Consider the following 54,441-nt stretch of genomic DNA (forward strand, 5'->3'; position numbering starts at 1 on the left):
GCACATCGATGAGGCGCACCACCACGTCGTCGGTCGCGGTGCGCAACTGCGCCTCCGGGATCCCGGGGGCCATGACAGGTCCGACCCGCTGCAGGAACCGTGCGTAATAGGTGGACTCGGGCTGGGACCGGAGCAGCTCGACGATCGGCTCGAACAGCACCCGCACGAGAGCCGCGAGGTCGGTGCCCAGGCCCTGCTCGTCGATCTCCGCCAACCGCTGCCGGCGATCGACGTCGAGGGCGGTCAGCCGGCGCCGCAGCACCTGCAGGATGAGACCGTCGCGGCTGCCGAAGTGGTACTGCACCGCGGAGTTGTTGCGTTGCCCGGCGGCGGTGGCGACGTCGCGCATCGAGACACGGTCCAGACCGCGCTCGCTGATCAGTTGCTCGGCGATCTCGAGCATCGCCGTCTTGGCGTCCCTCGCCTGGGCGGCCCCCTCGACCGAGGGTTCATTCGTCGGGTCCATCGGGCCCCTTCCTCCGCCTTGATTGAACAGTGCCCATACCGCCGCTGGACCGGGCCGGTCGGCGTCGATCAGATCTTGGCCGCTCCGGGGCTCCACTTGCGGCCGGCGGCCTCGCCCAGCTGGTTGAAGCTCAACACCGTGAGGAACAGGACGATGGCGGGAATCCCCACCAGTCCGGGGTACCTCTCGAAATCGGACTGACCGGCGCTGATCATGTTGCCCCACGTCGGTTCGGGCCGAGGAATGCTCAGTCCCAGGTAGCTCAGCGAGGCCTCCGCGACGATCAGCACCGCCACGAGCATGAAACTGTAGGACAGCACCGGCGCCACGATGTTGGGGGCCACCTCGCGCAGCATGATGCGGGTCTCTCCGGCACCGAGCGACCGGGCGGCGGTGACGAACTCGCGGCCGGCGAAGCTCATCGCGTTGGCGCGGACGAGCCGTGCGTACGACGGCACCACCATGATCCCCAGCGCCAGGGTGACGTTGAGCAGGGTCGGGTCGAGGACCGTGACGATCGCGATGAGCAGGATGAGCGACGGGAACGCCAGCAGGACGTCGCTGATGATGGAGACGATCCGGTCGGCCCAGCCGCCCTTGTAGCCGGCCACCAGGCCCAGCGCGCCGCCGATGAGGGCGCCGATGACGACACCGCCGATGCCCACCACGATGGAGACCCGGGCGCCGTAGAGCAGGCCGCCGAGGATGTCGAGGCCCTGACGGTCGGTGCCCAGGGGATGCGCCGTGAGCAGATCCGGCGGCAGCAGGGACCGGGTCGTCAGCGCGAACTGCGGGTCGCGCGCCTCGGCCAGCGGCAGGAAGTCGACGATCAACGCGCCGAGAACGATGAGGGCGGTCCACCCGAGGGCGAGCAGGGTGCCGACCGCGGAGAGCTTCGGCAGGCGCAGCTTGCGCCGGGCGGGCGCCTCCGCGGCGATGGTCGCGGTCGCGGTCGAGGCGACGGTGGAACGGGTGGGGTCGTTGTCAGCCACGGCGGATCCTCGGGTCGATGAGTGCATAGGTGACGTCGACGGTCATGTTGACCACGACGTAGAAGACGGCGATGACGATCACGCCGCCGAGCACCACGGGCAGATTATCGTTCTGGACGGCGTCGACGATCATGCTGCCCATACCGGGCAGGTTGAACAGCCGCTCGACGACCACCGTCCCGCCGATGAGGCGACCGAGGCTGATGCCGGCGAGGGTGATGATCGAGACCGTCGACGGCCGCAGGGCCTCCTTGACCAGGACGTGGCCGGTCGGCATGCCCTTCGCGCGCGAGGACAGGACGAAGTCCTGTTGCAGGGTCGAGATCATGTCGGTCCGCAGGACGCGGGTGAAGATCGCGACCTCCATCAGCGCGAGGGTGAGCGCGGGCAGCATGATGCTGCGCAGGTTCTCCCCCAGCCCCTCGGCCAGCGGCGCGTAGCCCTGGCGGGGGAACTCGGGCAGGAACAGCGCGATCACGGCGATCACCCCACCCACCGCGAGACCGGCGATGAGGGACCGGCCCCAGGTGACGCCGGGTGCCCCGCGCCCGCCCCGACGGCCCAGCGGCGACAGCGTCACCACCAGCCCGATCACGACCGCCGCGCCGAGGATGAGCTGCTGCGCGAAGGAGTGGTTGAACACCAGCAGGTAGATCAGCAGCAGCCCGGCCACGAAGCTGGGCACCGAGATGAACGCGAACGACACGACCGAGGCGACCTGGTCGAACACCCCACCACGGCGGTAGGCCGACCACACCGCCACCGGGACCGCGATCGCCAGCGACAGGATGATCGACAGGAACGCCAGCTGGATGGTGACCGGCAGCGCGTTGCCGATCATCTCGGTGACCGGCTGGTTGGGCGGGATGAGCGAGTTGCCCAGGTCGGCCGAGGCCATACTGCCGACCCATTCCGCGAACCGGGTGGTGACCGGGTCGTCGAGACCCAGCTCCTCCCGGGCTGCCTGGTATTGCTCCGCGGTCGCGCCCGGCCCCACGGCGGATGCCGCGGAGTCGCCGGGAACGGCCTCCATCAGGAAGAACGCGCCGATGGTCGCGAGTACGACGACGACGACCGCGTGCAGAGCGCGTTCGCCAATGAACCTGAGCACGTGGGGAGACCCCTTCGTTTGAGTCACCGCCTGAGGCGGCTTCTTAATCACCTTGACGTGGAGACCCTATGCCGTGATACTCATCACAGCAACACGTTCTAAGCAGTTGTCTTAGATCCCCGTCCGAGACACCAACCCCAGGAGGCAGCCATCGCCGCCGCAGCACCCAGCGGACACGGGCCTTCGGACCCCGACCTGCTGCTCGAGGTCCGGGACCTGCGCACCCACATCGACACCCCCGACGGTCGCATCACGCCCGTCGACGGGGTGAACATCTCCCTGCGCCGGGGCGAGACGATCGGCATCGTGGGCGAGTCCGGCTCGGGCAAGTCGATGCTCGTGCGGTCGATCATGGGCATCGCGCCAACCACCGCCCGCGTCGATCAGGGCTCCACGGTCCGCTTCGACGGCCGGGACGTCCTGTCCCTGTCCCAGCGCGAGGCGCAGAAGTTCTGGGGCCGCGAGATCGCCATGGTGTTCCAGGACCCGTTGACCTCGCTCAACCCGATCCGGACCATCGGGCGCCAGATCACCGACCCGCTGCGCCACCACCTGGGACTGAGCCGCCGCGAGGCCACCGACCACGCGGTCGAACTGCTGACCCGGGTGCGCATCCCCTCACCGCGCGCCCGGCTTTCCGAGTACCCGCACCAGCTCTCCGGCGGCATGCGCCAGCGGGTCGGCATCGCGATCGCCCTGTCCTGCTCGCCCAAGCTCCTCATCGCCGACGAGCCCACGACCGCGCTCGACGTGACGGTGCAGCACGAGATCCTCGACCTGCTGCACGGGCTGCAGGCCGATTCGGACATGGCGATGATCCTCGTCAGCCACGACCTCGCGGTGGTCTCGCAGCACACCGACAGGATCGGGGTCATGTACGCCGGACGGTTCCTCGAGGTGGGCGACACCCGGGCCCTGCTCGACGAGCCCGCACACCCGTACACCGGGGCGCTGCTGGACTCGATCCCGCGTCCCGACCTGCCGCCGCACACCCGGCTCACCGTGATCGAGGGTCGCCCGCCGAACCTGCGGGAGATGCCCGCCGGCTGCCGGTTCGCACCCCGCTGCCCGCGTGTGGCCGACGACTGCCTCGCCGTGGATCCGCCGCTCGAGGACCTGGCGACGGCACCCGACGTGACACCGCGGTTCGCCGCCCCCATCGCTGAAATCCACCGCGCCGCGTGCCATCACCCGCTCGTCCCCGCCACTTCCAGCACCACCAGCGAGGCATCATGACCGTCCCCTCCCCCCACCTCACCGGTTCGGCCGAGCCGGACGCCGCGGGCCCTCCGGCCGATGCCGACGTCGTCGTCGACGAGCACGGGGCCGACAAACTCGTCGTCGACCACGTGACCGTCGAGTACCACACCCGCAAGGGCACGGTCCACGCCGTCTCGGACGTCTCCCTCACGGTCCCCCGCGGCTCCACACTGGCCCTGGTCGGCGAGTCCGGCTGTGGAAAGTCCAGCCTCGGCCGGGCGATGCTGCAGCTGCCCCGCCCGAACTCCGGGCGCGTGATGGTCGACGACACGGACCTGTGCTCGCTGTCCGGAGCGGCCCTGACCCGGGCCCGCAAGATGATCCAGATGGTGTTCCAGGACCCCATCTCCTCTCTCAACCCGCGCCGTAAGGTGCGCGACATCGTCGCCGAGGGCCTGGAGATCCAGGGCGTCGACGGTGGACGCGAGGAGATCCGGCGCCGCGTCGACTCCGCCCTCGAGGCCGTCGGACTCGACCCCGAGCACGCCGGCGGCCGCCGCCCGTCGGAGTTCTCCGGCGGGCAGTGCCAGCGCATCGCCCTGGCCCGCGCACTCGTCCTGGAGCCCGAGGTGCTGGTGTGCGACGAGCCGGTCTCGGCCCTCGACGTCTCCGTGCAGGCACAGATCCTCAACCTCCTCGAGGAGATGAAGGAGCGCTACCGCCTGACGATGATCTTCATCTCCCACGACCTGTCGGTGGTGCACAACATCGCCGACCGCGTGGCGGTGATGTACCTCGGCACCGTCTGCGAGGTCGCCGACACCGAGTCGCTGTACCGGGCCCCGGCCCACCCGTACACGATGCTCCTCATCTCGTCCGCGCCCACGCTCGGCGGCACGCTCGCCGACACGCTCGGCGAGGACTCCATCACCGCGACCAGCTCCGAGCTGCCCTCGCCCCTGAACCCCCCATCCGGATGCAGATTCCGAACCCGGTGCCCACTGGCCACCGACATCTGCGCCACCGAACGCCCCCCGTTGGTCGACATCGCACCCGGCCACCAGGTCGCGTGCCACCACCCACTCCAGGAGAATCGATGAAGCGCACCACCAGCGCCATGGCCGTCCTCGCGGCCGCCGCCCTGACCCTGTCCGCCTGCGGCGGCGGGGAAGAGTCCACCTCCGCCTCCGGCGGCGCCGAGGGCCAGGCCCCCGACCAGTCCGAGCGGTGCACCGAGGACCGGGCCGGCGGCGAGATCACCGTGGGCGAGTTCTCCATGCTCCCGTCCTTCGCGCCCGGCCAGGGCCAGTACGGTGTCCGCGGCGGCGCGCAGTCGGCGGCCGTCTACGACCGGCTCATGGTGTGGAACCCCGAGGCCGAGGAGTTCGAGCCCAAGCTCGCCGAGTCCCTCGAGGCCAACGACGACAACACCGTGTGGACCCTCACCCTGCGTGATGGCGTCACCTTCTCCAACGGCGACCCGCTCACCGCGGAGGACGTCGCGTTCACCGTCGGCCTGCACAAGGACCCCGCCACCCGGTCGGTCGCGATGACCGACGCGATGGAGATCTCTGAGACCCGCGTGGTCGACCCGCTCACCGTCGAGTTCACGCTCGCCCGGCCGTGGGCCGGTTTCCCAGTCGCGCTCGCCGGCACCATCGGTGAGGTCATCCCCCAGAAGGCCTACGAGGCCGCCGACCCGCAGGACTGGGCCCGCAATCCGATCGGCGCCGGCGCGTTCACGGTCGCCAACTACATCCCCGACCAGGAGACCGTCCTCGAGCCCAACCCCGACTACTACGGCGGCCCCGTCTGCCCCACCCTGAAGTTCATCCGCATCCCCGGCTCCCAGGGCACCTACGACGCGTTCCAGACCGACGAGCTCCAGGTCGCCTTCCTGCGCGGCGCCAAGTTCCTGAACATGGCCACGTCCGATGACGTCCGCGGCTTCGAGGAGATCATCGGCTCCGGCTCGGTCATCAACATGAACTCCGGCAAGGCCGGCTACGACGGCATCCTCACCGATGTCCGCGCCCGCCAGGCCGTCGCCGCCGCCATGGACCGCGACCTGTGGAACCAGCGACTGTACGACGGCGAGGGTCAGCCGACCTCCGCCTTGGTCGCCGAGTCCTCCCGCCTGTTCGACGGCCAGGAGGGCCCGACGTACGACGTCGAGCGTGCGAAGGCGCTCGTGGAGGAGCTCAAGGCCGACCGCCCCGACTGGGACGGCTCCCTGCGGATGCTCATCTCCGACGGCCCCGAGAACATCGAGGCCGGCGTGGTCGCCAAGGCGCTGCTGGACGCGGCCGGGTTCAACGTCCAGATCGAGAACGCCCCGGTCTCCCAGGTCACCGCGCGTCAGTTCACCGGCGACTACGAGATCGTGATCGGCGGCCTGGCCACCTCGGACGCCGACCCGGCGTCCACGTTCGCCAGCGCGTTCACCCCGACCGGCGCGACCAACCTCACGGGCATCGACGACCCCGAGCTCACCGCCGCGGTCAACGAGCTCAAGGCCGCCGCGGACCTCGACGCCCAGAAGGAGGCGATGACCCGACTGCAGGAGGTCTTCAACGAGGTGCAGCCGTTCACCGTGATGGCCAACGCCGAGCAGTACGTGGCCGTCTCCGACACGGTCGGCGGACTCACCCCGACCCTGTCCTCGACCGTCCTGTACGACGGGGCGTTCGTGAAGGAGTGATCACTCCCCCGCGGTCCTGACGGGCCGCGCCCGAACCACACAGACGTGCCCCGGGCTCCCGCCCACCGGTGAGAGCCCGGGGCATCTCTGTGCCGGAAACACCTATGAGCGGTGAGCCGACCGGCCCGCCGCCCCTCACGATCAGGAGAACAGATGACCCGCGCCACCAGCGCCCTGGCCGTCCTCGCCGCGACCACCCTCGCGCTCACCGCATGCGGAGGAGGCGGAGCCGATCCCACCGCCTCGGCCTCCGGCGCCACCGCCCCGGACCAGTCCGAGCGCTGCACCGCCGACCGCGTCGGCGGCACCATCACCATGGGCGAGTACGCGATGCTCCCCTCGTTCGCGCCCGGCCAGGGCCAGTTCGGTGTCCGCGGGGCCACCGAGTCCGCGGCCGTCTACGACCGCCTCATGCGGTGGAACCCCGAAGCCGCCGAGTTCGAGCCCAAGCTGGCCGAGTCGCTCGAGGCGAATGACGACAACACCGTGTGGACGCTCACGCTCCGCTACGGCGTCACCTTCTCCAACGGCGATCCGCTCACCGCCGAGGACGTCGCGTTCACGATCGACCTCCACAAGGACCCGAAGACCGTCTCCAACGCGATGACCGACGCGATGCAGGTGGAGCAGGCCCGCGTGGTGGACCCGCTGACCGTCGAGTTCACGCTGACCGAGCCGTGGGCCGGCTTCCCGATCCTGCTGGCCGGGACCGCGGGCGAGGTGATCCCCAAGGACGCCTACGAGGCCGCGGACCCCGCCCAGTGGGCCCGCAATCCGATCGGTGCCGGCGCGTTCACGGTCTCCGAGTACATCCCGGACCAGGAGCTGGTGCTGGAGCCCAACCCGGACTACTACGGCGGGCCCGTCTGCCCGACCCTCGAGTTCATCCGCATCCCCGGCTCCCAGGGCACCTACGAGGCGTTCCAGACCGGCGAGGTCCAGGTCGGGTTCCTGCGGGGCGCCAAGACCGTCACCGCCGCCCAGGACGCCGGCGACCGGGGCTTCGAGACCATCACCAGCGCCGGCTCCATCGTCAACCTCAACGCCGGTAACGCCGGATACGACGGCGTCCTCACCGACGAGCGGGCCCGTCAGGCGTTCGCCATGGCGCTCGACCGGGAGCTCATCGATCAGCGCCTCACCGGCGGTCTCGGCCAGCCCACGTCCGCCATCATCGCGGAGTCCTCACGCTTCTACGACGGGCAGCAGGGCCCCGAGTTCGACGTCGAGCAGGCCACCGCTCTCATCGACGAGGTCAAGGCCGACCGTCCGGACTGGAACGGCGAGCTCACCCTGCTCGTGGCGGACAGCCAGGAGAACATGGAGTCCGGCGTGGCGGTGAAGGCGCTGCTCGACGCGGCGGGCTTCAACGTCACCATCCAGAGCCAGCCGGTCGCGCAGGTCGTGGCCCGCCAGTTCACCGGCGACTACGAGGCCGTCATCGGCGGGCTGTCCCCCTCGGACGCCGACCCGGCCTCCACCTTCGCCAGCGCCATGACCCCCGGTGGCTCACTCAACATCCCGGGCGTCGACGACCCCGAGCTCACGAAGGCCGTGACCGCGTTCAAGGCCGCCGGCGACCTCGAGGCGCAGAAGGCCGCGGCGACCGACCTGCAGGAGGTCTACAACCGGGTCGTGCCGTTCGCCGTGATGGCCAATGCGCAGGAGTACGTGGTGGTCGACGACTCCGTCAAGGGCGTCTCGCCGAGCCTCTACTCCACGATGTTCTTCGACGGGGCGTTCGTCCAGGAGTAATCGCGCGGCCCGCCCGCCTCTCGAACGCAGACGGCCCCGGATCCCGGAGACATCTCCACGGGATCCGGGGCCGTCGGCTGTCCGGGGTGGGGCGAGGCGGGGTGGGGCGGGCGGGCCGGCGGGGCCGGGTGGGCCGGGCGGGCCGGGCGGGCCAGGCGGACAGCAGCCTCGCCGCTCACAGCCGCGCCGCTCACAGCCGCGCCCCAACGTGGCGTCTCGCGCGCACCGCGGGGTGGGCGAGACGCCACGGCCAGGAGCGGCTGGTGAGATCCCGTGCATTTCAGGGAGCGAGACGCCATGCCAGGGGGCGGCTGCGCCGAGATGGGAGCACTGCGGCGAACGCGAGAAGCCAACCCCGAGCGCGAGACGCCAGGCGCGGGAGCGGATGCCAAGCGTGCCGGGAGCCCAGGAGCCCGGGCGCCCAGGAACCCAGGAGCCCAGGAGGCCCGGACGCGGGCCAGCTCAGGCCCCTCGTCTGGCCGGGCCCGTCACCACCCGTCGTACCCCGGCGCCACGGTGGCCCACGGCGCGGCCGCCTCGAGCTGCCCCGACAGCCGCAGCAGCAGGTCCTCGCGGCCGTAGTCGGCGACCAGCTGCAGGCCCACGGGCAACCCGCGGGCGTCCGCGGCCAGCGGCAGGGAGATGGCCGGCTGCCCGGAGAGGTTGAACATGCTCGTGCACACCGAGAACGCCGAGGACCGCGTCCACATCGCCTCCGGGTCGGTCGGGTCCAGGAAGCCCAGCTCCGGGGTGGTGGAGGGCAGCGTCGGCAGCATCAGCACGTCCACGCCACCTGGCCCGAACAGTTCGGCCACGCGCCAGCCGGTCCGGGTGGCGGTCTGCAGGGCCCGCGCGACGTCGGGCGCGGAGTGGGTCATGGCGTTGTCGAGGATCACCCGGGTCCAGGGCTCGATGTCGTCGTCGTCGAGATCTCTTCCCAGCGCCGCGAGGCGCGCATCGATGGTCGCCCGCAGCTGGGCGCCCATGATGGCGCCGACGGCCGACATCCCCTCCAGCACGTCGACGTCCAACTCCACCTCGCGCACGTCGTGGCCGAGCCCGGCGAGCAGCTCGGCGGTGTGATCGACCGCGGCGCTGCAGGCGGGGTCGGTGGGGAACGGTCCGGGCGCGACGCGCAGCAGCCCGATGCGCAGGCGGCCGGGTTCCGCGCCGACCTCCTCGAGGAACGGGCGCGGCGGCGTGGGCGCACCGTAGGAGTCGCCGGGGCGGTGGCCGGCGACGGCGTCGAGCAGCGCGGCGCTGTCGCGGACGGTGGTGGTCAGGGCGTGGTGGTAGGACAGCGGCGACGAGAGGGCGTCGGGGTGCGGCCACGTCGGTACGCGCCCGCGGCTGGGCTTGAGGCCCACCAGGCCGCACATCGCGGCGGGAATGCGGATGGAGCCGCCGCCGTCGGTGCCGTGCGCGACCGGCACCATGCCCGAGGCGACGGCCGCCGCCGATCCGCCGCTCGACCCGCCCGTCGAGTACCCGGTGTCCCAGGGGTTGCGGCACGGGCCGTGCAGCAGCGACTCGGTGGTGGTGGACTTGCCCATCTCGGGCACGTTGGTCGTGCCGAGCACCACCATCCCGGCCGCCTTGTAGCGCTGTACGACGGTGCTGTCGACGGTCGCCACGACGTCGGCGAGCAGCCTGGAGCCGTCGGCGGCGGGCAGCCCGGCGACGTCGGTGCCGAGCGCCTTGATGACGATCGGTACCCCGCGCAGCGGGCCGTCGGGCAGTCCGGCCTCCACCTCGGCGCGCGCGGCGTCGAACCGGGTGCAGACCATCGCGTTGAGCTCGGGGTCGAGCCGCTCGATACGGGCGATCGCGGTCTCGAGCACCTCGGCGGCGCTGGTGGCACCGGCGCGGATGTCGGCGGCCAGGGCGAGCGCGTCGCGGGTCGGGGTGGGGGTGTCGGTCACGGGGTGGCCTCTCGTGGGCGTGGGGATGGTGGGACGACGGTGATGATGGTGACGACGACGGCGACGACGACGACGAGGTCAGCCCCAGCGGGACTGGCCGCCGTCCAACGGGATGGTCGCACCGCTCAGATACGAGGCCTCCGCCGAGCACAGCCAGGCGACGGGCCGGCCGATGTCGGCGAGGGGGTCGCCCACCCGGCCGGCGGGGATGCCTGCGACGAACTCGGCGGCCTCCTCCGGGTTGTTCTCCATCCACCAGTCGAGCCCGGGGCTGTGGGCGTGCGGGGCCACGTTGAGCGCGCGGATTCCCTCGGCGGCCCACTCGTAGGCGGCGGCGCGGGTGAGGGCGCGGACGGCCTCCTTGACCGCGGAGTAGATGCCGTAGTTGGCGGCGTCCCAGCGAACGGCCGCGGAGGTGACGAGGTTGATGACGGTGCCGCCCCCGCGCTTGGCCATCTCGGGGCGGGCGAGCTTCATCAGGGTCAGCGAGACGCGGGGGCCGCCCTCGAAGGCCTTGCGGAAGTCGTCGTCGGGGTAGTCCGACAGCGGCAGCGGCATCGCCATGTTGGCATTGTTGACGAGGATGTCCACACCGCCGAGGCGCTCTACGGCCGTGGCGATGATCTGTTCCGGCGCGCCGTCGGTGACGATGTCGGCGGCCAGACACTCGGCGGTGCCGCCGGCGGAGCGGATCTCCTCGGCGACGCGCTCGAGCTTGTGCATCCTGCGACCGACCAGCAGGACCGCCGCGCCGGATTCGGCGAGGCCGAGCGAGATGCCGCGGCCGACGCCCTGGCCTCCGCCCGTGACGATCGCGACCTTCCCGGCCAGCCGGTTGTCGCGGTCGGCTCCCGGCTGGGCGGTGGTGCCCGGCTGGGCGCCCGCCGCGGGCGTGGTCTGGGTGGGGTTCTCGGTCATGGGGTCCTCCGTGGTTGATCTGGATGTCGGCGAGCGGTGATCACGCCGTGACGATGGTGAGCAGGCCGGCGACCACCACGAGGGCGATCACGGCCGAGCGGAACACGTGGGTGGGCAGGCGTTGAGCGATCGCGATACCCAGCTGGTTGGCCGACACCCCGGCGACGGTGCACACCAGGAGAAGTGGTGCCAGGCCCGGCAGGTCGACGTCCGTGCCCGCCCACAACAGCGCCAGGGACACGATGCTGGTGACGACGAAGTAACCGGCGAGGTCGGCGATGAAGCTCAGTGGGGGCAGCCTGGCGCGGCTGAGCAGCAGCACCACGGGCGGCCCGTTGAGTGAGGTGGTGGTGGAGAAGTAGCCGCCGATAGCGCCTGTGACCGCGGTGAGCCGGGCCGACGGCGGGCGCGCCACGCGTGCGGTCGGAAGTGCCATTGCCAGCCCACACAGGATGGTGATGACCCCCGCCGCCGGTTTGAGGTGCTCTTCGGGCAGCATGCTCACGGTCTGCACGCCCAGCCAGGCACCCGGGAGGCTCGCCCCGCCGAGGATGGCGACGCGTCGCCACTCGATGTGCTGGCGGAGTTGGTAGGTGACGCCCACCCTCGTCACCAGCGCCACCACGAGATTGACCACGACCGTCTCGGTCAGGCCGATGCCCGCCATGAGCATGAACGGGGTCGCCATGAGCGACGTGCCGAATCCGGTCATCCCTCCTATGACCGAGGCCACTGCCACGCACACGGCCGCGACCCAGATCAACTCCATGACGGTCCGTCCGACCTCCTACCGGTGCCCGGTGCTGCTAGTCGGCGCTCGACGGTGCGAGGTGGTTGTCGTTGAGCTGGAAGCTGGGCACGTCCTTGAGGTTGATCATCGCCTCGTAGGTGCGCTTGTAGCCGGTCTTCGTGATCATCCAGCGCCCGTCGATGCGGGCGTAGGTGTCGGAGTAGAACGCACTGCCGAAGATCATCGTGTCGAAGGCGGGCACGATCACCCGGTCCTGCAGGTACCAGCGGCCGGTGGCGGTGTCGCCGTCGACCTCGATCTCCGGGTGGTGGGCCTGGTGCTCGGTGATGACGTCGTTCGTCATCTGACCCTGCAGTCCGGAGACCACCTCGTCGCGGCCGGTGTAGGACAGGCGCTTACCGTAGGACGCGGTGACGTCGGGCGCGAGCGTCTGGGCGAGCTCGTCCCACAGCCGCAGGTCGACGCAGCGGAGGTAGCGGTACTTGAGTGACTTGATGGCGTCGATGTCGTCGCGGCGGTCGGGAGTGCTCATCGCTGGCCTTTCGCAGAGGGTCGGGGCGCGCGTGTCGCGCGCACAGCAGCGACTGTAGTCAATTGTGTACAGTTCGGGAATGGAAACCGGGAAGAATGCCGTCGGAGGCGCGCCAGGCGCCCCGAACGGGGACGGCAGCCGTGGCGACGACGACAACGCGGGCAGCCCGTCCCCCACACGCCCGACCGGCCGCGACGAGGTCCGCTCGGCGGTCATGCGGGAGGCCCGCAGATTACTGTCCGATCGCGGTCCGAACGTCCCGCTGCGCGATATCGCCGACGCGGCGCAGGTCAATCTCGGCCTGATCCACCGGCACATCGGGCGCAAGGACGCGCTGCTCACCGAGGTGATGCAGGATGCGGTGCGTTACGGTGCCGCCCGCCTGGAGGACCTCGACGACGCCGGTGAGGCCGCGCGCGGGATGCTGCTCGGGGCCTCGTCGCACCCGGAGATCAGCCGGCTGCTCGCGTGGCTGGCCCTGGACCGCGAGGCGGCGTTCCCGCCGATGCTCGACCCGTCGCAGCGTCCGGCGGCCGCGTTGCGGCGGATGACCTCTCCCCCGCCCGCCGGCGACGTCGAGCTGCTGCTGGTCTTCACCGCCGTGTACGCCTGGCCCGTGCTCCGGGGCGCGCTGCTCGACGCGCTGGACATCCCCGAGGCCGATCGCGAGGGCATCGACGAGCGGCTGGCGGATCTGCTGGCCCGCGTCATCACCGGCGACCGCTGAGGCCCCCGCCCGGCCCCTCAGCGGTCGGCAGGCCCGTCGGGTGTGGCGTACTCGGCGGGTGTGGCGTGCTCGGCGGCGGGTGCCGGTTCGGTCGGCCCCTGGTCGAGGCGGAACGGCGGGTACTCGTCGCGCAGCAGCAGAACGTACGACGCGACCCGGTAGACCCAGCGGTTGAGGCCGACGTTCAGTGCGAACAGGCCCGGCAGGTAGCGCCCGGTGAACAGCAGGCCGATCGCGGCGATCAGCACCAGGAGTCCCAGCAGGGTGAAGCCGACGCTGATGCCGTCGTTGTCGGTCGAGGCGTCGACCGCCGCCGCGCCACTGCCGGTGATGATGCCGACGATCAGCAGGTGCGGGATCACCAGTAGCCACCACTTGACCAGCACGAGACCCCGCGACAGACGTTCGGGGTAGACGACGTCCAGATCGGCGGGGTAGTCCGCCCGGCCCAGCGCGAAGGGCGGGTACCGGTCGGTGCCCAGGGCGGCGTAGGCGTAGAAGCCGACCCGCCAGTGCCACCGCATCGCGCCCACGATGAAGGAGAACCACGAGCGCGGGTAGCGGCCGGTGAACAGGATCGCCAGGCCCGCGGCCACCGTGACCACGACCGCGGCGAAGCCCAGGACCGCCAGCACGATGTAGTGCGGAATGGCCAGCGCCCACTTGATCAGCCACAGTGCGCGGGAGACGCCCGGATCCAGATGGCCGGTCAGCCGCAGCGGATCGAGGCCGGTCAACCTGCCCGTGACATCGGCACCCGCAGCGTCAGCGACGCCCGGATGTCGACGCTCGACGTCGCGACCCAGCCCGGCGGCACCGAGCAGGATCAGCGGGATCCCGAGCACCAGACCGACGATCCCGGCGATCAGCGTGGCCGGGTTCGCGAACCCTAACAACTCGGTGTGGGCCCCCGCCTGCACGTCCACCCACACCGGGCGGCTGCCGTCGCTGTTCATCACGACGATCACCCAGTTCCCGGACCCCAGATCCACATTGAGGGTCTGCTGGGTGGAGCCGGTGACAGAGCGCTCCCAGAACCGCTCGTCGGCGGGAGGGCCCGGCACTCGCGTCCCGGGGACCTCGTCGACGTCGTCATTCGAGCCTGATCGGCCGGTCCAGTCCGAGGCGTCCATGCCATAGCCGTCGGCCCACGGGTCGGTGCCGAACACGGCGTGGGGCACGTCCCGGAGATACTCGTCGACGGCATCGGCGGGCGCCATGCCGAGGAACACCCGTTGTCCCGGGACGACGGGGGTGGCGCGGACCCGGACGCTGATCAGGTCCTCGAGATCGACTGCGCCCGAGGAGGCGGCCTGCTCCCCGTCCAGGTCGAGGGTGAACGGGGCCGTGATGATCGCGTTGCCGACCGAGCGGAACTGCTCGGTCTCGGTGTACGCATACCGCCCGTCCCGCTGTGAGGCCTCTGCTGCGGCGAGCAGGATGCCGGCCGCCGTGAGTCCCAGGCCCAGCGCCGTGAGCAGCACCCCGGCGACGAGCATGATCCAGTTGAGTGGACGGGTCCCCTGCCCGGATCTGGGCGGGGCCGTCGAGCCGGGGTTCGGATCGGAGTGGGACGGAGCGGGTTGCGGAGCACCCATAGCGGTTCCTCAGGAGTAGGTGACACGACACTCGTCTGGATCGACGATGCCGTCGTAAAGATGACTATATCGTTATATTCGCAGTGTAACTGCGTCGATTGTGTGTTGATTTCCCGTCCGGCCTCGACCCCCTCCGCCGCACGCGGCGGTGGCCTAGGGTGACGGGATGATCCGCCGCCTCGTCTCCCGCGCCTTCTGGTTCTTCAGCCGTTGGGAGTTGTCGACCCGACCGGCTCCGGATCGACCCACGGTGCTCTTGGGCGCACCGCACACGTCCAACTGGGATTTCGTGTTCATGCTCGGTATCGCCTGGCGACTGGGCATCGACATGCACTGGCTCGGCAAGGCCAGCCTCTTCACCGGGTGGCGCCGGCCGATCATGCGGGCGCTCGGTGGGGTTCCGGTCGATCGGGCGAACCCCGCCCGGGTCGTCGAGGACGTGGTCGGGCAGGTCCACGCGGGCGAGACGTTCGGCCTGGTCGTCGCCCCGGACGGCACCCGCGGCGGGCACACGCACTGGAAGTCGGGTTTCTACCGGATCGCCCGCGAAACCGGCATGCCGGTGACGCTGGGCTACGTCGATCGCAGCACCATGACGACCGGGCTCGGCCCGACGATCGATCTGACCGGCGACGTGGCCGCGGACATGGACAGGATCCGTGCCTTCTACGCGGACAAGGCCGGGTTCCATCCCTCAAAGCGGGTCGAGCCCCGTCTGGTCGACGAGCGCCGGGCGGCGGGCACGGGTGCCGAGTTGCCGCAGGAGCAGCTCGACTGACGTCCGGACTGCTGTCGGGTTCCCGGCCGCGCTCGTCGGTGCGGGATACTGGCTCCATGGACGGCCTGCGCGTGACTCCGGGGCCCGGCGCGCCCCGTGGCCTCACGGTGCCGGCGGGAGACCTGGTCGAGCGCTTCTCGAGGTCGTCGGGCCCCGGCGGCCAGCACGTCAACACCGCCGATTCGCGCGTGCAGCTGAGCATCGACCTGGGCACCACGACGGCGTTGGACGAGGTCCAGCGCGAACGGGCCCTGCGCACCCTCGCCCCGAAACTGTCCGGCACGGTCCTCACCGTCAGCGTCGAGGAGAACAGGTCGCAGCGACGCAACCGGGCGACGGCACGCCAGCGCCTCGGAGAGCTGTTGCGCGAAGCGGTGGCGCCGCCGGTCGCCAGGCGTGCGACCCGACCCACCCGCGGTTCGCAGCGGCGACGTGTCCAGCATGAACGCCGCCGGGCCGAGATCAAGCGCAACCGCAGACGCCCCGACCACGACTGATGCCCAGCCGTAGGTCAGGTCAGGCCAGGCCCGTCGCGGGGAGCGAGACGAACCCCCGCGTGAACGGCGAGAGCGCCCGAACCGCCGAGTCCCGGTCGACCCCGACCGTCGGGTGCGCGGCGTAGAGCTCCTCCACCGCGATGCGTGCCTGGAGACGGGCGAAGTGCGAGCCGATGCAGAAGTGCGGGCCGCGGGCGAACCCGAGGTGCCCGCTGATCTCGCGCGTGATGTCGAGCTGCCCGGCGGTCGGACCGAACTCGCGCTCGTCGCGGTTGGCCGAGCCGTAGAGCATCATCACCTTCTCCCCCGCCGGGATCGTCGTCCCGCCGACGGTCACCTCGCGGGTGGTCGTCCGCGCGAGCGCCTGCACGCTCGACTCGAAGCGCAGGCACTCCGAGAGCGCGCCGGGGATGAGCCCGGGGTCGGCCGCGAGCATCTCGCGCTGCCGCGGATGGGAGTCGAGCAGCGCGACGGTGTGCGAGATGAGGTTGCCGGTGGTGTCGTTGCCGCCGGCGACGATGACGAAGCAGAAGCCGAGGACGTCCCAGTCGTCCAGCCGCTCGCCCTCGATCTCGGCCTGAGCCAGAGCGGAGATGAGATCGTCACCCGGGTGGGCCCTCCGCTCGGCGATGAGTTCACCGAAGTAGGCGAACATCTCCGCCACCGCGTCCACCGCCCCGCCCTCGAGACCGGCCGGGCGGAATCCCTCCTCCTGCAGGGTCGTCAGCGCACTGACCCACGGGCCGAACAGCGGGCGGTCCGCTGTCGGCAGGTCGAACAGGTGGGCCAGCACGAATGTCGGGATCTGCGCACTGAAGTCGCGGTGGAGATCGACCACCTCGTCGTCGTACCTCTCGGCCATCTCCGCCAGCCGCCCACGGACGAAGTCGCGGATCCGCGGCTCGGTGGCGGCGACGCGCTTCGGGGAGAACGCCTTGGCCAGCAGCCGCCGCTTCCCGGAGTGCTCGGGCGGGTCCATCATGACGATGGTCGGGGCCAGCCCCAGCTTCTCGATCTCGTCGCGGTAGAAGGTCAGCCCGCTGGCGGAGGAAAAGGTCCCGGGGTCGCACACGGCGGCGTCGACGTCGGCGTAGCGGGACAGCGCCCAGAAGTCGGGGTGGGCGGTGGTGCCGTCGCCGCGGTGATGGTGCACCGGATCGGTCTCGCGCAGCAGCCGGTAGCCCGGGTAGGGGTCGGCGAGGTGCGCGGGGTCGAACGGGTTGAACGTGGGGGCCGTCGCGGGCTGCTGCATCATGGCGCCATTTAACACGGACTGTTAAACAATGGGAAGGGCCCCTCTAGACTCGAGCGCGTGCCCCGCCCCACCACACCCCGCGCCACCGCCACCCGGGACGCCCTCTACCTCGCCGGGCTGCGCCGCTTCGCCTTGGACGGCTGGCGGACGGCACGGGTCCGCGACATCGTCGCCGATGCCGGCCAGGGCAACGACTCCGCGATCAACTACCACTTCGGCGGCCGCGCGGGACTGCTCCGGGAGGTCCTGGACCGCGGCGTCCTGCGGATGGAGGCCGAGCGACGCGCGGACCTGCGAACGTGGGTGTCGTCGCCGCCCGACCTCGCCGAGATCGTGCGGGCGGTGGTGTCCCCGTTGGCGGACCTGTTGGACGACGACGAGGGCCGCTGGACGCTCCGGGTGATCGGCCAGCTGGGAGCACTCGCGGAGGTGGGCCGGACGGTCAACACCGGACCGGTCGCGGACACCGCACTGCAGGATCAGCTGGAGATGCTGGTCGCGGCCGCGACGGCGGCGTGCGGCCCGGACCTGGCCCGCCACCGGGTCCGCCAGTTCATCGTCATGCTCACCGCCGAACTCGCGGCGCGGGCCTGCGATCCGCCGGAGGTCGGCCCCCCGCACGGCACCTATGTGGCGGACCTGATCGACGGGTTCGCGCGAGGGCTCGCGCGGCCTGCGCCCCGCCCCTGAAGGACACCTCCGAGCCCCCCACCAGGCGTTATATCGTCTTGATCTCAGGCCTTGCGCCACCGGGCGGCACTAGTAGCGTGGAGGTATGAGCACTTCCGAGATGATCACGTCCCATCCGAATCCGACCGACGGCCTCGACGTGCACCTGCTCGCCGAGGCAATCGACGCGGCCGCGTCCTGCGCCACCACCTGCACGTCGTGCGCCGACGCGTGCCTCGCCGAGGAGTCCGTCGCCGACCTGCGCGACTGCATCCGCACCGACCTCGACTGCGCGGATGTCTGCGCCGCCACCGCCGCCCTGCTGAGCCGCCGCACCGGCAGCAACCTCGAGGTCGTCAAGGCGCAGCTGACGGCGTGCCGGACGGCCTGCGCCGCCTGCGCCGACGACTGCGAGCAGCACGCCGAGATGCACGAGCACTGCAAGCACTGCGCCCGGGCCTGCCGCCGCTGCGAGAAGGCCTGCGCCGACCTGCTCGCCGCGATCGGCTGAGCCTCCGGCGGCGGCCGGGCTCACGATCAACAGCGCCCCCGGTGGCGGCCGCGCGAGCCGTCTGGACCGGCAGTCACTTCCGTTCCGCCAGTCCACGGCCCACCTCACCGAGGCGCATGAAGTAACGCTTACCAAACTCCCGGCGATGATACTGCTGGGAGAAGGGGTGGTGAGTGTCTCCCGCAGTCGCACAGAGCCGATCCGCGGCGGCGCCTTGCCGAGGGAGACACGATGGTCGGCTTCAGGCGGCCCAGACACACAGATCGCCGCCCAGTCGGAGACGACGCCGCCACCCGACAGGCCCCGTCCCCGGCTCACGGCACCACAAAAGGCGCTCCGGGCCCGGCCTCCCCTCCGGGGCTCGGCTGGGCCGTCCTGGGTGTGGCGCTCCTCCTCGGCCTGTTCTTCCTGGTGCCGCTGGGCCTGGAACGATCGGCTGCGGTGGTTCCGACCACATCCGCCGACCCCGTCCCGCAGACTCCCGGTCCGCAGACCTGGGTCCTGTCGTCGACCGTCGCCGATCCGGGCCCGAACGCCGGTGACTCCGAGGCCGAGCGCGACCCGAAGGGCGCCCGCGCCACCGGGGAAGACCGGGGCGGCGTCGGCGACGGCGACGGTTCGGCGTCCGTGATCATCCGGGTCCCCGCCTCCGGCCCGACCCCTGATCCCGGGGCCGTTTCGGCGACCACCACGGCGCATTCCGCCGCGCCGCCGGGCGGGTCCTCGCTGACGTCCGCGACCGTGCCGACGATGTCGACGTGTCCGCAGCCCACCCCGACCGGGCTCGCGCCGAGGCTCGCGGAGAAGCTGGGTGCGGATCTCGGCTCGACCTCCGGCACCGGCGACGGCACCGGCGACGGCACCGGCGGGGCGTGCGCGGGCTGACCTGCAGCATCTCCCCGACTGCAGCGTCACCCCGCCTGCGGCAAACTAGAGCCCGTACTCGATCAGCGGCTTGCCCTGGGCGTCGACGAGCACGGTGAGCCCACCCCCGCTCCCACCGGCCGAGCGCCACAGGTAGCAGACGCCGGTGCGGGTGTCACGCAGGATCTCCGCGGTCCCGCCGAACCCCATCGACTCGGAATGGATCTTCTCGAACCGCTTGTCCTTTTTCGCCATGCGCCCATCGTGGCACCGGCGGGGTGTGCCGGACAAAGGTACGACGACGACGAGGTCATCCCGCCCCGGGATCCGATTCAGGAGTCGATGTGGCGGAACAGTCCGCGGGTGGCCTCGGCGACGGCCCGGTCCGGAGCACGGAGTTCGAACGGGATGGCGGGGTGGGGCTCGTTGTCGCGGGTGCGCACCCGGGCCTCGGTGGTCTGCGGGCGTCTGCGACCGCCGATCAGGTGAACGGCGACGACCATTCCCGCGAACACCATGACGGTGAACAGGGCGGGCAGCATCCAGGTGGTGCGGGACATCAGTGCGGCTCCGGCGGCGAGTTCGGCGGATGCGACGGTGGCGTTCAACGACGACCCGATCGTCAGCAGTCCCGTCCCCAACGCGAGGGTCGCGGCGGTGAGGCCGAGGCCGGCGAGGGCGACCGTCGTGATCGTGCTGCGGCGACGTGCGGGGACCGTGCTCATGATGGATCTCCTGTCTGGGCGTCTATACAGGATTCGGAGGCCCCCGCATTCCGGATGGGTGGCGGACCGGAATGTTCCCGAGATTCACACTGCCGCCCCCCGGATCCGCACCGCGGCCCCTCAGGGTGACCCGGATTCGACCCTGAGATCGGCCCTGACCGGTGTCAACGGGGCGGTGTCGGGGGTTATGTTGGAGGGCGTCCCATCCCGCCAGCGACCCCTCGAATCGAGCCAGCATGAACGAGCAGCACGCGCGGCGACCGGACGGGCCGTGGTCCGAGGACTGGCTCGACCGGTCCGAGACGCCGGGGCAGGCCAACCCCACCGAGCAGTTCCCCACCGAGCGATTCCCCACCGAGCAGTTCCCCACGGCGCAGTTCCCGCCCGCTCAGCAGCATGAACCCCAGCGCTACGAACCCCAGCGCTTCGCCCACCCGCACCAGCCGGCCCAGCCGTACGCGCGACCGCCCGGGCCGCTGGCCCACGAGGGTGGGTTCCCGTACGGCATGCCGCCCGCCGCGCCCTACGGTCCGACGGCACCGTATGGCCCCGGCCAGCAGTTCGGGTACGCCGATCAGCACATCCCGCAGCACCTGCACGTGGCGCCGCACCAGTTCCCGCAGGGCCCCTACCCGCCGCAGTTCGGTTATCCGCCGATGCAGCAGACGGTGTACGTGCACGGCGGGCAGGTCAGGCGCGTCAATCACGCCCTGCACCTCATCCTCACGCTGCTGACCTTCGGGTTGTGGCTACCGGTCTGGATCATCCTGGCGATCGCGGGTTCCTGACCGGCTCCCGCCTCAGCCGCCGGCCTGCCACCGCCCGATGATGAGCGCGGTCAGCTCCTCGACCCACTCGTCGTCCAGGGCGGCGGCAGGGCTCACCAGCAGCCGGAAGATCGCCGCACCCGCGACGACCTCCGCCAGCACGGGCAGGTGGTCGTCGCTCCGGCGGGCCCGACCGAAGCGCGATTCGAACGCGGGCAGGTCGCCGGCGAGCCGGGCGATCATCCGGGCGTGCAGGTCGGCGTCGGCCACGGTGTCGGCGATGAGGCCGGGCAGCGCGACGCGCACCTCGGGTCGGTCGAACAGCACGCGGACCGTCTCGACCAGTGCGCGGATGTCGGCCTGCGGATCCCCGACAGCGGCACCAGCCCCACCGCCCGCGCCGTCGGGTGGCTCGAACGCCGGGATCGCCTCCGCCTCGAGCACCGCCTCGTGGACGAGCTGCGCCTTGCTCGACCAGCGGCGATACAGCGCGGCGGTGGTCGTGCCGGCGCGCGCCGCGATGGCGGACAGCGTCAGCGCTGGGTAGCCCGTCTCGAGGATGAGTTCGCGGGTGGCGGTGATGATCGCGGCGTCGATCCGGCCGTCGCGCGGCCGCCCGGGCGCGGACTTCGCTGATCCGCCGCGCGCGGTGGCGCCGTCTGCTGTCATGGTCTCACCCTAGTTCCGATACGCCGCACATCGTATTCCCGCCGCCGACGCGAGACCGCGAGACGCCGCCACCCAGCACTCCAGGGAGAGCCCCGTGCACCTGAGCCCGCTCGACGAGTTCCCCATCCACCAGACGCCCGCGCCCCTGACGTGGCCGGCCACCTCGGACCGCAACTTCTACGACCGCTCCTACTTCAACGTGTTGGACCGCGAGGGCCGCTTCATGGTGCTCACCGGGATCGGCTACTACCCGCGCCTGGGCGTGAAGGACGCGTACTTCGTGGTCCGCCGCGGCGACACGCAGACGGCGGTGCGGATGAGCGACGCCATCGACGACGACCGCCTCAACCCCCACGTCGGCGGGTACCGGCTGGAGGTGATCGAGCCGCTGCGGGAGATCCGGCTGACCCTCGAGCGCACGGAGGGCATCGCCGCGGACCTGACGTGGCGGGGCCTGTTCCCCGCCGCGCTGGAGGACCCGCACTCCATGCTCACCGACCGGCGGGTGACGCTCCAGGCCAGCCGGTTCGCGCAGGTCGGCTCCTGGGAGGGGTGGATCGAGGTCGACGACGACAAGATGGAGGTCACCCACTCCTCGTCGGTCGCCGCCCGGGACCGCTCGTGGGGTATCCGCCCGGTGGGCGAGGCCGAACCGGCCGGCAGGCCTGACACGGCGTTCCGGGGCATGTGGTGGCTGTATCTCCCGCTGGCGTTCGACGATTTCCAGCTGTTCCTCATCCTGCAGGAGGACCCGGACGGCCACCGCAGCCTGTACGACTGCACCCGCCGCTGGGCCGACGGCCGGGTCGAGCAACTCGACGGCGTGCGCGTGGCGGTCGAGTACACGCCCGGCACCCGAATCCCGACGGGCGTGCGGGTGGAGTTCATGAACCGCGCGGGCGAGCAGATCCGGCTCGAGGTGGAGTCCCGGCTGTACGCCCCGATCGCGTTCGGCTCCGGCTATGGCGGCGACTCCACGTGGGCGCACGGCAGTTGGAAGGGCGAGAACTTCACCGACCGCGTGACCTTCGACCTGACGGACCCGCAAGTCATGGCCGGGGCGGCGTTCAGCCTCATCGACCACGTGGGCCACGCCGTGTGCACCGAGGCCGACGGCACCACCCGCGAGGGCGCGGGCCTGTTCGAGCACGGGGTGATCGGCCCACATCACCCGTCGGGGTTCTCGGACTGGACCGACGGCGCGGACGCGGGGGCGCGCGCATGAAGGTCATGACGGCCCTTTTCACCCCCACCGACACGGTCCGGCGGGCCGAGGAGCTCAGGGAGGCGGGCGCGTCCGGGGTGTTCACCTTCGAGGGCCCGCACGACGTGTTCACCCCCCTCGTGCTGGCCTCGCAGGTCAGCGGCCTGGACCTGATGTCCAACGTGGCGATCGCCTTTCCCCGCAACCCCATCCAGCTCGCGCACCAGGCGCACGACCTGCAGACGCTCAGCGAGGGACGGTTCGTCTTGGGCCTGGGCACGCAGATCCGGGCGCAGATCGAGAAGCGCTACGGCACCGAATTCGACCGGCCCGTCGAGCGGATGAAGGACCTCGTGGGCGCCCTGCGGGCGATCTTCCATACATGGGCCACGGGCGAGCGACTGGACTTCCGCGGCGAGTTCTACCGCCACACCCTCATGACCCCCACGTTCGTGCCGCCGCCCACCCCGTACGGCCCGCCGCCCATCTACCTCGGTGCGCTCGGCCCGCGACTGACGCGCGCGGCCGCCGAGGTCGCCGACGGGCTGCTCGTGATGCCGTTCGGCACCACCCGGTTCCTCCACGAGCACACGATGCCAAGGGTTCGGGCGGGCCTGGCGGCCGCCGGGCGGAGCGAGGAGGAGTTCGAGGTGGTGCCCGAGGTGATCGTGTCGGTGACAGACGGACAGACCGACGACGACCACATGTCCACCCGCCGCCTGTTGGCGTTCTACGGCTCGACGCCCGCCTACAAACCGGTGTTGGACGCCCACGACTGGGGCGATCTGCAGCCCGAGCTGAACGCCATGAGCAAGCAGGGGCGGTGGCAGGAGATGACCTCGCTCATCAGCGACGAGATCCTGCACACGATCGCCGCGTGCGGTTCCCCGGCCGAGGTCGCCGCCCACGTCCGTGACCGCGTGGACGGCGTCGGCGACCGCGTGTGCCTGTACCAGACCGGGCCGATCGCCACCGATGCGCTCGCGCAGATCGTCGACGAGTTGGCGGGCCGGCCATGAACACCGTCGAGTTCGAGCAGGTCACCGACGACAGCTACGGCGGTAAAGCCGCAGGTCTGGCCGAGCTCATCCGACTGGGCCTGGACGTACCGCCGGGGTTCGTCATCGCCGACGCGGGGGCCGACCTCGTCGTCGTCGACACTCAGTCCGACACCACCGTCCCAGCCCACACCATCGTCCCAGCCGACACCACCGCCCGGTGGTACCGCCGCATGGCCGAGGCGGGCGCGATCCCGGTCGCGGTGCGGTCCTCGGCGGCCGGGGAGGACGGCGCGCAACAGTCCTTCGCCGGGCAGTACGACACCGTGCTGGGCGTGGACTCGGCCGAGGCGCTGGCCGAGGCGGTGCGGACGTGCGTGGCGTCGGCGGCATCGGGGCGCGCGACGGCCTACCGCGGCGCCGGGCCCGACTCCCCTGCCACCGACTCCCCCGCCTCCGACTCCCCCGCCACCATGCACCTGGTGGTCCAGCAGATGGTGGACGCCCGCGCGGCCGGCGTGGTGTTCACCGCCGACCCCGCCACGGGCCGGCGCGACCTCATGGTGATCGACGCCGTCGCCGGGCTGGGCGAGTCCCTGGTCGACGGCACTGCCTCCCCCGACCACCTCGTCCTCGACACCGCCGGCGGCGTGGCGGCGCGCGAGGTCGGCGAGCGCCCGGTGCTCCTCGGCGAGGACATCGAGGCGATCCGCTCCGGCGCACTGACCGCCGAGCGGCACTGGGACCGGCCGATGGATCTGGAGTGGGCGATCGACCGGCAGGGGCGGCTGTGGTGGCTGCAGGCGCGGCCCATCACGACGCTGCCCGCGGACCTGGGCGGGATGGATTCGACGCTCGCCGGCGCCGACCACGTGTACACACGCTGCAACATCGGCGAGATGATGCCGGGGGCGTATTGCCCGCTCACCGCGTCGGTGTCGGGGTACGCGATCGACCACGCCATGCAGATGATCCAGGTGGTCGCCCGGGCGCAGCCGAGCTACGAGCAACCGTGGCTACAGGTGGGCTACTTCTCCGGGCACATGTTCCTCAACCTCACCGAGGGCACCGCGCTGAGCTCGGGACTGCTGGGCAATTCGCTGGAGCAGTTCTCCACGTCGATCTGCGGGCGGGTGGTCGACGAGCTCGTGCCCACACCGCCGCAGCCGCTCCCGCGGCGACTCGGTAATACGGTTCGACTGTCGACGTTCGCCCTCACCGCGGGCCCGGCCGTGCGGGGTCTGGGCGTGCAGATCGGCGCGTTCGAGATCCCCACCGGCTGCGACCCACTACAAGTGTGGCGCCAACTCGAGGCGGGGATGCACCTGTACTGCGAGGTGACATTGACGCACGTGCGGTCGTCATCTCGCGCGGCGGTCGCGGCCAACGTGCTGGAGAGCGTGCTCATGCGGCAGGCCGTCGCCGCGGGCGGCACCGAGGACAACGGCCGCGCCGAGGCCTCCCGGCTCATGGCCGGCGCCGCAGATGTGGAGAGTGCGCTCATGCTGGCCGAACTCGACGCCGTGGTGCGCGCGTTGGCCGCGGACCCCGGCGCCGCCGAGCGGTTTGTCGGCGCGGATCCCGGCGCGGCAGTGGAGGCGGTGCTCGCCTCGGCTGACGGGTGGGGCGTCGCGCTGCGGCGGTTCCTGTCGCGCCATGGCCATCGCGGGTATCGCGAGCTGTGCATGCGCGACGCGTCGTGGGCCGACGATCCCGAGGGGCTGGGCGCGATCATGCAGGTCATGGTGCGGTCCACGCTCGAGCGGGGTGGGCGGGCGTCCGAGACCGCGGAGGTCCCGGAGCCGGAGTCACCCGTGATCCGCCAGCTTGCGCGGTGGGCCCGGGCCGGTGCGCGGGGCCGCGAGGAGACCAAGTCCAAGATGGCGCTGATGGCGCACTCCTTGAAGCGCGGCTATCGGCATCTGGGCGGGGTGCTCTCGGCGTCCGGGCGGCTGCCCGATGCGGATCTGGTGTTCTTCTTCGACCGGCCCGAGCTGGCGCGGATCGTCGGCGCGCCGGGCCCGGTGACCGGCGGACTCGGGAGCCACGGCCCGGACGGCAGCGTGTCGGCATCCCCGGAGGAGCTGGTCGCACAGGCTGTCGAGCGTCGGAAGGCGCTGGCGTTCCAGGACGCGCTCGAGTTCCCGGACGTGTCGGTGGGTCGGCCGACTGCGTTGATCGCCCGGCCGCCCCGCGAGGCTGCGGGCTGCGACATCGTGGGCCGTCCGGCGAGCCGCGGAACGGTGGAGGGCGTGGTGCGGGTGGCCCGGTCGATCGTCGATGCCCGGGAGGTGCAGCCCGGTGAGATCCTGGTCGCGCCCGTGACGGACGTGGGCTGGACTCCGTATTTCACGGTGATCGCGGCGCTGGTCACTGATATCGGCAGTTCTGTCTCTCACGGCGCGGTGGTCGCCCGCGAGTACGGCCTGCCATGCGTGGTCAACACCATCGATGCCACCCGAACGCTGCGCACCGGCGACCGCGTCCGAGTGGACGGCGACCGCGGCGTGGTGACTCGACTGGAGGGGTGAGGGCCCGACACCCAGCTACTGCGCCGCAAACTGCGCGGTCAGGTCAGAACGGTGGTGGGTCGATGAGTTCGTCGAGGCGTTCGTGGAGTAGGGCGCGGATGCCTTTTTCGATGTCGCTGTGGTGGGGTTTGTTGCGGGCCCACCAGCGGCTGGCGCTCTCGGGGGTGGCGCTGGCGGGGGTGGCTTTCTCGGGCGTGGTGTCGGTGGCCGCGCCGGTGCTGGAGCTGGCGGCGCCCGTGCCCGTGCCGGGCGCGGGTGGGGCGGGGTCAAAGGTGCGGGCGCGTTCGGCCTTGCGGCGTTCGGTGTTGCGGCGTTCGGTGCGGTGGCGCGCGGCGCGGCGCGACCAGAACGTCGGCTCGGCGTCGGCCTGCTCCTCACCGGTGGGCCCGGGGCTGCGGCGTTGCTGCCGGGTCCACGCCTCGGTCTCGGCGCGCGCCTGTTCACGCCGGTACTCGGCCAGGGGGCCGGAGGGCCGGGTGAGCATGGTCGAGCCGTCCGGGGCGCGCACAATCAGGGTGCCGTCGGGGTGCAGGTCGTAGATCCAGTCGGAGAAGGTCTTGAACCGGTGATGGCGTCGGCACATTGCGGCGAGGTTGCCCTCGATGGTGTGTCCGCCCCGCTGGGGGTCGGCGTGATCGAACGGCACCACATGATCCAGATCACAGGCCTCGGCCGGGATCGCACAGCCGGGGTGGCGGCAGGTGCCATCGCGTAGCCGGATCCGGCGCGCGAGTTCGGCGCTGGGCCGGTATTTCAGGGCGGCGCGGGCGTCGTCGGCGGCGCCGATGCGCGGGTCGATGGGTTCGAAGGTGGCTCCGTCGCTGGTGGCGAGCATGTCGAGCAGGGCCTGCAGGGCGGCCTGGCCGGTGCGGGTGAACTCCACCCGGGCACCGCCAGCGTCGCGGGCGGTGTTGCCGGTGGCGATGACGGTGACCTTCGGCCGCAACGCCACCCCGGCACCCGGCGCACCCGGCCGGCCGGGGCGGGCCGCGGTGCCGGCTAGGCCGGCATCGCCGCACACCAGAGACATCAGGGCGTCGGCGCGACGCTCGGCGATCGAGTAATCCTCGACCTCGACCTCGACCTCGCCAGCGCCGCCGGCGCCGCCGCCGGGGTCGGCGCCGGCGCCGGGGTTGGCGGTGTCGGCTTGGGCGTCGGCGTACTTGTGGTCTTTCACGCGTTGGTCGAGGGCCTCGGCCAGGACGGCCGCTTCCTCGGTGGCCAGGATCGCCGAGACGCTGGACATGCCATCGACGCCCTTGTGGAACCGCACCCCGCGGGTGCGGGCCGCTTCCTGACGGCGCAGGCGGATCCCGTTGGCGTCGTAGCGGGCGATGATCGCATCGACGTTGCCGCGGATGGCTTTCTCACCAAGGCGCACCCCGCCCTCGATCGCGGCGAGATACTCCTCGACGACCTGCCGCTGCACCGCCTCGAGCACATCGACGTGGACGGTGGCCATCTGCGAGGCCAGGATATTCGCAGCCTGCAGATCCAGCCGCCCCTGCGCCATCGCGGACAGGATCGCCGGATACCGCAGGTGCAGATCGAGGGCGAAGGTGATCATCCGCTCGGCCCGGCCCGTCGAGATCGCCATCGCCGACACCACGTACCCGGCCGCAACATCGATCGGATCGAGCACCGCATGACCGGGCCGACACTCACCGCCGCCCGCACCGGACTCCTCCCGGCGCTGGCATTCGACAAACAACTCGTAACAGACCACGAACCGGCGCGCCGCCGCACGATTCTCGCCCATCCACCCCTCCCGCGCCGCCGCCCGCAACCCCGACAGCGACACGGGCGCCGCGGAACCGGCGCCGCCACCAGACGGGGACGGGCCACCGGACGAGGGCGAGCCACCAGACGGGGACGGGCCACCGGTCGCGGCGTCTGCGTTCCCGCCCATGTGCCCCACCCCCTGCCCGTGCGCCGCCTACCCGGTATCGAATCTGTGTTCTACAGTACGCACACACATTCGAGTACGCAAGGGTTGAATCAGGACATTTCGCCACCCGAGGCCCAGCCCTCTTGACTGGCGCAGAAGCCCTCAACCAGCAAGGTGGACTCGTCGCAACAGGCCCCCTCCACGCCGCAAGATCCCCCCGAAGCATCGACCACAACAGGCTTTCGACCCGGGACGATGCCAGCGAGACGATCTTTCGTTGCCGCCGCCCCTGGCGCCGCTCGCGGGAGGCTGCTAGAGGTGGAGGCACACGCCCCTGCGCCAGGAGGAGGACGAGATGATCGCCGAGGACCGTATCGACCCGGACGAGTACACCCCGGGCCCGGATTCAGTCACCGCACCCGAGGAGTACGAGCCCGAGGTGACCGTCGAGGACCCCTTCCGCGAGGCAAATCCGGCCGACGTTGCCGAGCAGGCCATCGAGCTCCCCGCCGACGACGGCGACGGCGAAGCGGTGGGTGACGACGACGAGGTCGCCTGACCCTGCGCTCCGCGCCTGAGCCGGGCGCGGAGCGTGCCGAACCGGCAAGGGGTGCAGCCAAGGTGACGAATCCGCCGTTGCGCCGCCCTGCCGGTGCCGCTAACCTTGCAGCACCAGAAGGGGAGTATCCCTCACACGCGTCGTCGTCATTCCGGCCCTCGGGCCCGGCGGCGCGGGCCGACCAGGCCGGGAGAGACCTTCGATCACCCACTGATCGAAAGGTCCCCGATAATGCACACCCCTCTCTGGCTCTGGCTCGCGGTCATCGCCTTCATCGTCGTGATGCTGGCCATCGACCTCGTCGCCCACCGCAAAGCACATGTCATCGGCGTCAGGGAAGCCGCGGTGTGGTCTGCCGTCTGGATCGCCCTCGGCGTCGGCTTCGGCGCGATCGTCTGGGCGGTCTGGGGCGCGGACTTAGGCCAGCAGTACTTCGCCGGGTATCTCATAGAGAAGTCCCTGGCAGTGGACAATGTCTTCGTCTGGGCGATCATCTTCGCCCACTTCGCGGTGCCCGCCCAGTTCCAGCACCGGGTCCTGTTCCTCGGCGTCCTGGGCGCGCTGGTATTCCGCGGCATCTTCATCGCCGGCGGCGCGCTGCTCATCCAGAACTTCTCCTGGATCCTGTACATCTTCGCCGCATTCCTGCTGTACACGGGCTTTCGCATGATCCGCCAGCGCGACGAGCACCTCAACCCGGACCAGTCCCGCATTCTCGCGGCCTTCCGCCGGCTGGTGCCCATGACGGACACGTTCCACGGTCAGCGGCTGCTGGTCCGTAAGGGCGGGCTGATCATGGCCACTCCCCTGTTGGCTGTGCTGGTGCTGGTCGAGACGACCGATGTGGTCTTCGCCGTCGACTCCATTCCCGCCATCTTCGCGGTCACCGACGAGGTGTTCCTGGTCTTCACGGCCAACGCGTTCGCGATCCTGGGCCTGCGCGCGATGTACTTCCTGCTGGCGGATCTGGTCCACCGGTTCGTCTACCTCAAGATCGGGCTGGCACTGGTGCTGATGTGGGTCGGCGCGAAGATGCTGCTCAAGATCGACGTCTTCTACATTCCGACCCCCATCTCGCTGGCCGTGATCGCGACCATCCTCACCGTGTCGGTCGTGGCGAGCCTGCGGGCCACGCGTGGTCACGAGCGCCAGAGCCCGCCGACACCGGCCGAGCCTCCGTTCCGCATCGCCACCGCCGAGGAGGACGCGCAGCTCGAGCCGCTGTTCCGTCGCGGGCGGACGCGCGGCGTGTCAGAGGACTCCCCCGCCGCGACACCACGCTGACCGTTGCCGAAGAGCGTCCCGCGCACACCCCGCGACAAGCGGGTGCGCGGGACCCTCTCGAGCCCCAGCCCGGGTACGCGTGACGCCTTATAACTTCCGGTTTTCGGGAGTAGGGTCGGCAACAACGCCGGTGATCCTCGTCACTAGCACGGGCCGCACCGGCACCTCTACGAAAGGGCCGATCATGAGTGTCAACAGTTTCGGTTCGAGGGATTCGCTGGCAGTCGGGGGCGTAGACTACGAGGTCTACCGACTCGATCAGGTCTCCACCGCGGTCCCGCTCCCCTACAGCCTCAAGGTCCTGCTGGAGAATCTCCTGCGCAACGAGGACGGCCGCGTGGTGACGGCCGAGCAGGTCGAGGCACTGCGGGAGTGGACGCCCCAGTCCCCGCCGGAGCGGGAGATCCAGTACACGCCCGCCCGGGTGCTGATGCAGGACTTCACCGGGGTGCCGTGCGTGGTCGATCTGGTCGCGATGCGCGATGCGATCACCGACCTCGGCGGCGACCCCAAGAAGATCAATCCGCTCATCCCCGGCGAGCTCGTGATCGACCACTCGATCATCGCGGACGTCTTCGGTCGCCCGGATGCGTTCGAGGTCAATGCCGAGCTGGAGTTCGGCCGCAACCAGGAGCGCTACCAGCTGCTCCGGTGGGCACAGGAGTCGTTCGCCGACTTCGTGGTGGTCCCGCCGAACACCGGCATCTGCCATCAGGTCAACCTCGAATACCTGTCGCGGGTCGTCTTCACCCGCGAGGGGACCGACGGTATGACCCAGGCCTACCCGGACACCCTCGTCGGTACCGACTCCCACACGCCGATGGTCAACGGCCTCGGCGTGCTGGGCTGGGGCGTCGGCGGAATCGAGGCGGAGGCCGCGTTGCTCGGCCAGCCGATGAGCATGCTGATCCCGCAGGTCATCGGGCTCAAGCTGACCGGCGAGTTGCGGGAGGGCACCACGGCCACCGATCTCGTCCTCACCGTCGCGGAGCTGCTGCGCCAGACCGGCGTGGTGGGCAAGTTCGTGGAGTTCTTCGGCCCGGGCGTCGCGGCGGTCCCGCTGGCCAACCGGGCCACGCTGGGCAACATGAGCCCCGAGTTCGGTTCGACCTGCGCCATCTTCCCCGTGGACGACGAGACGCTGGACTACCTGCGGCTGACCGGTCGGTCTGAGCAGCAGATCGAGCTGGTCGAGGTCTATGCCAAGGAGCAGGGCCTGTGGCACGACCCGGACAACCCGGCCGAGTACAGCGAGGTCATCGAGCTGGACCTGGGGACGGTGGTGCCATCGATCGCCGGACCCAAGCGGCCGCAGGACCGCATCGCGCTGGGTGATGCGCCGGCCGTGGTGCTGGGCAATCTCGACGAGGAGAAGAACCGGTCGGAGAAGGACGACGGGAGTCTGGATGACGCCTCGGCGGACTCCTTCCCCGCCAGCGACCCGGTCTCCCCCGGTTCCACTACGGCGAAGAACGAACCTCCCCGCCACTACTCCGAGGAGCAGCTGACCGCCAACGCCGAGCTCGGGTGGCCGAGCGATCCGGCGGAGATCATGATCGACGGCGACGAGTCGCCTGTGATCTTCGACCACGGGGACGTGGTCATCGCGGCGATCACCTCGTGCACCAACACGTCCAACCCCTCGGTGATGATCGGTGCGGCGCTGCTGGCCAAGAAGGCCGTGGAGCGGGGTCTGAAGCCCAAGCCGTGGGTCAAGACGACATTGGCCCCCGGGTCGAGGGTCGTGACGGACTACTACGACCGGTCCGGCCTCACCCCGTACCTGGAGGAGCTCGGGTTCGATCTGGTCGGCTACGGCTGCACGACGTGTATCGGCAACTCCGGGCCGCTGACCCCGGCGGTGAGCAAGGCGGTCAATGACAAGGACCTCAACGTCGCCGCGGTCCTGTCGGGCAACCGCAACTTCGAGGGCCGCATCCACCCGGAGGTCAAGATGAACTTCCTGGCGTCTCCGCCGCTGGTCATCGCCTACGCACTGGCCGGGACGATGCGCAAGAACCTGCTCGAGGACCCGCTCGGAACGGGCTCGGACGGCGAGCCGGTCTACCTCCGTGATGTGTGGCCCAGCTCGGCGGAGATCAAGGAGGTCGTGGACGCCAATCTCGAGGCCGACATGTTCACCAAGGGTTACGCCGACGTCTTCGACGGGGACGACAACTGGCGCGGCATGGACGTGCCGGGGGGTGACAAGTTCGACTGGATCGAGGACTCCACCTACATCCGCCGGCCGCCGTACTTCGACGGAATGGCGGTCGAGCCCGAGCCGATGCGGGACATCACCGACGCCCGCGTCCTGGCGCTGCTGGGCGATTCTGTGACCACGGACCACATCTCACCGGCCGGGGCGATCAAGCCCAGTTCGCCCGCGGGCGAGTACCTGCAGCAGCAGGGGGTCGAGCCGGCGGACTTCAATTCGTACGGGTCGAGGCGCGGCAACCACGAGGTGATGATCCGTGGCACGTTCGCCAACGTCCGGCTGCGGAATCTGTTGGCGCCCGGCACCGAGGGCGGGGTCACCACCCACTTCCCCAGCGGTGAGCAGACCAGCATCTATGACGCCTCGAACCGCTACGCCGAGGAAGGCGTGCCGTTGGTGGTGATCGCCGGCGCCGAGTACGGGTCCGGGTCGTCGCGGGACTGGGCGGCCAAGGGGACGTCCCTGCTCGGGGTCCGGGCGGTGATCGCGCAGTCGTACGAGCGGATCCACCGCTCAAACCTCATCGGGATGGGTGTCCTGCCCCTGCAGTTCCCCGAGGGCGAGTCCGCCGAGAGTCTCGGCCTCAAGGGCGACGAGGTGTTCTCCATCACCGGGCTCGAGGGCCGGGACGACGTTCCGGACGAGGTGACGGTCCGGGCCGGCGAGGGCGACTCGGCGGTCGAGTTCACGGCGAAGGTCCGCATCGACACCCCGGCGGAGGAGGCGTACTACGAGCACGGCGGCATCCTGCCGTACATGCTCCGCCAGATGCTCTGACCCCACGCGCCACCCCACGCCCCGCGACCCAGCCCACCGTCGCGAAGAGCGTTCCGCGCACGTTCTGCGAGAGTCAGGTGCGCGGAACGCTCTTCGCGTTGGGGCCGCCCCGGCACCGGAGGTCTCGACGACAACGACGACGACGACGAGGTTGGCGACCGCCGACGACCCGCAGTTGCGGAGAGAGCCGAACCGGCCCACGCCGCCCGCGACAAGATGTGGTCGATCCGGCCAGCGCCGCTGCTCGGCGCAGGTAACGTCCGATCTCATGCAGCCCTCGCCGGATCAGGCTTCCGAGAACCCGCCCGACCAGCCCGAGGTCATCCTCGATCGCCACGGCGAGATCGCCGTGATCCGACTCAACCGCCCGGCCAGGCTCAACGCGGCGACCTACGAGAACCTGACGGACATCATCACCGCGTTGGACAACTGCGATGCGGACGACGATGTGCGTGCTGTGGTCCTCACCGGCACGGGCCGGGCGTTCTGCGCGGGGGCCGATATCTCGGGCGGGGGCGACACGTTCGCGGCTGATCCCGATGTCGACACCGGCGAGGCCCCGCCGGACACCGGCGGTCAGGTCGCGCTGCGCATCTCCCGCATGACCAAGCCGGTCATCTCGGCGATCAACGGGTCGGCCGCGGGGGTCGGGGTGACCATGACCCTGCCGACGGACGTACGCATCGCCGCGGACACCGCCAAGTTCGGGTTCGTGTTCACGCGCCGAGGCCTGGTCCCGGAGGCGTGCTCGACGTGGTTCCTGCCCCGCATCGTGGGGATCTCCACCGCGATCGAATGGGCTGTGGGCGGCAAAACGATCCTCGCCGCCGAGGCCTTGGAGAAAGGGCTGGTGAGCGAGGTGCTGCCCGCCGATGAGGTTCTCCCGCGCGCCATCGAGGTCGCGCGCGAGATGACGCGGGGCACGTCGCCGGTGTCGGCCGCACTGACCCGCCAGCTGCTGTGGCGCATGCTCGGCGCGCCCGGTCCGGAGGTCGCCCACCGCGCCGAGTCGATCGGCATCTACACCCGTGGTGAGTCCGCCGATGTGCGCGCCGGCGTCACCGCGTTCCTCGCCAAAGAGCAGCCGGAGTTCCCGGACCGCGTGTCCGACGGCCTGCCCGACCTCTTCTCCTGACCCCGGCCGCTCTCGGGCCCACAACCGATAGGACCCCACCATGACTGCTGACGACCTCACGGGTCGCGTCGCGATCGTCACCGGATCGACGGCCGGACTCGGTGCCAGGTTCGCGCACGTACTCGCAGGCGCGGGCGCGACTGTGGTCGTCACCGGGAGGCGGGCCGAGCGGATCCGGGAGGTCGTCGAGTCCATCGGCCGGAGCGGGGGCAAGGCACACGGCGTCCGGCTCGACGTCACCGATCCCGCCTCGATCGAGGATTGCCTCACCGAAGTCACCGAGCAGATCGGCCTCCCGCAGATCCTCGTCAACAACGCCGGCATCCCGGACGCGCAGCGTGCGCACAAGATGTCGTTGGAGCTGGTCGACGCCGTGCTGGACACCAATGTCCGTGGCCCGTGGCTCATGGCGACCGGTGTGGCGCGCCGCCTGATCGAGGCCGGGGTGCCGGGCCGGATCGTCAACATCACGTCGATGAGCGCCTACCAGTACGACGGCAACGGCGCGGCGCTCTACTCGACCACCAAGGCAGCGGTCAGTCGGATGACGGAGACCCTCGCCGTGGAGTGGTCGCGCAGGTTCATCAACGTCAATGCGATCGCCCCGGGGGTCTTCGCCTCGGAGATGACCGACGGCATGCTCTCCCGCGTGGGCGACATCGCGCCCGGGCTCCCCCGTCAGCGCCTCGGCCAGCCCGAGCAGATCGATTCGACGCTGCTCTACCTGGTGTCCGACGCGTCGGAGGCGGTCACCGGGACCGTCATCAAGATCGACGACGGGCAGCTCCCCCGCTGACCCCCGCTGACCCCTCAGCCGACGAGCAGGCCGCTCACGCCTCACACTTCGTCAGGTCCGTCTCGAGGAGCTCCTTGCCGACCGGGGTCACGTAGGTCGCCATCAGAACCACGTCCTCCGTACCGTGATTCCGGCTTTCATAGATCGAGCCCGCTTCCTCGATGTTCGAGTCCCCGACGCGGTAGATGCGGGAGCCGCCGGGGTGGCGATCGGAGTAGTGCGTGAGTTCGCCTTGCTTGACGACGGCGATCAGGGATCCGTGGTGGCAGTGTTCGCCGGTGCTCGCCCCGGGCTCGATCGTGATCTCGCGGAAGGTCACCGAGACGCCGTCCTCGCCGCCGTCGACCTGTAGGTCGACGGGGCGGGCCTGTCGGCCCTGCACGATGTCGACGGCCAGGAAGGGCTGCGACCCCGCGATCGTCGAGGCGGGCAGGAGCGGCTCGGTCGGGTTCACGGTCCTCACCTCGGGCGACTCCGCCGTCGGATCGTCCGGACTGCACGCGGCCGTGGCGAGGACGCAGACACCGGTGAGTATCGAGATGCACGATCTGGTCAGTCTGTGGGGCATACCTACTGATCCCTGAGTCTGCTCGGACCGAAGGGGGCTCCGGTCGGCTACCTGAACGTTATCAGCGAACGGCATCGAGATTCGGCGCTCCATCGTTCTTCTGCCGTGTGTGTCCGGCGCGGCGCTGACCATGCCGGCCTGTGGAGGGACGACGACAACGGGACGACGACGACGGGGACGACGACGAGTGCAACCCCTCATCGAAGCGCCGCCGCCTCGCGGAAGGCCGAACCGGTCGCGCGACCCCGCTGCTAGCGTGGGGCCTCTCTCACCCACCCAGGAGTTGCCGTGCCCCTGCCCCATTTCGCGTGTCGTCGTCTCGGCCTCGCGGTCGCCCTGGCCGGCGCGGTGAGCGCGCTCGGCACCGCCACCGCTGCCGCCGACCCGGACGCCGCGGGACTGCCCGCCGCGGCGCCTCCAATGCCCCGCGGGATGCCGCAGGTCGTCAGCGACGTGCTCGGGCCGGAGGACCCGGCGTTCTGGAACCCGGCGATCCCGGGGACGAGGGTCCTGACCCCGCTCGAGACGCGCGCCGAGGTGATCTGTGCGACGGGTTTCGTGCCGGTCATCTCGTGTTCGACCATCAACAGGTGGGACTTCGACTCGAGGCAGCGTTCGCTGGAGTTCGTGGACGTGCCCGTGATCGGTGGGCCGCCTCTACGGGTGTGGTTCGACGTGCCCCGCCTGGGCGACGGGTCCACGCGCGAGCCGGTGAACCGCGCCGTGACCTGGTGGCTGACGGATCGCACGCTCTCGTAGCCCGTTCACCTAGCCCACGCCCCGAGCGGCGCACTGTCGGGGCCGGGCCTCAGTCCTCGCCGACCGAGACGGTCACCTCGATGTTGCCCCGCGTGGCCCGGGAGTACGGGCACAGCTCGTGGGCCAGCTTCGCGAGTTCGTCGGCCTGCTCGGCCTCGACGTCGGGGATGATGACCTCGAGGTCCACGGCGATGTCGATGCTCTCCTCGCCCGAGCGCACCAGTGACACCCGCGCGCCCACGGACGAGCCGTTGATCGTGACCTTCTTCGCCCGCGCCGCGCTCTGCAGGGCGGAGTGGAAGCAGGCGGCGAACCCGGCGGCGAACAGCTGCTCGGGATTGTTGCCCTCGCCCGAGCCGCCGAGTTCCTTCGGCGGGGCCATCTCCAGGTCCACGGCCTTGTCGGCGGTGGCGACGTGCCCGTCCCGGCCTCCGCCGGTGGAGAGGGCTTCGACGGTGTAGAGCGCATCGGACATTCGGGAATCTCCTCGGTCGGGGGCGTGTAGGTGTGGCCCAACGTACGCGGCGGCCGCGAGCGCTGCCGCCTGACCGCCGGGGGTTAGGCGAGTGGCCAGGCCGGCGATCAGGAGGGATTCGGAGCCACCTCCGCCGCGGACGTGTGCCCGCGCGGCCTCACCGATCAGAGCTCAGCCGCGGCCGCGTACATGGCCGCGAGTTCCCGCAGGGTGGCGTGGTCCTGTCCGAGCAACCCCATGGGTGAGCGGCGGTCCGGCAGCGAGTCGGCCGGCGCTGTCCACCACGCGGTGGCGGCCTCGGGGTAGTGGCCGGCGTCGAGCATCCGGTTGATCATGGCGACGATGTTGTCCGGGTCGCGCGGGTCGAAGTGGTCGAGCTGGAACCGCGGGTAGACCCAGCGTCGGTCGCCGCGGAGCACGATGAGCCGGCCGTCCCTCGCGAAGGTCCGCAGCGCATCTGCGGGTGTGGAGCCGGGGACCACGCCCCGCTCGATGAGGATCTCGCATGCCTCGGTGGAGCAGGCGTGGGGTACCTGCAGCACGGCGCTGTGCACTGCGGAGGCGATCATCGCCCGACGGGCGGCAGCGGCGGGGTCGGCGGGCGGCCAGAACGGATCCCCTATCGGGAAGCGCGCTGCCCGGAGGGCTCCGTCGACCTGGTCGGCCACCCTGGCGAACGTCCTGCGCCGCCTCAATTCCCGCAGCATGACCTCGGTGAGGTGTCGGTCGTCGAGATCCCGCAGGGCACGCTCCGCGGTGTCCTCGGACACGGATCTCCGTGACGCCGTCCGGTTCTGAAGAGTCATCGCGGGCACCTCGCCTTCTCCAGCGAATTCTAGGCCGCGCGGTCGCCCGCAGCGAGGGGCTGGGCCGACTCGAAACATGCTGGAAACGTGGCCGCCGGTACGGGTCTCAGGACTCCGCCCGCCGCAGCTCGGCTGCCTTGCGGGCCAGGTACCGGCGCTCGGCCACCGACGTCGCCTCGGTGGCGGCGCGGCCGTAGAGCCCGGCGGCCCCGCCGGTGTCCCCCGCCAGTTCGTGGAGGTACGCCTGCGCGGCGGTGCGCCGGGGCAGCGACTCCGGCAGGTCGACCAGCGCCGCCAGGCCGGCGTGCGGGCCGACGGCGTGGCCCACCGCGACGGCCCGCCCGAGCCGCGCCGCGGGGTTGTCGCGCAGAGCGGCGATCGCGGCCTGCGCCTGGCACTCCCCCAGCTGGTCGCGTGCGAGCGCTGCCTGCAGGATCGCGACACCTTCCGCGATCGCTCGCGCGTCCCATCGGGTGCGGTCCTGCTCGGCGAGGGGGATGAGCTCGTCGTCGTCGCCGTCGCCGTCGTCGCCGTCGTCGTCGTCGTTGCTGTCACGGCCGGCCCCGCCGCCCCTGAACCGCGCGGCGCGGCGCGCGTGGTGCAGCAGCATCAACGCGAGCAGGCCCCGCACCTCGGGGTGGTCGATGGCCGCCGACAGGTGCCGGGTCAGGCGCAGGGCCTCCTCGGCGAGGTCGACCTCGCCGGTGTAGCCCTCGTTGAACACCAGGTACAGCACCCGCAGCACGGTGGCCACGTCGCCGGGCCGGTCGAGGCGCTCGCCGGCGATGGTGCGTTTGGCGCGGCTGATTCGCTGCGCCATGGTCGCCTCGGGCACGAGGAACGCCCGCGCGATCTGGCGGGTGGTCAGCCCACCCACCGCGCGGAGGGTCAGCGCGATCGCCGACGGCATCGGCAGCGACGGGTGGGCGCACAGGAAGTAGAGCCAGAGGGTGTCGTCACCGGGGTCCGGAGGCACGAGCAACGACGACGACAACGAGCACAGCCCTTGTTCCTCCGCAGCCCGCTGCTCACGACGCCGACGGGCGCCCTCGGAGCGGACGATGTCGAGGAATCTGCGCCAGGCCACGGCGGTCAGCCAGGCGCGGCGGGTCGTCCGGCCAGACGCGCAGCGCCTCCATGAGCGCCTCCTGGACGGCGTCCTCGGCCGTGGCGAAGTCGGCTCCGCGGCGGATGAGGATGCCGATGACCTGCGGCGTCAGCGTCCGGAGGTCGGGGGCGGTCATGGCACCGGTGCGTCTAGGCGTGGCCGGTGCGCGGGCTGTTCTTCTGCAGGCGGTCGATGTGCTCGGAGGCCTCGGCCTTGGTCAGCGTCGTCGGGAGTTCCTCACCGGCCTCGCGGGCGAGGGTGTCGAGGTAGCTCTTCTGCGCCTCCGTCATGGGCTCGTCGCCGGTGACCCAGTCGTCGGGGTCACGCTGCACCGAGCTGCCGTCGGCGGTCCGGCCCTCGGGGACGGGCGAACCGAGGGTCTCCTCTGCGCGGTTCTGGTTCTCGTCGGGCATCGGGGTGGTCGCGTCCGGGTTGGTCATGCCCGCACGGTACGCCCGCGCTCCCGGTCGAACCACCGGCCAGTGCGGGGTGCCCGACGCCACAATGGGGATGGTCACTGGGACCTGCTGGGGATACGATGTGGGAAACAAGGTGGGATTCAGCAGTGACAGCCCACACGTCAGGGAGCATCACGATGGCGATACTTCATCGGCGGCCGGATCTCGCCGCGTACGAAGAGGCGAACCGGATGACGAACGCCGAACTCGTCGGTGCACTCCGGCCACTCCTGGGTGATCGGTTGGTCGCCTACTTGGGGCAGGTCAAAGAAACCCGTGCGGTACGGGGATGGGCCGACGGCACCCGACAGATCGCCGGGCCGGAAACCGTGGAACGGCTTCGAATCGCCTACCGGATCGCTCGAATGATCTGCGAGCGCGATTCCCCGGCGGTCGCCCAGGCGTGGATGCAAGGACTCAATCCGCTTCTCGATGACAGGGCCCCGGCTCTGCTGCTCCGCGATGGTGACGTCGGAGAAACCGGCCCGATGGTGCTCGCCGCCGCGCGTCAATTCGTATCGGTCGGATGAGCCGCGAGACCGTAGTCCGTACCGACGCCGGCGACATAGTCGTCCGGAGACACACAGCCATAACAGTTCACCGCGTGGGATTCGCTCCCACACCGTGGCAGTGGACCGATTGGGCTTACGCCGAGGACGGCCGATTCGATGGACGGTGGGACGACCCCGGAGGCTCCTGGCGGACCCTCTACGTGGGCGAGACCCGGCTCGCCTGCCTTCTGGAGCTCCTCGCGAGATTCAGGCCCAGCTCGCGGGTGTCCGACGACCTCGCGGAGATAGAAGTCGACGGGGAAGACGAATTTCCGACCATCGAGGCGGGCACGATTCCACCCGACTGGTGCGAGGTGCGATGCAGTGGAACAGCGATGATGTCAGGCAGCTTTGCCGTTCCTGGTGATCACCGCTCGCTGGCCGCTCTGCGAGCAAGGTTTAGAATGACCGCCCTCGGACTCGGGCTCGACGACCTCGATGCTGCGGCGATCAGGGACGCGAGACCCCGCACCCTCACACGGGGAATCGCCTCCTGGCTCCACGGGGTCACAGACGTAGACGACGTCCCACTCGACGGAATCGAATTCGCCTCCCGACACGGGGACGACCTCACCTTGTGGGCGATCTTCGAACGCTCCCGAGATGGGGACGTGTCGGCCATCCTGGCGCCGCGCTTCGACAACGCGGGTCTCGGAACGGGTGACGCAGACCTCAACCGCGCGATGGAGTTGCTCGGCCTGCGCTGGGCCGACTGAGGCGGACCGGCCGCGGTCAGTCCTCGATCTCCGTGGGAGCGGTGAGCAGGGGCCGCAGTTCGAGCCACTCGCGGATCGGTTCGCCGCCCGGGCCCGGCGCCGCGGACAGCTCGGACGCGAGCGCCAGGGCCCGGTCGTAGTCGGCCACATCGATGATCATCCAGCCGGCGATCAGGTCCTTGGTCTCAGCGAACGGGCCGTCGGTCAGCGGCGGGCGGCCCTCGCCGTCGTACCGCACCCACGTCCCCGACTCCGACAGTGCGTGGGAGTCCACGTACTCCCCGGAGTCCCGCAGCCGGTTCGCGAAGTCCTCCATGTACTGGAAGTGGGCGGCGGCGTCCTCGGAGTCCCATTCGCCGAGCGGCGGGTAGGTGGGCTCCTCCGGAGCGGAGCCGCGGTAGTGCTTGAGCAACAGGTACTTGGCCATGACTGAACCTCCTCGTGCTGTGCGACCCAGTGTGGTCGCTTCACTGGGGAGACGGAACAGTTCGCGGGTTCTCGACATCGAGGCCGGAGGCGATCGGCGCGGGCTCGCGGGCTCGGGAATTACCAGGCCCCGTCTTCCACGGTGTCTCCCGAGGGGTGCTTGAGTTTCACGATGCTCTCGGGCGGCACCGGGGGATGCGCGTCCTCGTCGCCGCCCAGCGCCTGTCCGACGGACTTGACGCGCTTGAGCGCCTTGGCAGGGGCGAGATCGTCGCGATCAGCTTCGAAGTAGTCGAACCAGGGCAGACCTGCCTCGGTGTAGGCGTCTCGGTCGACGGGCGTCGCAGGCGGCACCTCCCCCGTGATCTCCGTCCACTGCGCTGCCGAGCAAAGGTGCACGAAGACCCGCCCGGACCTGGACACGTCGTAGTCGCCCAGATCGCGGTCGTCCTCGTAGACCTCCTGGCGCATCCGACCACCGGCCCCGAGCCCCATGGCCGGTGCACTCTCTGTCAGCGGCATGCCGCTGTAGCAAATCAAGTCGTCGTCGTACGACTGTCCCCAGTTCTCGAGCGCGGCGGTCGTCAGGCCGACTGCGCGCAACTGCACGCCACCGTGCTCCTCGCGGCCAGTCACCTGTCCCTCCACCGTCGCCCCCAGGCCCAAGGGGACTGCGACGAACTGGCGGATGAACCCGTCGCCGGCGTTGATCCCGTCCAGCCAGGGCTGATCCGGCAACGACGTATAGTTCTGCGGGTCTTGCGACAGGGACTCGTCCCACTCCTCGCCGCTGATGGCGCACACCTTGCCGATGCCCACCTGCAGCGCAGCCGGCTCGCTGCTGTCCAGCGAGATCCACATGGCCTCACGCTGGTAGACGGGGAGCATGACGCCGCCGCGGGCCAGCCACTCCGCCGGGGCGGTGTCAGGGTAATCTTGAACCCTCCGGATCGGGAACAACCCGAAACCCGGCGGCAGGGGATGAAGCCCGTCCTCGGGGATACGCAAGGTGCGCTGGAACCCGATCCGTACGGGACCGATGTGCAGCTCTTTTCCGACCACTCGGACGTCGAACGCCTCAGACATGATGGCCTCCTTCGATGGACCACCCCAGTTGTATCGCGCGGGTCCGACAAGAACGTTGAAGAAGGTGATCGGCGCTGCCCGGTCTGCGGTCAGCAGCAGGAGCTGTTGACGGCCTCCGCTGGCGCCTGGGCGCCCGGCTCGGTGGAAGCGGCTGCCGTGCCGCAGCACACGCCGCCGTCGGGGTCGACCGGATCGGCACCGGCCGGGCCGTCGAGGTGCTGGGGACTCGTGCCGAAGGTCTCGGAGTCGGCGAGGACGGTGTAGACCTCCCACTTCTCCCCCGCCGGCCCGGTGACCCACACCTTGTCCTGGGTGGCGAAGCAGCAGGTGGTGCCGATCTCCTCGTCCGTGAACAGCCCCTCGTTGGTCAGGCGCGCGATCTCGGCGTGGACCTTCTCCGAGGACTCGACCTCCACCCCGAGGTGGTTGATCGAGCCACCCTTGCCGGGGTTCTCGAGCAGGACGAGCTTGAGCGGCGGTTCGGTGACCGCGAAGTTGGCGTAGCCGGGCTTGAGCTTGGCCGGCTGGACCCCGAAGAGCTTGGAGTAGAACGTGACGGCCTCGTCCAGGCGGTCGACGTTGAGGGCGAGTTGAACACGGGACATGGCGGCCTCCACCTGTGTGACATATATCGAATCGGTTTGCTCCACCAGAATGCTCCTGCTCTTCGATATATGTCAAGAGGGTCGCTACACTCTGTTCATGCCCAAAGCGCTCCCCGTGATCGACGTCAGCGGGCCGATCTGCTGCGACTCGGTGTCGGCCGCCCCCATGAACGATGCCGCCGCCCTCGAATTGGCTCTGCGCCTCAAGGCCCTCGCCGACCCGGTCCGCCTCAAGCTGGTGTCGATCCTGCTCACCGACAACGGCGACGGCGTGTGCACCTGCGATCTGGCGACGGGTGTCGATCTGGCCGAATCCACCGTCAGCTACCACCTCGGGCAGCTGCGCAAGACCGGCATGGTCGTCTCCGAACGTCGCGGCATGAACGTCTACTACCGGGCGCGCGCCGAGTCCCTCGACGCCCTGCGAGGGGTGCTCGACCCGAACTGCTGCCGCTGACCGCCCGGCAGGCTGACCAGTCAGTCGAGGCGTAAACCACCCCACGACCGCCGCGCCACGGCGGAGACTGAGCTCCGTGCACACGATCGAGGCAGAGGACTACCGGCGCGAGATCCTCGGCTACTGCTACCGCTACTTCGGCTGCTTCGCCGAGGCCGAGGACGCGACCCAGGAGACCATGCTCCGCGCGTGGAAAGCCCGGGACGGCGCCGGGTTCCAGGGCCGATCGTCCCTGCGTACGTGGCTGTACTCGATCGCCACCAACGTCTGCCTCGACATGACGCGGGCTCCACAGCGCAGGGCCCTGCCCACGGACCTCACCGAACCCGGCGCAGTGCCCGACGACCCCACGATGTTGGCGACCCTGCCCGAGGTCACCTGGATCGGCCCGGCGAGCGACGCACACCTCGGGATTGATCCTTCTGCCACCGCAGTCGTGCGCGAGTCCGTCCGGCTCGCCTTTGTCGCCGCCCTCCAGCACCTGCCGCCCCGGCAGCGGGTCGTGCTGCTTCTGCGCGACGTCCTCGACCACTCGGCCGCGGAATGCGCCGACCTGCTCGGCATGACCCTCCCGTCCGTCAACTCCGCACTCGCCCGTGCCCGGAAGACCCTGTCCCGGCACGAGATCGCGCTCCCCCACCCGACGGAGAACACCTCGTCGTCGTCGCCCCGCCCCGACCCGCACGTCGACGCGGGCCTGCTCGAGCAGTACGTCGCGGCGTTCGAGGCCTACGACGTCGACCGGCTGGTCACACTCCTGACCGACGACGCCGAGTTCTCCATGCCGCCGTTCGAACTCTGGCTGCGCGGCTCGGCCGAGATCGAACGGTGGTGGCGCGGTCCTGGCGAGGTCTGCCGCAACGCGCGCACCATCACCACCTCCGCCAACGGCCGACCAGCCGTCGCGGTCTATCACGCGGCCGGCGACCAGCGTTGGGAGCCGTTCGCGATCCACGTCCTCGACTCCGACGCCGGCCGCATCTCGGCCATCACCCACTTCATCGGCGCGCACCACTTCTCCGAGTTCGGCCTCCCCGCACGGTTGCCGTAGGCGTGGAAACCGGTGCCCCGACCCCGCCGGCCTGCAGACGACCGGCGCGGCAAGGAAATCCCCCCGGCACCGATCAGTTTCGCCGCCCCGTCCCGTCTACCCCTGTGAAGGCAACTCCCCCGGGCCACGGGCACCCGCTCGACCGGCCACCGAAACCCCGCAGGAGGGATCATCATGAGCCGCAAGATCACCGCGCACATGTTCTCCACGCTCAACGGCGTGTCCGAGCACGCGGAGCGCTGGCAGTTCGACGCGTTCGGCCCCGACGAGATGCAGTCCATGCAGCAGATGACCGCCTCCACCACGGACCTGGTGCTGGGCCGCACGCTCTGGCAGGAATGGTCCGGGTTCTGGCCCACCTACGCCGACGACCCGTTCGCCCAGTGGGTCAACCCGGTCCGCAAGCACGTGCTCACCTCGACGCTGACCGGGGACCTGCCGTGGAACAGCACGATCGTCTCCGGCGACCCGGCGGAGTACCTCGAGCAGTTGCGCACACAGCCCGGCGGCGATATCGCCGTGGGCGGCGGGATCGAGACGACCCGACGACTGGTCCTGGCCGGGCTGGTCGACGAGCTCACCCTGACCATCCACCCGGTGATCACCGGTGACGGTCGCAGGCTCTTCGACGACTCCGTACCCACCACGCGGCTGCAGCTTCGAAGCTCCACCCAGACCCCGGCGGGCAACATCGTCGCCACCTACTCCGTCCGCCCGGAAACCCCGGACACCCCGGCCGCCTGACCGACCGGCCGCCACCCACCAGCAAGGAGAACCCGATGTCATTCCAGGCCTACCTCGACACGATCGAGACCAGGACCGGACTCACTCCCCGGCAACTGGTCGATGCCGCCACCGCGAAGGGCTTCGGCCCCGGGACCAAGGCCGGTCCGATCCTCGCGTGGCTCCAAGGAGGACTACGACCTGGGTCGGGGACACGGGATGGCCCTGGTCCATGTCATCACCACGGGTCCGAAGATCGATCCGAAGCACGTGGGGGAGGGCGGTGCGCACTCCGACGCCTCCGACACGCTGTGGCTCGACGGGGCGGCCACCAACCCCGACAGGTGACGGGCGACTGGCTTGTGCCAGGGCCGGCGGGCGACGCGAGCGCCCGAGGGGTACCTCCCCGACGAGCTCCCGGAGGGATGGTCTAGAGTTCTTTCTCGCAACGCGGTGAGCGAGAGCGAGCCTGCGAAGCGATGCGGATGTGGCGCAGCTGGTAGCGCATCACCTTGCCAAGGTGAGGGTCGCGAGTTCGAATCTCGTCATCCGCTCTCTCGGAAGTGACGACGACGAGGTCGTTCATTTCCCTCTGGACGCACACGCGCCGGGATAGACCGAACCGGCCACATTCGCAGTTACCTCAACCAACAGCCGGACGCCGCTCTACCCTCCTGACATGAGTCGAGGCGCGTCCCTCCTGCGAATCACCGTCGGGTACGTCATCGCCATCGCCGCCGGGTTGGCGTGGCTGGTGTGGGGTCCGGACACCGGGCAGTTGTGGCTGGACGGGCTGATCGCGGACATCGTCGCGACGCTGGTCATCTTCGGGTTCAGCCGCATCTTCGGGAACTCCAGCACGTACGACGCCTACTGGTCGGTCATCCCGCCGCTCCTGGCGTTCTACTGGTGGGTCGCCGCCGATGCCGGCGTGAACGACGTCCGCTGGTGGCTCATGATGGCGGTGCTGGTGGCGTGGGCGATCCGCCTCACCGCCAACTGGGTCCGCACCTTCCCAGGGATGCATCACGAGGACTGGCGCTACCCGCTGGTCCGCGAGCGGGCCGGGAAGTTCGGCCTCGTCGCCGACCTCATGGGGATCCACGTATTCCCCACCCTGGTGGTGTTCGCGGGCCTCATTCCCGTCTACGTGGTGGCCACGCGCGCGGGGCAGCCACTCGGCTGGTTGGACATCGTCGCGTTCGCCGTCGGCATCGCCGCACTGGCCCTGGAGACGATCGCCGACCTGCAGATGCACCGCTTCCTCGCCACCCGCACGCCGGGCCAGGTCATGCAGACCGGGGTGTGGTCGTGGTCGCGACACCCGAACTACGTCGGCGAGTGCGGCATCTGGCTGTCGATGGCCCTGTTCGGCCTGGCCGCCTGGCCCGGCGCGTGGTGGGTGTTCGTCGGCGCCGCCGCGATGCTCGCCATGTTCCTGGGCGTGAGCATCCCGATGATGGAGCGCCGCAGCCTCGAACGCCGCCCCGAGTACGACGACGTCGTGCAGCGCGTGTCCCGGTTCCTCCCGCGACCGCCCAGGAAGGCCACCGCCCGCGTATGACCCGCCCCCGCGTCGTGATCGTCGGGCTCGGCGACGCGGGCGTCCTCACCGCCATCGCGCTGCACCGGTATGCCGACGTCGTGGGAATCACCGCCACGCCGGAGTTCGTCAGCGGCCAGGAGCTCGGCCTGCGCCTGGCCCGGCCGGAGGCGTGGGAGCGGGACTACCGCATCGCCTACCGCCGATTCCGCGGCCTCGACCGCACTCGCATCGTGCACGGCACCGCGACCGGCCTGGACACCCGCGAGCGGCTCGTGCGTGTCACCCTCGCGGACGGCACAGCGGGCGACAGCACAGTGGCCGAGGAACCGTACGACGTCGTCGTCGTGGCCACCGGGGTGACCAACGGTTTCTGGCGCCACCCCACCCTCCGGGGCGCGGCGAACGTCGACGCCGAGCTCGCCTCGCCGCACCAGCGCCTCGCGGCGGCCGGGTCGGTGGCGGTGATCGGCGGGGGCGCGGCGGCGGTGAGTGCGGCCGCGCAGGTCGCCGAGCGGTGGCCGGACACGGCCGTGGACCTCTACTTCCCCGGCGAGCCCGCGCTGCCCCATCACCACCATCGCGTCTGGCTGCGCGTGCGGTCCCGCCTCGAATGCCTCGGCGTGGGCCTGCACCCCGGGCACCGTGCGGACCTGCCTCCCGACCACGACACCCGCCACCTCACCGGCGGGCCCGTCACCTGGACCACGGGGCAACCGCCGGCCGGCGCCGACGTGGTGATCTGGGCGATCGGCCGCGTCACCCCCAACACGGCGTGGCTGCCCGGCGGGATGCTCGACGACCGCGGATTCGTCGCCGTGGAGCCGTCACTGCAGGTCACCGGGTATCCGGGGGTGTTCGCGGTCGGGGATGTCGCGGCCACCGACCCGCTGCGCACCTCCGCCCGCAACCGCGGACACGTCCTGCTCGCGCGCAACCTCCGGGCGCATCTCGCCGGCCGACCGCTACGCGCCTACCGCCCGCCGCCGCGCCGATGGGGTTCGGTGCTCGGTCCGCTGCGCGACGGCCTCATCGTGTTCACGCCCGCCGGCCGGGGCGTGCGCGTGCCCGCGCGGGTCAACGACGTCGTGCTCCAGCGCCTCATCACCCGCCAGGGGATCTACGGCGGGGTGCGGCGCCGGCCGCGGTGACGCCGGCGCTCAGGTGGTCCGGTCGGGCCGGGCGGGTCGGTCACCGCCCCGATGGGTGACGAGTCCGACGACGACGAGGAGGACTGCACTGGAAGTTCGTCGCTCTGTGGCCGCCCATAACGCCACCTACGGGCTCGACTGCTGGGCCACTCCTCAGCTACACTGAATCAGTTCTGCAGTAGTGATTCAGGAGGGGGTCCGGATGCCAACGCTGCCCCACGGTGCGAGGATTGCAGCTGCGCTCAAGCTGGCGAACATCTCCCAGCGAGAACTCCAGAACCGCACCGGGATCTCGCAAGCGACGCTGAGCCGGGTTGTCAGCGGCCATCGCGCCGCCAAAATGCCCGAGCTCATCCAGATCGCCGACGCCACCGGCGTGACAGTTGCTTTTCTGACTGGCTCAGACGCCTCCGAACGAGTGCAGTTCGCCGCTCGAGCCACCAACGGATCGGCCATGGAGCAAATGCACGAACAGCTACTTCACTTCATTGAGCTGGACGCCTACCTCGACGACCAGGCGATATTCGCGAGCATATGACGGGCACAGAGGGAATGTCCGCCGAGCAAGCCGGCAAGCGCGCGGCGATGGACTTCCGCGCCAGGCATGGGCTCGGCGTCCAACCCTTGGGCGATCTCGCGGCGATCATCGAGCAGTCCACGGGGATCGATGTCGCCGTCCTCGACGCGGACCGAGACCAGCACGGATTAGCGATGCGGGATCCGTCGCGCGGCGCCATCTTCATTGGCGTTGCGCGTACTCGCCACCCAATGAGGCAACGAAGCACACTCGCCCATGAGCTTGCCCATGTGATTTTCGACGACTGGAACGCAGGTCAAGACCTCAGCGAACGCTCTCCGGCAGAGGTTCGCGCCGACTCATTCGCGCGACACCTGCTGATCCCAGAAGAGGGACTCGAAACTCACCTGGGTCAGCGCGTGTCGTTTTCCGAAGCGGACTTGTCAGCGGTGGTGCAGTGGTTTCTGGTGTCACCGCCGATTGCCGCGATAAACCTGGAACGTGCCGGGTACATCACCGAGTCGACTAAGCAGGAGTGGAGATCTCTCTCTACCCCGACGCTCGCCGCCCGCTACGGATGGAGCGACCAGTACCGATCTCTGGAAGCAGAATCCGACCGGCCGCGTCCACCGCGAAAGCTCTTGGCTCGCGCAATCTCCGGTTACGCAGAGGGGGTCGTCAGCGCGCAGACCATCGCCTCACTGAGAGGCATCGACGCCGAGCAAGTGGAAGCCGAATTGGCACAGGCAGGTGTCGTTCCGCGCAGGGCCGAAGTCTCATCGCTCGATGCATCCGACCTTCCCACCGTCAGTATCGACCTGAGCGACCTCGACGACGAGGGGCGCGAGGGCGGGACGGTATGACCCCGCGCCCGATCATGGACGCCGGACCCGGACTGAACTTCTTCGCCTCGCACAGCGAACGACTGCTGTTCGGCACGCTCGGCTCCCTCTGCGTGCCGGAAACCGTCGCGCGAGAGATGCGACAGAAGGCCACACATCCTCGGTTTGAAGCTGCTGGACGGGTAATGAGCAAGCTCACGCCGAAGTATCTGGAAGTCCTTTCCGACGACGAGACGGACCAGTTGGTACGCGCGGTCACCCGCATCAGCGGTACGCCCTTCGCCCAGCGCATTCGACGCTCCCGCGATCTCGGGGAGACCATGGTCATTGCCCACGCCGCGGTAGCTGCCGAGTCGGGAAGCGACGTGCTCGTACTCATCGACGACCGCGACGGTCGCGAACGCGCATCGCGGGAGAGCGATCGTCTACGTCGACTCAGGCACAGCGGCCAGTCGGTCGGGAGCATCAATCTCATCAGTACGCTCACCGTGCTCGAACGCGCCGCTGGCGGCCAATTCCTGCCCGACAAGCGTGCGCTCAGAGACCTCTACGCCAAACTCCGCCCGCTCGACGACGGCCTACCGCCGCTGAACTCGACTCGGCTGTTGGCCTTGCCCTGCTGGACCAAGATCTCAGGCGACGAGTAATGCCCGATTATGGGCGCTGGCTGAATGCACATTGGACGATTCCTTGTTGCGCCGGAGCGTGTGGCTACGCTTGCCTCGTAACCGCAGAACAGTCGAGCAAGACCGAACCAGGGAGGACTCGATGTCGCAGTCACTAGTTCACTTCCTGCTGGTCTACAGCTTCGACGAACAGCGACTCATCCACCAGGACGAGTTCACCGATACCGAGCTGGCCGTCGCCGCCTACGAGGACACCGAGGCGCAGTACCGCAACAGCGCCGACGTCGACCGTTTCGAGGTCGTTCTTGTGGGAGCAGACAGCATCCAGACCGTGATGCGCACCCACGGCCACTACTTCAAGGACTCAGACGAAGCCATGTTCGCCGACCTCCTCGCAAGTCACTAGCCCTGTTAGACCGCGCCGAGCCCCCGCCGCCGGCAAACGCAGGCGCCCACCAGCCCGGCCACACGGCGCCCGTAGTGGACACTTGGCCCATGACGATCCGCACTCCCTTGACGCCCGAGCTCCTGCGCGGTCACGAGTACCTCAAGACCACCTCGCGCGGGCTGCGACCGCATCGGCTTCCGGTCTGGGTCGGCGCCCGGTTCCCCGATCCGCAGTTGCTGTCGGTCGAGGCGCAGCCCTCCGGGGTCCGGGTCGCGGTGGTCACCGACGCGGAGAGCATCGAACTGGTCACCCACCCCACCCGCCTCGCCTACCGCGGTATTCACCGCCCCCGCGGGAGCATCGATCTGGTGGTCGACCACCGACTCGTCGCGAGCGACCGGCTCACCGGCGGCGACGCCATCGAGACGGACCTCCAGACCGGCGTGACCGAGCTCGTGCCCGGCCCACCGCACCTCACGCGGTTCACCGGGCTGGGCGCCGGCGAGAAACTCGTCGAGCTGTGGCTGCCGCACAACGAGCAGGTCGACCTCGTCGAACTCCGGACGGATGCCCCGGTGACACCCGCGCCGACGGACAGGCGCCGCTGGCTCCACCACGGGAGCTCGATCAGCCACGGCTCCAACGCCACGTCGCCGGCGCGGACCTGGCCCGCCCTCGCCGCCCGACTCGGGGGCGTGGACCTGCGCAACCTCGGCGTCGGCGGCAGCGCGCTCGTCGACCCGTTCATGGCCCGCGTCATGCGCGACACCCCCGCCGACCTGATCAGCCTCAAGCTGGGCATCAACGTCACCAACTCGGACTCGATGCGGCTGCGCGCGTTCATCCCCGCGGTGCACGGGTTCCTCGACACGATCCGTGACGGGCACCCCACCACCCCGCTGCTGCTCGTCTCGCCGATCTACTGCGGCATCCACGAGGACACCCCGGGCCCCGGCGCGTTCGATCCGGACACCTTCCACACGGGTGAGGTGCGGTTCATCGCGACGGGCGAGACCGGGGGCACCGCGCAGGGGCGGCTGACTCTCCGCGTCATCCGGGACGCGCTCGCGTCGATCGTGGAGGCCCGGGACGACGAGAACCTCCACCATCTCGACGGCACCGCGCTGTACGGATCCGCTGACGCCGACGAGCACCCGCTCCCCGACGCACTGCACCCCGACACCGCCACGCATGAACTGATCGGCACGCGCTTCGCCCGGCACGCGTTCGGGGACGGGGGCCCCTTCGATCACGGCGGTCACACCCGTGGCGAATCGTGTACACACGGGCTATGACGACTACGCCCCCGGATCCGGATCCCAGCGACTCCCCCGACCTCGACGCGGGCGGCTCCCCCGTGGGTCCCATGACGCCGGACTCGGATTCCACCTCCCTGGCCTCGGACAGCGCTCGCACGGGCCAGAGCCCGACCAAGTCGAACTCGCGGGCCGGCATCGTGGTGTTGCTGGCGATCGTGGTCCTGGTAGTGCTGGTGATGGTCTTCGGGCTCGTCGGGAGGATGTTCGGACTGGGGTGAGCGGACGGGGTGACGACGACGACGACGAGGGCCGCGGCAGAGTCCGATCCTGCCACGGCCCTCGTTGCGTGAAGGCTCAGCTCCCGGCGACGGCGCCGATCAGCTGCCCGACGTCGATGTTGTTGATGAGGTCGGCGGAGAACACGGCGGGGTCGGCGCCGATGTCGCCCAGCGCGCTCGAGCCGGAGGTCAGCGACCCCAGACCCAGTCCCTCGAGGCTGCCGGTGACGGCTTCGGCGGGGTTGGGCTCGCGGATCGTCACGCAGGTGTTGATGGGGTTGGCGACCTTGCGGCCGCTGGCCAGGACGAGGGTCGTGGCGGCGCCGGTGTTGAGCACGTCGCCGGGGGTCGCGTCGTCGGGCACGCGGTAGGTGGTCTCGAGGGTGGCCTTGGCGTTGCCGGCGGTGGTCCACCCGGCCCCGGAGTGGCGGACGGAGTTGGTGGCGGAATCGCGGATCACGTCGTCGGTGACCGTCGACCACGTCTGGCCGCCGACCAGGTACCAGACGCTCTCCCGCGCCCGGACCAGCTCGAACCCGGCCGGATGGAAGTCGTCGATCCGGCCGACCAGGGCCCCGGCGCCGCTGACGGTGGTCCGGAACGTCACGGTCCCGCCGGGGGCGGCGGTGCCGTCGCCCACGACCTCTTTGGTGAGGTGGTAGTCGGTCCACAGGGTGGAGGCGTCGTTGAACGTCACGGTCTGCTAGGTCGCGCACTCTGTGGCGGTGGGCTCTGCGGTGACGGGCTCGGCACCGGCGACGCCGGCCCCGGTTCCCGCGGCGAGCCCGGAGGCGACGAGCAGCGCGGCCGCGCCGGTAGCGACGGATCGGAGGGTCCGTGATGTCATGTGAATCCTGTCTTCAGGCGAGGGCCGCGGGGCCGCTCGATGCGAGTGAGGTGGCCGGCAGGTGAGCTGGTGCTCATCACGTGTCGGCGCTTCCGATGGTAGGTCGGAATCCGACATTTTGGACGGTTGTCTTGGTTCTTGACGGTGTCAACCTCACGGCCGATCCCCGGCCGATCACAGGGCCGATCGCCGGGCTGTTCGCCGGGCTGATCGCCGGGCTGTTCGCCGGTCGGCCGCCGGGCCGCACCGTAGCGGCGATCGGTCGCAACCGGCAGCCGCCGCCGCTACGGTCGAGCCATGCCTCAATTCACTGTTCCAGGATTGTCCAGCGCCGACTCCGCCACGCTCGCCGAGACGCTGCAGAAGCGCCTGACGGCGTGCAACGACCTGCACCTCACGCTCAAGCATGTGCACTGGAACGTCGTGGGTCCCAACTTCATCTCGGTGCACGAGATGCTCGACCCGCAGGTCGAGCTGGTGCGCGGCTTCGCGGACGTGCTGGCCGAGCGCATCGCCACGCTGGGCGGTTCGCCGGTGGGCACGATGGGCGCGAACGCCGATCACCGCTCGTGGGACGACTACTCCCTCGGCCGGGACACCGCGCAAGCCCACCTCGGTGCGCTCGACAAGGTCTACGACGGCATGATCTCCGACCACCGCAAGGCCATCGCGGTGGCCGGCGACGTCGACCCGGTCACCGAGGACATCCTCATCGGCCAGACCGCGGAGCTCGAGAAGTTCCAGTGGTTCGTGCGCGCGCACCTCGAGAACGCCGCTGGCAGCCTGCCCACCGCTGACGACGCCTCGGAGAAGGCCGCCGCCAGGGACGCCTCCGCCTGAGCCGGGGCACGCGCTGAGCCGTCGGGCCGGACCCCTCCCCGGGGTCCGGCCCGCTGGCGCCTCTGGACAGCCGGCGCCTCTGGACAGCCGGGGGATACTTGTGATGGGCGTCATTCGTCTGGTGCGTCCTCCGGCGAGTCAGCGAGGTGTACAGCCATGAAGGCAGTCGTGTTCGAGGGTTTCAAGACCTTCCCCGTACTCAAGGATGTCGACCGGCCCTCTCCCGGTCCCGGCGAGGTCCTGCTCAAAGTGGCCGGTTCCGGTGCGTGCCATTCCGACGTGGGCCTGTTTCACGATTTCCCCGGCGATCCCACGGGCTTTCTCACCCCGCCGTTCACCCTGGGCCACGAGGTCTCGGGCTGGGTGGAGAAGCTGGGCCCGGGCGTCACCGGGCTCACGAAGGGCGATGCCTACCTGGTCTACGGCCCGATCGGCTGCGGCCGGTGCAAGCCGTGTTCGCGCGGGCAGGACACGTACTGCCAGGACGTGCCGTCGGTGGGCTACCTCGCCACCGGGTTGGGTCGCGACGGCGGCATGGCCGAGTACATGACCACCTACGCCCGCAACCTCGTCCCCCTCGGCGACGCCGACCCCGTGGCCGCGGCCCCGCTCGCCGACGCCGGCCTGACCCCGTACCACGCCATCAAACGCGCGATGCCCCACCTGACCACGCCCGGGGCGACCGCGCTGTGCATCGGCCTGGGCGGTCTGGGCCTGGTCGGGGTGCAGATCATCAGGGCGCTCACCGGGGCCACCGTGTACGCCACCGACACCAAGCCCGACGCGGTCGCCGCCGCGGAGGCCGATGGCGCGATCGGTGTCCCGACCGACGGCGCCGCCGAGAAGGTCAGGGAGCTCACCGGCGGGCTCGGCGTCAACGCGGTTTTCGACTTCGTCGGCGCCGGCCCGACCCTCGAGCTCGCGGCGGCCTGCGTGGCCCAGCAGGGCTCGCTGACGGTGGTGGGACTGGCGGGCGACGACTTCGCCTGGAACGCCTTCAAGCTGCCCTACGAGGTCGACTTCTCCTCCACCTACTGGGGCACGCTCGAGGACCTCCACGAGGTGGTGGAGTTGTACCGGGCGGGCAGGATCTCGCCGGAGGTCCACGTGTATCCGCTCGACCGGGCGCTGGATGCCTACCAGCAGCTCGTCGACGGCCAGATCAGCGGGCGGGCCGTGATCGCGCCGCACGGAACGTAACCCCGCGAGGACACCGCGCCCACCGCCCGCCGCAGGAGCCAGCCAGCCCTAGCGGTTGTCCCGCTCGCAGGCGATGCCGTCGTTGTCGCCGTCCATCGACGGGTCGTAGTACTCGCTGCCGCGGTGGATGGGGGCCACTCCGAGGTCCCACGCCTCGCGACAGCCCGAGAGCCGACGGGCCGGCGTGGTCGCGGGCGCACTCTCGACCGGCGCGGGCATGAACTGCGGGGCCCAGACCAGCGGGAACGGCAGGAGCGGCAGGGTGGCGGGGTCGAATCCCATCGGGACCGGTACGACGATCGGCGCGATGTCCGGTACGGCGATGACCCCTGATCCGACGGGGATCTCGGCAGCGACGGCGGA

General features: G+C 70.3%; 59 protein-coding genes, 1 tRNA gene and 2 pseudogenes (2 of these 62 only partly in view). 38 read left to right on the forward strand and 24 right to left on the reverse strand.

The genetic code is table 11. The features are described 5' to 3' along the window. From OVA21_RS11895 to OVA21_RS11905, 3 genes are all read right to left on the reverse strand, one after another. On the reverse strand, positions 1-466 hold the 5' portion of the coding sequence (locus tag OVA21_RS11895; protein WP_067716442.1) for a TetR/AcrR family transcriptional regulator. The gene continues 239 nt to the left of window position 1, outside the view; only the first 466 of its 705 coding nucleotides appear in the window; the start codon lies at positions 464-466; its stop codon lies beyond the left edge, outside the window. A 68-nt stretch (positions 467-534) separates the two neighbouring features. Next, positions 535-1,458, reverse strand: coding sequence for an ABC transporter permease (locus OVA21_RS11900; protein WP_067716439.1), 924 nt, complete (start codon positions 1,456-1,458; stop codon positions 535-537). After that, the gene (locus OVA21_RS11905) at positions 1,451-2,569 is read right to left on the reverse strand and encodes an ABC transporter permease (RefSeq protein ID WP_067716436.1); all 1,119 of its coding nucleotides are present in this window, start codon (positions 2,567-2,569) and stop codon (positions 1,451-1,453) included. The genes OVA21_RS11900 and OVA21_RS11905 overlap by 8 nt, the downstream gene beginning before the upstream one ends. A gap of 267 nt (positions 2,570-2,836) precedes the next feature. Between OVA21_RS11905 and OVA21_RS11910 the strand changes: the two genes are divergently transcribed. The 4 genes from OVA21_RS11910 to OVA21_RS11925 all read left to right on the forward strand — a co-directional run bounded on the left by OVA21_RS11910 (position 2,837) and on the right by OVA21_RS11925 (position 8,225). Beyond that, positions 2,837-3,805, forward strand: coding sequence for an ABC transporter ATP-binding protein (locus OVA21_RS11910; protein ID WP_067716433.1), 969 nt, complete (start codon positions 2,837-2,839; stop codon positions 3,803-3,805). Continuing rightward, a complete protein-coding gene (locus OVA21_RS11915; RefSeq protein ID WP_268092450.1) occupies positions 3,802-4,869 on the forward strand; it encodes an ABC transporter ATP-binding protein in 1,068 nt (355 codons plus the stop codon). The genes OVA21_RS11910 and OVA21_RS11915 overlap by 4 nt, the downstream gene beginning before the upstream one ends. Continuing rightward, the gene (locus OVA21_RS11920) at positions 4,866-6,470 is read left to right on the forward strand and encodes an ABC transporter substrate-binding protein (protein WP_268092451.1); all 1,605 of its coding nucleotides are present in this window, start codon (positions 4,866-4,868) and stop codon (positions 6,468-6,470) included. Before OVA21_RS11915 ends, OVA21_RS11920 begins: the two co-directional genes overlap by 4 nt. 153 nt (positions 6,471-6,623) lie before the next feature. Then, the gene (locus tag OVA21_RS11925; protein ID WP_268092452.1) at positions 6,624-8,225 is read left to right on the forward strand and encodes an ABC transporter substrate-binding protein; all 1,602 of its coding nucleotides are present in this window, start codon (positions 6,624-6,626) and stop codon (positions 8,223-8,225) included. Positions 8,226-8,713: 488 nt separating this feature from the next. Here the strand turns inward: OVA21_RS11925 and OVA21_RS11930 are convergent, their stop codons facing one another. The 4 genes from OVA21_RS11930 to OVA21_RS11945 form a co-directional block, all read right to left on the reverse strand. Next, positions 8,714-10,147: an amidase gene (locus tag OVA21_RS11930; RefSeq protein WP_268092453.1), complete on the reverse strand. Its 1,434-nt coding sequence runs from the start codon at positions 10,145-10,147 to the stop codon at positions 8,714-8,716. 78 nt (positions 10,148-10,225) lie between these two features. Further along, complete coding sequence (locus OVA21_RS11935) at positions 10,226-11,065, reverse strand: SDR family NAD(P)-dependent oxidoreductase (RefSeq protein ID WP_268092454.1); 840 nt, start codon at positions 11,063-11,065, stop codon at positions 10,226-10,228. A gap of 40 nt (positions 11,066-11,105) precedes the next feature. Further along, the gene (locus OVA21_RS11940; RefSeq protein ID WP_268092455.1) at positions 11,106-11,834 is read right to left on the reverse strand and encodes a sulfite exporter TauE/SafE family protein; all 729 of its coding nucleotides are present in this window, start codon (positions 11,832-11,834) and stop codon (positions 11,106-11,108) included. A gap of 37 nt (positions 11,835-11,871) precedes the next feature. Next, positions 11,872-12,348, reverse strand: coding sequence for a nuclear transport factor 2 family protein (locus OVA21_RS11945; protein ID WP_096906942.1), 477 nt, complete (start codon positions 12,346-12,348; stop codon positions 11,872-11,874). Positions 12,349-12,427: 79 nt separating this feature from the next. Between OVA21_RS11945 and OVA21_RS11950 the strand changes: the two genes are divergently transcribed. Beyond that, positions 12,428-13,075: a TetR/AcrR family transcriptional regulator gene (locus OVA21_RS11950; RefSeq protein ID WP_227022230.1), complete on the forward strand. Its 648-nt coding sequence runs from the start codon at positions 12,428-12,430 to the stop codon at positions 13,073-13,075. A gap of 17 nt (positions 13,076-13,092) precedes the next feature. Here OVA21_RS11950 and OVA21_RS11955 read toward each other — a convergent pair whose 3' ends face one another. Beyond that, the gene (locus OVA21_RS11955) at positions 13,093-14,673 is read right to left on the reverse strand and encodes a DUF4389 domain-containing protein (protein ID WP_268092456.1); all 1,581 of its coding nucleotides are present in this window, start codon (positions 14,671-14,673) and stop codon (positions 13,093-13,095) included. A 166-nt stretch (positions 14,674-14,839) separates the two neighbouring features. Between OVA21_RS11955 and OVA21_RS11960 the strand changes: the two genes are divergently transcribed. Together OVA21_RS11960 and arfB are read left to right on the forward strand one after the other, a co-directional pair. Beyond that, a complete protein-coding gene (locus tag OVA21_RS11960) occupies positions 14,840-15,451 on the forward strand; it encodes a 1-acyl-sn-glycerol-3-phosphate acyltransferase (protein WP_119193094.1) in 612 nt (203 codons plus the stop codon). 56 nt (positions 15,452-15,507) lie between these two features. Further along, complete coding sequence (arfB, locus tag OVA21_RS11965) at positions 15,508-15,948, forward strand: alternative ribosome rescue aminoacyl-tRNA hydrolase ArfB (RefSeq protein ID WP_119193093.1); 441 nt, start codon at positions 15,508-15,510, stop codon at positions 15,946-15,948. A 19-nt stretch (positions 15,949-15,967) separates the two neighbouring features. Here the strand turns inward: arfB and OVA21_RS11970 are convergent, their stop codons facing one another. Further along, positions 15,968-17,203, reverse strand: coding sequence for a cytochrome P450 (locus tag OVA21_RS11970; protein ID WP_268092457.1), 1,236 nt, complete (start codon positions 17,201-17,203; stop codon positions 15,968-15,970). A gap of 57 nt (positions 17,204-17,260) precedes the next feature. Between OVA21_RS11970 and OVA21_RS11975 the strand changes: the two genes are divergently transcribed. The 3 genes from OVA21_RS11975 (at position 17,261) to OVA21_RS11985 (ending at position 19,268) form a co-directional block, all read left to right on the forward strand. Continuing rightward, on the forward strand, positions 17,261-17,893 hold the full coding sequence (locus OVA21_RS11975) for a TetR/AcrR family transcriptional regulator (RefSeq protein ID WP_268092458.1): 633 nt from the start codon (positions 17,261-17,263) through the stop codon (positions 17,891-17,893). An 85-nt stretch (positions 17,894-17,978) separates the two neighbouring features. Then, on the forward strand, positions 17,979-18,383 hold the full coding sequence (locus OVA21_RS11980; RefSeq protein WP_096906937.1) for a four-helix bundle copper-binding protein: 405 nt from the start codon (positions 17,979-17,981) through the stop codon (positions 18,381-18,383). A gap of 381 nt (positions 18,384-18,764) precedes the next feature. Next, positions 18,765-19,268 (forward strand): hypothetical protein, encoded by a 504-nt coding sequence (locus OVA21_RS11985; protein ID WP_132063112.1) that lies wholly within the window; start codon positions 18,765-18,767, stop codon positions 19,266-19,268. Positions 19,269-19,313: 45 nt separating this feature from the next. Here OVA21_RS11985 and OVA21_RS11990 read toward each other — a convergent pair whose 3' ends face one another. Both OVA21_RS11990 and OVA21_RS11995 read right to left on the reverse strand, forming a co-directional pair. Continuing rightward, the gene (locus OVA21_RS11990) at positions 19,314-19,502 is read right to left on the reverse strand and encodes a DUF6440 family protein (RefSeq protein WP_067716403.1); all 189 of its coding nucleotides are present in this window, start codon (positions 19,500-19,502) and stop codon (positions 19,314-19,316) included. Positions 19,503-19,579: 77 nt separating this feature from the next. After that, a complete protein-coding gene (locus tag OVA21_RS11995) occupies positions 19,580-19,972 on the reverse strand; it encodes a hypothetical protein (RefSeq protein ID WP_132063113.1) in 393 nt (130 codons plus the stop codon). Positions 19,973-20,208: 236 nt separating this feature from the next. On the opposite strand from OVA21_RS11995, the gene OVA21_RS12000 reads away from it, so the two are divergent. Next, complete coding sequence (locus OVA21_RS12000; protein ID WP_268092459.1) at positions 20,209-20,760, forward strand: hypothetical protein; 552 nt, start codon at positions 20,209-20,211, stop codon at positions 20,758-20,760. 12 nt (positions 20,761-20,772) lie between these two features. On the opposite strand, the gene OVA21_RS12005 is transcribed toward OVA21_RS12000, so the two are convergent. Next, positions 20,773-21,408, reverse strand: a complete 636-nt coding sequence (locus tag OVA21_RS12005) for a TetR/AcrR family transcriptional regulator (protein WP_268092460.1) — start codon at positions 21,406-21,408, stop codon at positions 20,773-20,775. A 94-nt stretch (positions 21,409-21,502) separates the two neighbouring features. On the opposite strand from OVA21_RS12005, the gene OVA21_RS12010 reads away from it, so the two are divergent. The 3 genes from OVA21_RS12010 to OVA21_RS12020 are packed head-to-tail and all read left to right on the forward strand — an operon-like array spanning position 21,503 to position 26,141. After that, the gene (locus OVA21_RS12010; RefSeq protein ID WP_268092461.1) at positions 21,503-22,633 is read left to right on the forward strand and encodes a hypothetical protein; all 1,131 of its coding nucleotides are present in this window, start codon (positions 21,503-21,505) and stop codon (positions 22,631-22,633) included. Then, the gene (locus tag OVA21_RS12015) at positions 22,630-23,631 is read left to right on the forward strand and encodes a TIGR03617 family F420-dependent LLM class oxidoreductase (protein ID WP_268092462.1); all 1,002 of its coding nucleotides are present in this window, start codon (positions 22,630-22,632) and stop codon (positions 23,629-23,631) included. The genes OVA21_RS12010 and OVA21_RS12015 overlap by 4 nt, the downstream gene beginning before the upstream one ends. Then, entirely contained in the window at positions 23,628-26,141 is a 2,514-nt protein-coding gene (locus tag OVA21_RS12020; RefSeq protein WP_268092463.1) for a PEP/pyruvate-binding domain-containing protein, read from the forward strand. Before OVA21_RS12015 ends, OVA21_RS12020 begins: the two co-directional genes overlap by 4 nt. Positions 26,142-26,184: 43 nt before the next feature. On the opposite strand, the gene OVA21_RS12025 is transcribed toward OVA21_RS12020, so the two are convergent. Beyond that, positions 26,185-27,900: an HNH endonuclease gene (locus OVA21_RS12025; protein ID WP_268092464.1), complete on the reverse strand. Its 1,716-nt coding sequence runs from the start codon at positions 27,898-27,900 to the stop codon at positions 26,185-26,187. Between the two features lie 484 nt (positions 27,901-28,384). On the opposite strand from OVA21_RS12025, the gene OVA21_RS12030 reads away from it, so the two are divergent. From OVA21_RS12030 to OVA21_RS12050, 5 genes are all read left to right on the forward strand, one after another. Continuing rightward, positions 28,385-28,588 carry a hypothetical protein gene (locus OVA21_RS12030; protein ID WP_067716139.1) on the forward strand — a complete coding sequence of 68 codons (204 nt, stop codon included), beginning with the start codon at positions 28,385-28,387 and terminating at the stop codon, positions 28,586-28,588. 231 nt (positions 28,589-28,819) lie between these two features. Beyond that, entirely contained in the window at positions 28,820-29,872 is a 1,053-nt protein-coding gene (locus OVA21_RS12035; protein ID WP_163377018.1) for a TerC family protein, read from the forward strand. A gap of 184 nt (positions 29,873-30,056) precedes the next feature. Continuing rightward, entirely contained in the window at positions 30,057-32,867 is a 2,811-nt protein-coding gene (locus tag OVA21_RS12040; RefSeq protein ID WP_268092465.1) for an aconitate hydratase, read from the forward strand. Between the two features lie 268 nt (positions 32,868-33,135). After that, positions 33,136-34,002 (forward strand): enoyl-CoA hydratase-related protein, encoded by an 867-nt coding sequence (locus OVA21_RS12045; RefSeq protein ID WP_268092466.1) that lies wholly within the window; start codon positions 33,136-33,138, stop codon positions 34,000-34,002. Between the two features lie 40 nt (positions 34,003-34,042). Continuing rightward, positions 34,043-34,798 carry an SDR family NAD(P)-dependent oxidoreductase gene (locus tag OVA21_RS12050; RefSeq protein WP_268092467.1) on the forward strand — a complete coding sequence of 252 codons (756 nt, stop codon included), beginning with the start codon at positions 34,043-34,045 and terminating at the stop codon, positions 34,796-34,798. Between the two features lie 34 nt (positions 34,799-34,832). Here the strand turns inward: OVA21_RS12050 and OVA21_RS12055 are convergent, their stop codons facing one another. After that, entirely contained in the window at positions 34,833-35,252 is a 420-nt protein-coding gene (locus OVA21_RS12055) for a cupin domain-containing protein (RefSeq protein ID WP_268092468.1), read from the reverse strand. A gap of 402 nt (positions 35,253-35,654) precedes the next feature. Between OVA21_RS12055 and OVA21_RS12060 the strand changes: the two genes are divergently transcribed. Next, on the forward strand, positions 35,655-36,125 hold the full coding sequence (locus OVA21_RS12060) for a hypothetical protein (protein WP_119192784.1): 471 nt from the start codon (positions 35,655-35,657) through the stop codon (positions 36,123-36,125). Between the two features lie 49 nt (positions 36,126-36,174). Here the strand turns inward: OVA21_RS12060 and OVA21_RS12065 are convergent, their stop codons facing one another. From OVA21_RS12065 to OVA21_RS12080, 4 genes and pseudogenes are all read right to left on the reverse strand, one after another. Beyond that, positions 36,175-36,600: an organic hydroperoxide resistance protein gene (locus OVA21_RS12065; RefSeq protein ID WP_069390463.1), complete on the reverse strand. Its 426-nt coding sequence runs from the start codon at positions 36,598-36,600 to the stop codon at positions 36,175-36,177. 164 nt (positions 36,601-36,764) lie between these two features. Beyond that, the gene (locus OVA21_RS12070; protein WP_146776281.1) at positions 36,765-37,406 is read right to left on the reverse strand and encodes a hypothetical protein; all 642 of its coding nucleotides are present in this window, start codon (positions 37,404-37,406) and stop codon (positions 36,765-36,767) included. Between the two features lie 106 nt (positions 37,407-37,512). Then, a pseudogene (locus tag OVA21_RS12075) lies at positions 37,513-38,650 on the reverse strand (RNA polymerase sigma factor). A 13-nt stretch (positions 38,651-38,663) separates the two neighbouring features. After that, a complete protein-coding gene (locus OVA21_RS12080; RefSeq protein ID WP_069388673.1) occupies positions 38,664-38,954 on the reverse strand; it encodes a DUF3072 domain-containing protein in 291 nt (96 codons plus the stop codon). 155 nt (positions 38,955-39,109) lie between these two features. Between OVA21_RS12080 and OVA21_RS12085 the strand changes: the two genes are divergently transcribed. Both OVA21_RS12085 and OVA21_RS12090 read left to right on the forward strand, forming a co-directional pair. Continuing rightward, positions 39,110-39,502, forward strand: coding sequence for a hypothetical protein (locus tag OVA21_RS12085; RefSeq protein ID WP_069388672.1), 393 nt, complete (start codon positions 39,110-39,112; stop codon positions 39,500-39,502). Further along, positions 39,499-40,239, forward strand: a complete 741-nt coding sequence (locus OVA21_RS12090; protein ID WP_119192785.1) for an RES domain-containing protein — start codon at positions 39,499-39,501, stop codon at positions 40,237-40,239. Before OVA21_RS12085 ends, OVA21_RS12090 begins: the two co-directional genes overlap by 4 nt. 16 nt (positions 40,240-40,255) lie before the next feature. Here the strand turns inward: OVA21_RS12090 and OVA21_RS12095 are convergent, their stop codons facing one another. The 3 genes from OVA21_RS12095 to OVA21_RS12105 form a co-directional block, all read right to left on the reverse strand. Then, positions 40,256-40,666, reverse strand: a complete 411-nt coding sequence (locus tag OVA21_RS12095; RefSeq protein ID WP_119192786.1) for a YciI family protein — start codon at positions 40,664-40,666, stop codon at positions 40,256-40,258. Positions 40,667-40,785: 119 nt separating this feature from the next. Next, positions 40,786-41,751 carry a hypothetical protein gene (locus OVA21_RS12100; protein WP_268092469.1) on the reverse strand — a complete coding sequence of 322 codons (966 nt, stop codon included), beginning with the start codon at positions 41,749-41,751 and terminating at the stop codon, positions 40,786-40,788. A gap of 89 nt (positions 41,752-41,840) precedes the next feature. Then, a complete protein-coding gene (locus OVA21_RS12105) occupies positions 41,841-42,356 on the reverse strand; it encodes an ArsI/CadI family heavy metal resistance metalloenzyme (RefSeq protein WP_268092470.1) in 516 nt (171 codons plus the stop codon). A 97-nt stretch (positions 42,357-42,453) separates the two neighbouring features. Here OVA21_RS12105 and OVA21_RS12110 point away from each other — a divergent pair, with 97 nt between their 5' ends. The 14 genes and pseudogenes from OVA21_RS12110 (at position 42,454) to OVA21_RS12175 (ending at position 51,191) form a co-directional block, all read left to right on the forward strand. Continuing rightward, positions 42,454-42,813 (forward strand): Rv2640c family ArsR-like transcriptional regulator, encoded by a 360-nt coding sequence (locus OVA21_RS12110; protein ID WP_067716102.1) that lies wholly within the window; start codon positions 42,454-42,456, stop codon positions 42,811-42,813. Between the two features lie 76 nt (positions 42,814-42,889). Beyond that, positions 42,890-43,864 carry a sigma-70 family RNA polymerase sigma factor gene (locus OVA21_RS12115; RefSeq protein WP_200841543.1) on the forward strand — a complete coding sequence of 325 codons (975 nt, stop codon included), beginning with the start codon at positions 42,890-42,892 and terminating at the stop codon, positions 43,862-43,864. A 174-nt stretch (positions 43,865-44,038) separates the two neighbouring features. Further along, complete coding sequence (locus OVA21_RS12120) at positions 44,039-44,608, forward strand: dihydrofolate reductase family protein (protein ID WP_067716097.1); 570 nt, start codon at positions 44,039-44,041, stop codon at positions 44,606-44,608. A gap of 35 nt (positions 44,609-44,643) precedes the next feature. Further along, positions 44,644-44,718: pseudogene (locus OVA21_RS12125) on the forward strand (DUF4287 domain-containing protein); the annotation flags it as partial. A gap of 88 nt (positions 44,719-44,806) precedes the next feature. After that, a complete protein-coding gene (locus OVA21_RS12130) occupies positions 44,807-44,935 on the forward strand; it encodes a hypothetical protein (RefSeq protein WP_256388222.1) in 129 nt (42 codons plus the stop codon). A gap of 133 nt (positions 44,936-45,068) precedes the next feature. Continuing rightward, positions 45,069-45,141, forward strand: a tRNA-Gly gene (locus OVA21_RS12135). 125 nt (positions 45,142-45,266) lie between these two features. Next, a complete protein-coding gene (locus OVA21_RS12140; RefSeq protein ID WP_268092471.1) occupies positions 45,267-46,151 on the forward strand; it encodes a DUF1295 domain-containing protein in 885 nt (294 codons plus the stop codon). Next, positions 46,148-47,281 (forward strand): FAD-dependent oxidoreductase, encoded by a 1,134-nt coding sequence (locus OVA21_RS12145; RefSeq protein WP_268092472.1) that lies wholly within the window; start codon positions 46,148-46,150, stop codon positions 47,279-47,281. Before OVA21_RS12140 ends, OVA21_RS12145 begins: the two co-directional genes overlap by 4 nt. Before the next feature lie 202 nt (positions 47,282-47,483). Then, positions 47,484-47,819 (forward strand): helix-turn-helix domain-containing protein, encoded by a 336-nt coding sequence (locus OVA21_RS12150; protein ID WP_067716093.1) that lies wholly within the window; start codon positions 47,484-47,486, stop codon positions 47,817-47,819. Further along, positions 47,816-48,661 (forward strand): ImmA/IrrE family metallo-endopeptidase, encoded by an 846-nt coding sequence (locus OVA21_RS12155; protein WP_253695405.1) that lies wholly within the window; start codon positions 47,816-47,818, stop codon positions 48,659-48,661. Before OVA21_RS12150 ends, OVA21_RS12155 begins: the two co-directional genes overlap by 4 nt. After that, on the forward strand, positions 48,658-49,287 hold the full coding sequence (locus OVA21_RS12160) for a hypothetical protein (protein WP_067716090.1): 630 nt from the start codon (positions 48,658-48,660) through the stop codon (positions 49,285-49,287). The genes OVA21_RS12155 and OVA21_RS12160 overlap by 4 nt, the downstream gene beginning before the upstream one ends. A gap of 121 nt (positions 49,288-49,408) precedes the next feature. Beyond that, entirely contained in the window at positions 49,409-49,672 is a 264-nt protein-coding gene (locus OVA21_RS12165) for a hypothetical protein (RefSeq protein WP_132063127.1), read from the forward strand. Positions 49,673-49,761: 89 nt separating this feature from the next. After that, positions 49,762-50,949: a GDSL-type esterase/lipase family protein gene (locus OVA21_RS12170; RefSeq protein WP_268092473.1), complete on the forward strand. Its 1,188-nt coding sequence runs from the start codon at positions 49,762-49,764 to the stop codon at positions 50,947-50,949. Beyond that, positions 50,946-51,191: a DUF6480 family protein gene (locus OVA21_RS12175; RefSeq protein WP_067716083.1), complete on the forward strand. Its 246-nt coding sequence runs from the start codon at positions 50,946-50,948 to the stop codon at positions 51,189-51,191. The genes OVA21_RS12170 and OVA21_RS12175 overlap by 4 nt, the downstream gene beginning before the upstream one ends. A 76-nt stretch (positions 51,192-51,267) precedes the next feature. Here OVA21_RS12175 and OVA21_RS12180 read toward each other — a convergent pair whose 3' ends face one another. After that, a complete protein-coding gene (locus tag OVA21_RS12180; protein WP_156523575.1) occupies positions 51,268-51,888 on the reverse strand; it encodes a hypothetical protein in 621 nt (206 codons plus the stop codon). A gap of 6 nt (positions 51,889-51,894) precedes the next feature. Continuing rightward, entirely contained in the window at positions 51,895-52,038 is a 144-nt protein-coding gene (locus OVA21_RS12185) for a hypothetical protein (protein WP_156523574.1), read from the reverse strand. A 297-nt stretch (positions 52,039-52,335) separates the two neighbouring features. On the opposite strand from OVA21_RS12185, the gene OVA21_RS12190 reads away from it, so the two are divergent. Both OVA21_RS12190 and OVA21_RS12195 read left to right on the forward strand, forming a co-directional pair. Further along, positions 52,336-52,878 (forward strand): Dps family protein, encoded by a 543-nt coding sequence (locus OVA21_RS12190; RefSeq protein ID WP_069388400.1) that lies wholly within the window; start codon positions 52,336-52,338, stop codon positions 52,876-52,878. A 156-nt stretch (positions 52,879-53,034) separates the two neighbouring features. Then, a complete protein-coding gene (locus OVA21_RS12195) occupies positions 53,035-54,078 on the forward strand; it encodes an alcohol dehydrogenase catalytic domain-containing protein (protein ID WP_069388401.1) in 1,044 nt (347 codons plus the stop codon). A gap of 48 nt (positions 54,079-54,126) precedes the next feature. On the opposite strand, the gene OVA21_RS12200 is transcribed toward OVA21_RS12195, so the two are convergent. Beyond that, on the reverse strand, positions 54,127-54,441 hold the 3' portion of the coding sequence (locus OVA21_RS12200; protein ID WP_069388407.1) for an excalibur calcium-binding domain-containing protein. It continues 63 nt past the right edge of the window; only the last 315 of its 378 coding nucleotides appear in the window; the start codon falls outside the window, past its right edge — the gene reads right to left on this strand; it ends in the stop codon at positions 54,127-54,129.

The organism is Dietzia sp. SL131, assembly GCF_026672565.1.
Classification (GTDB): domain Bacteria; phylum Actinomycetota; class Actinomycetes; order Mycobacteriales; family Mycobacteriaceae; genus Dietzia; species Dietzia kunjamensis.

Excerpts from the sequence above, each read along its gene's own strand:
- OVA21_RS12070 (WP_146776281.1), bottom strand. The coding sequence starts at position 37,406 with ATGACTCTTCAGAACCGGACGGCGTCACGGAGATCCGTGTCCGAGGAC.
- OVA21_RS12120 (WP_067716097.1), top strand. The coding sequence starts at position 44,039 with ATGAGCCGCAAGATCACCGCGCACATGTTCTCCACGCTCAACGGCGTG.
- OVA21_RS12000 (WP_268092459.1), top strand. The coding sequence starts at position 20,209 with ATGAACGAGCAGCACGCGCGGCGACCGGACGGGCCGTGGTCCGAGGAC.
- OVA21_RS12145 (WP_268092472.1), top strand. The coding sequence starts at position 46,148 with ATGACCCGCCCCCGCGTCGTGATCGTCGGGCTCGGCGACGCGGGCGTC.
- OVA21_RS12065 (WP_069390463.1), bottom strand. The coding sequence starts at position 36,600 with ATGTCCGATGCGCTCTACACCGTCGAAGCCCTCTCCACCGGCGGAGGC.
- OVA21_RS11950 (WP_227022230.1), top strand. The coding sequence starts at position 12,428 with ATGGAAACCGGGAAGAATGCCGTCGGAGGCGCGCCAGGCGCCCCGAAC.
- OVA21_RS12150 (WP_067716093.1), top strand. The coding sequence starts at position 47,484 with ATGCCAACGCTGCCCCACGGTGCGAGGATTGCAGCTGCGCTCAAGCTG.
- OVA21_RS12195 (WP_069388401.1), top strand. The coding sequence starts at position 53,035 with ATGAAGGCAGTCGTGTTCGAGGGTTTCAAGACCTTCCCCGTACTCAAG.
- OVA21_RS12090 (WP_119192785.1), top strand. The coding sequence starts at position 39,499 with ATGAGCCGCGAGACCGTAGTCCGTACCGACGCCGGCGACATAGTCGTC.
- OVA21_RS12005 (WP_268092460.1), bottom strand. The coding sequence starts at position 21,408 with ATGACAGCAGACGGCGCCACCGCGCGCGGCGGATCAGCGAAGTCCGCG.
- OVA21_RS11920 (WP_268092451.1), top strand. The coding sequence starts at position 4,866 with ATGAAGCGCACCACCAGCGCCATGGCCGTCCTCGCGGCCGCCGCCCTG.
- OVA21_RS12080 (WP_069388673.1), bottom strand. The coding sequence starts at position 38,954 with ATGACCAACCCGGACGCGACCACCCCGATGCCCGACGAGAACCAGAAC.
- OVA21_RS12185 (WP_156523574.1), bottom strand. The coding sequence starts at position 52,038 with ATGACATCACGGACCCTCCGATCCGTCGCTACCGGCGCGGCCGCGCTG.
- OVA21_RS11995 (WP_132063113.1), bottom strand. The coding sequence starts at position 19,972 with ATGAGCACGGTCCCCGCACGTCGCCGCAGCACGATCACGACGGTCGCC.
- OVA21_RS11980 (WP_096906937.1), top strand. The coding sequence starts at position 17,979 with ATGAGCACTTCCGAGATGATCACGTCCCATCCGAATCCGACCGACGGC.
- OVA21_RS12170 (WP_268092473.1), top strand. The coding sequence starts at position 49,762 with ATGACGATCCGCACTCCCTTGACGCCCGAGCTCCTGCGCGGTCACGAG.
- OVA21_RS12175 (WP_067716083.1), top strand. The coding sequence starts at position 50,946 with ATGACGACTACGCCCCCGGATCCGGATCCCAGCGACTCCCCCGACCTC.
- OVA21_RS12155 (WP_253695405.1), top strand. The coding sequence starts at position 47,816 with ATGACGGGCACAGAGGGAATGTCCGCCGAGCAAGCCGGCAAGCGCGCG.
- OVA21_RS12110 (WP_067716102.1), top strand. The coding sequence starts at position 42,454 with ATGCCCAAAGCGCTCCCCGTGATCGACGTCAGCGGGCCGATCTGCTGC.
- OVA21_RS12095 (WP_119192786.1), bottom strand. The coding sequence starts at position 40,666 with ATGGCCAAGTACCTGTTGCTCAAGCACTACCGCGGCTCCGCTCCGGAG.
- arfB (WP_119193093.1), top strand. The coding sequence starts at position 15,508 with ATGGACGGCCTGCGCGTGACTCCGGGGCCCGGCGCGCCCCGTGGCCTC.
- OVA21_RS12100 (WP_268092469.1), bottom strand. The coding sequence starts at position 41,751 with ATGTCTGAGGCGTTCGACGTCCGAGTGGTCGGAAAAGAGCTGCACATC.
- OVA21_RS12015 (WP_268092462.1), top strand. The coding sequence starts at position 22,630 with ATGAAGGTCATGACGGCCCTTTTCACCCCCACCGACACGGTCCGGCGG.
- OVA21_RS11990 (WP_067716403.1), bottom strand. The coding sequence starts at position 19,502 with ATGGCGAAAAAGGACAAGCGGTTCGAGAAGATCCATTCCGAGTCGATG.
- OVA21_RS12040 (WP_268092465.1), top strand. The coding sequence starts at position 30,057 with ATGAGTGTCAACAGTTTCGGTTCGAGGGATTCGCTGGCAGTCGGGGGC.
- OVA21_RS12165 (WP_132063127.1), top strand. The coding sequence starts at position 49,409 with ATGTCGCAGTCACTAGTTCACTTCCTGCTGGTCTACAGCTTCGACGAA.
- OVA21_RS12085 (WP_069388672.1), top strand. The coding sequence starts at position 39,110 with ATGGCGATACTTCATCGGCGGCCGGATCTCGCCGCGTACGAAGAGGCG.
- OVA21_RS12190 (WP_069388400.1), top strand. The coding sequence starts at position 52,336 with ATGCCTCAATTCACTGTTCCAGGATTGTCCAGCGCCGACTCCGCCACG.
- OVA21_RS11955 (WP_268092456.1), bottom strand. The coding sequence starts at position 14,673 with ATGGGTGCTCCGCAACCCGCTCCGTCCCACTCCGATCCGAACCCCGGC.
- OVA21_RS12025 (WP_268092464.1), bottom strand. The coding sequence starts at position 27,900 with ATGGGCGAGAATCGTGCGGCGGCGCGCCGGTTCGTGGTCTGTTACGAG.
- OVA21_RS11935 (WP_268092454.1), bottom strand. The coding sequence starts at position 11,065 with ATGACCGAGAACCCCACCCAGACCACGCCCGCGGCGGGCGCCCAGCCG.
- OVA21_RS11915 (WP_268092450.1), top strand. The coding sequence starts at position 3,802 with ATGACCGTCCCCTCCCCCCACCTCACCGGTTCGGCCGAGCCGGACGCC.
- OVA21_RS11925 (WP_268092452.1), top strand. The coding sequence starts at position 6,624 with ATGACCCGCGCCACCAGCGCCCTGGCCGTCCTCGCCGCGACCACCCTC.
- OVA21_RS12105 (WP_268092470.1), bottom strand. The coding sequence starts at position 42,356 with ATGTCCCGTGTTCAACTCGCCCTCAACGTCGACCGCCTGGACGAGGCC.
- OVA21_RS12130 (WP_256388222.1), top strand. The coding sequence starts at position 44,807 with ATGGCCCTGGTCCATGTCATCACCACGGGTCCGAAGATCGATCCGAAG.
- OVA21_RS11960 (WP_119193094.1), top strand. The coding sequence starts at position 14,840 with ATGATCCGCCGCCTCGTCTCCCGCGCCTTCTGGTTCTTCAGCCGTTGG.
- OVA21_RS12030 (WP_067716139.1), top strand. The coding sequence starts at position 28,385 with ATGATCGCCGAGGACCGTATCGACCCGGACGAGTACACCCCGGGCCCG.
- OVA21_RS12035 (WP_163377018.1), top strand. The coding sequence starts at position 28,820 with ATGCACACCCCTCTCTGGCTCTGGCTCGCGGTCATCGCCTTCATCGTC.
- OVA21_RS12160 (WP_067716090.1), top strand. The coding sequence starts at position 48,658 with ATGACCCCGCGCCCGATCATGGACGCCGGACCCGGACTGAACTTCTTC.
- OVA21_RS12045 (WP_268092466.1), top strand. The coding sequence starts at position 33,136 with ATGCAGCCCTCGCCGGATCAGGCTTCCGAGAACCCGCCCGACCAGCCC.
- OVA21_RS11940 (WP_268092455.1), bottom strand. The coding sequence starts at position 11,834 with ATGGAGTTGATCTGGGTCGCGGCCGTGTGCGTGGCAGTGGCCTCGGTC.
- OVA21_RS12140 (WP_268092471.1), top strand. The coding sequence starts at position 45,267 with ATGAGTCGAGGCGCGTCCCTCCTGCGAATCACCGTCGGGTACGTCATC.
- OVA21_RS11945 (WP_096906942.1), bottom strand. The coding sequence starts at position 12,348 with ATGAGCACTCCCGACCGCCGCGACGACATCGACGCCATCAAGTCACTC.
- OVA21_RS12020 (WP_268092463.1), top strand. The coding sequence starts at position 23,628 with ATGAACACCGTCGAGTTCGAGCAGGTCACCGACGACAGCTACGGCGGT.
- OVA21_RS12050 (WP_268092467.1), top strand. The coding sequence starts at position 34,043 with ATGACTGCTGACGACCTCACGGGTCGCGTCGCGATCGTCACCGGATCG.
- OVA21_RS11970 (WP_268092457.1), bottom strand. The coding sequence starts at position 17,203 with ATGATGCAGCAGCCCGCGACGGCCCCCACGTTCAACCCGTTCGACCCC.